Consider the following 55173-nt stretch of genomic DNA (forward strand, 5'->3'; position numbering starts at 1 on the left):
AGAACTCCGCCGTCGAAACCCGGATCATGACACCGGAAGACGCGCGCGGCATTGGGGCGCAGGCGCTGTTCGGCGAAAAATATGGCGATGAGGTTCGGGTCGTTTCAATGGGGCGCGCCAACACAGGTAAGGGTCTTGATGGCAAGACCTACTCGATCGAACTGTGCGGCGGCACCCATGTGCGACAGACTGGCGATATAGGCGCGTTTGTCACGCTTGGTGACAGCGCCTCCAGTGCTGGCGTTCGTCGAATTGAGGCGCTGACAGGGCAAGCGGCGCTCGACTATCTACGAGAACAGGACACACGCTTATCTCAAGCGGCATCAGCCTTAAAGACACGGGCGGAAGACGTCCCGTCCCGTGTGTCCGCGCTGCTCGACGAGCGGAAATCTCTTTTGAATGAAATTGCGCAGCTGCGGCGCGACTTGGCTATGGGTGGCTCAGGGCAGCAGGTAGCGGACAAGGATATCGGTGGGACGCCCTTTTTTGCCCAGACGCTGAGCGGTGTCAGCGGCAAGGATCTGCCTGCACTGATTGACGAGCATAAGGCGCGCATGGGATCAGGGGCTGTGTTGCTCATCGCCGATACAGGCGAGAAAGCAGCCGTGGCTGCCGGCGTGACCTCTGATCTTGTCAAAACCGTCTCGGCGGTCGATCTGGTCAAGGCTGCGGTAGCAGAACTTGGCGGCAAGGGCGGTGGCGGCCGCCCTGACATGGCGCAAGGGGGCGGCGCAGATCCGTCCAAAGCAGACGCCGCAATTGCCGCCGCTGAAAAAGTGATAGGATAGAAGAATGGCTACAGCCCTCTGGATTGCGCATGTGACAGTGACGGACGCCGACAATTATGGAAAATACGCTAAGCTCGCCACGGATGCGATTGCGGCCCATGGCGGCGTGTTTCTTGCAAGAAGCGGCCGCTACGAGCAGCTGGAGGGGACAGATCGCGCACGCAATGTTGTTGCCCGTTTCCCAAGCCTTCAGGACGCCAAAGACTGTTATTTTTCAGACTCCTATCAGGCCGCTTTGACGCACGCAAAAGATGCGGCCGAACGCGATTTGGTGATCGTGGAAGAACTGGATTAGGTCCCGCGCATCCGCGCGCCATCCGCGTCGAATAGCGGCTTAGTGATCAGTGTTGCGGCTCTCATGTCGCCCAGGATTTCAATCTCAGCCTGGAGGCCCGGCTGGGCCTGATCCCGTGGAACAAAACCCAATGCGATGGACTTCTGCGCATAATGGGAAAATCCGCCCGATGTGCAAAACCCCGACACCTGACCGTCAAGGAAAATAGGTTCATACCCGACAACATCGGCATCGACCGCGTCTACCTCGAACGCGCTGAGAATGCGGGGCGGAGGGGTGGAACGCTCCCGCTCGGCCGCGTCCCGACCTATGAAATCAGCATTTTTTTTGAAACTGATAAATCGATCCAGCCCGGTTTCGGCGGCTGTATAGTCGGGTGAAAACTCGCTCATCCACGATCCGAAGAACTTGTCCAACCGCAAGGACATCATCGCCCGCATCCCGAAGGGTGTGATGTCATGAGACTGTCCGGCCTCCCAAAGCGTGTGCCAAAGGTGGCGCTGCGTCATCGGGCTGGTGTAAATCTCGAACCCCAGATCGCCGGTATAACTAACCCGTTGAACGAGGCAGGGTGCCATGCCGACATTCATGTGCACCACGTCTAGGAATCTGATTTTGCTGACATCCGTTCGGGTGCAATCCTGCAAAAGCTTGGCGGCATTCGGCCCCGCGATCTGGAACCCGGTCCGATCGTCTGAGACATTGCGCACTGTAACGCCCGGTGACGCTTGTTGCTCAAACCAACGAAGATGATAGGCTTGCGCCCCGTAAGATGCCGTGAGCTGGAAATGGTGGTCTGACAGGCAACTGACGGTGAAGTCTCCAATCAATCGTCCGCGGTCCGAGAGCATAGGGGTTAGACTGAGACGTCCGGGTTGCGGAATTCGTCCGGCCATAACGCGGTCCAGCCATGCGCGGGCGTTCTCGCCCGTCACCTCATATTTTCCGAAATTCTGAAGTTCGTTGATGCCGACACCGCTCCGAACTGCGGCGACCTCCCGCGCTGTGGCATCGAACGCGTTTGAGCGACGGAAGGACGGTGTTTCGTATCGCGGTTCGCCCTCTGCGGCGAAGTAGTTGACCACCTCCAACCCGTATTGCTGACCCCAAACTGCGTTCATGCCGTCAAAGATGTCGTACATTGAGGTCGTCCGGAAGGGGCGGGCGGCGGGCAGTTCTTCGTTGGGATAAACCACAGAAAACCGCGTCTGGTAGTTCTCGATCACCTTTGGGCGGGTGAAGTCCTCGGTCACCCAATTGCCGTAGCGCGAAACATCCATGGCGGAGGTGTCCCGTTCGCATTCACCTTCGACCAGCCATTGCGCAAGCATCAGGCCCACACCACCACCTTGACTGAACCCGGCCATCACTGCGCAGGCAGACCAATAATTGGACAGTCCCTGCACGGGTCCCACCAGCGGATTGCCATCCGGCGCAAATGTGAACGGCCCGTGGATCACCGATTTCACGCCTGCGGTTTCGAGGATCGGGAAGCGCTTGTACGCAAATGCAATCGAGTCCTCGATCTTGTCGAAATCATCTGCCAGAAGCTCATGCCCGAAACTCCAAGGCGTTCCGTCAACAGCCCATGGGCGACATTTCTGCTCGTAGAACCCAATACACAGGCCGCGTCCTTCCTGGCGCAGATAGCTTTCACCTGCGGGGTCCATCACATGGGGATGCTCGTTGTCCCGGGCATAAATCTCGGGGATGTCATCTGTGACGATGTACTGATGCTCCATCGGGTGCAATGGATGATAGACGCCGGCCATCTGGCCAACTTCCCGCGCCCACAGCCCCGCCGCGTTGACGATATGCTCGGCGTGGATTGTTCCTTTTTCGGTTACCACATCCCACGTGCCGTCGGGCCGCTGGTTCAGCTCCTCTACCTTGCAATGCTGTTCTATGGTTGCCCCGCCCAGTCTGGCGGCCTTCGCATAGGCATGGGTGGTTCCGGACGGGTCCAGATGTCCGTCCAATGGATCGTAGAGCCCGCCAATGATGCCATCCAGATTGGTGATTGGGGCGATCTCCTTGATCTCCTCCGGACCGACAATCCGCGTGTCCAGCCCCATATGTTTGTGCTTCGCCCGTTCAGCGACCATCATGTCAAAGCGTTCCTGGCTTTCTGCAAGCGTCACGCCGCCCACATGGTGCAGCCCACAGGACATACCGGTCAGTGCTTCCAGTTCGCGGTAGAGACCAATGGTGTAGCCTTGCAATGCACACATGTTGGTGTCGCCATTGATTGTGTGGAACCCACCTGCGGCATGCCATGTCGAGCCGCTTGTCAATTCTGACCGCTCAATAAGCATCACGTCCGACCAGCCCAGCTTGGTGAGGTGATACAATACCGAGCACCCGACGACGCCGCCCCCGATCACTGCGACCCGTGTGGTGGTTTTCATGGCGCGTCCTCTCTGTACATTTGCGTTCATCAAAGGGCCGTGTCAGTCAGACGGCTAGACAAACCGCGACATGTCCCGTCGCAGATAGGCCAGTTTGAAGCACCTGTTGAACCGGGACGGCGCGACCGCGTTTGTCGACACGCCAAGGAGGACGCCGATGTATGACACGTTGAAGCGCAAGCTTATCCATTATCTGGACAAGCTCTGGGTCCGGATCACCCTCATTGCGATTCTTTCCCTCGTCGCCATCGGTGTTGCGCGACTGCTGGACCCGCTGCTGCCCAACGGGATTCAAGAGGTTTTAGGCGCTGGATCTGTTGGGCGTCTGCTGGAAATCATTGCCAATTCGATGCTGGCGGTGACGACATTCTCTCTAACGGTCATGGTCTCTGTTTTTCGCGCCGCCTCATCGCAATGGACCCCTCGATCCCATCGGCTGATGCTGGATGACAAGACCACACAGAACACATTGGCCACCTTCATAGGGGCCTACATCTATGCCCTGTCTTCCATCATCTTGCTGGAAACCCAACTCTTTGGCGAGGATCAAGTCGTTGTTCTTTTTGGATTCACCATCCTGATCCTGATCCTTATCATCTTGGCCATCGTCCGCTGGATCCTTCATCTGCAGAATCTTGGCAGCCTTATCGAGACCACGCGCCGGATCGAAACAGAGGCCGAGCGGGTTTTCGGAGTTCGGATGAAAAGACCGTGTCTTGGGGCCAATCCACTGAAAAACCTGGATGATGTACCGGACGACGCGGTCGCAGTGGTTGCGGAAGATACCGGTTACATCCAGCATATCTACGAGGGTGCGATTTCTGAGAAGGCCGAAGAACTCGACTGCGATGTGTACCTCACGGCCCCCGTGGGTCGTTTCATCCACCGCGGTATGACCCTTGCCTATGTCACAGGCGATGCGGACGAGATGAAGGACTGCGTGCGGCTGAACACGATGATCGGCGACGTTCGAACCTTTGAACAGGATCCCCGCTTCGGTTTGGTTGTACTGGGCGAGATCGGATCCAAAGCCCTGTCGCCCGGCATCAACGATCCGGGAACTGCCATTGATGTCATCGGACGCATGTCGCGTATTCTTGAAAGCTACAGTCAAGAAATGGAGGAAGGTGACAGCAATATCATGCATCCCCGGCTCTGGGTGCCTCCGTTGGCCGCTGGCGATCTGATCGAAGACGGGTTTGCACCTTTGGCCCGCGATGGCGGCAAAATTGTCGAGGTCCAGCTTGCCTTGCAAAAGGCACTGGCCGCGTTGGCGGATCACCCCGATGAAACGCTTGCCAAAGCGGCGAAGGAAGCTGCCGTTCTGGCATTCAAACGCGCGAAGTCCCAGATGATCGATGAGAATGACATCAAGCGCTTGAGCGCACGCACGCCAGCTGAGGTTCAGGCAGCCTGATCAGGATTGCCAAAAACGTCCGAAAGTGTCGGTGCTGGTCATTCGGCAACATACCTTCTGCAGCAACCTGACCGAAAGGGATCGCTCGGGAGGTATCTGATGAGAACCCACGCGCAGGCGGTGGTCATAGGGGGCGGCGTCATTGGCTGCTCGATCCTCTATCATCTGACCAAGTTCGGCTGGACGGATGTGGTACTGCTCGAGCGGGACGAGCTGACCAGCGGATCGACATGGCACGCAGCCGCCAACATCCACGGTCTGCATGATAACAACAACATCACGCGCATCCAGCATTACACCATGAACCTCTATAAGGAGCTTGAAGCCGTAACCGGTCAGGGGTGTGGCGTGTTTCAGCCCGGTTCCCTTTATCTGGCACAGACCGAAGCGCGGGAACATCAACTGCGCCTTCAGGCCGCCAAGGCGAAGTACTACGATCTGAACTTTCATGCAGTCGACCGCGCGGAGGCGGAACGGCTTCATCCGCTCGTCAACTATGATGGCATCCGCTGCATCATGTACGAACCCGACGGTGGCAACGTCGATCCATCGGGCGTCACCAATGCCTATGCCACCGGGGCGCGCAATGCGGGCGCCGAGATCCACCGTTTTACCCCAGTGACAGGGACCGAGCAGCAAAGTGATGGAACTTGGATTGTCCGAACGCCAAAGGGGGACATCAGGACAGATGTCGTGGTAAACGCTGCAGGGCTATGGGCGCGGGAGGTGGCTGCTTTGGCAGGTTTGGATCTGCCACTTCTGCCGACGGAGCATCAATATTTCGTCACCGAAAGCATTCCGGACATCGAAGCATTGGACCGCCGCTTGCCATCCGTCGCGGACCGGGATGGCGAGTACTATCTCCGGCAGGAAGGGCAGGGGCTTCTTGTCGGCGCGTATGAGAAAGATGTTAGGTTCTGGGCTGAAAACGGCACGCCACAAGGGTTCGGCCATGAGCTCTTTCCCGATGATCTGGGGCGGATCGAGGACAACATGATGCGGGCTATCGACCGGGTTCCAGCGGTCGGCATAGCGGGGATCAAAAGGGTGATTAATGGCCCGATGATCTGGTCGCCGGATGCAAACGCGCTGTTTGGCCCGGTACCAGAGTTGAAAGGCTATTTTTGTTGCAACGGGATCATACCCGGGTTTTCCCAATCAGGCGGACTGGGCGAATTGACGGCGGAATGGATCGTCACCGGTGAGCCGCATCTCGATATGTTCCCATGGGACCTGTCGCGTTTCGGTGCGTGGGCAGACCGCAAATTCACCAAGGCCCGCGTGGGCGATCAATACGCCAACCGGTTCTCCATACACTTCCCCAACGAAGAGCGTTGCGCAGGGCGTCCCGCCCGCATGCGACCGGCTTACGCGTTGCAACGTGCGAACGGTGCGGTGTTCGGGCTCAACTATGGATGGGAACATCCTCTTTGGTTTGCGGACAGGCCGGACGCCGCTGACACCAACGGGTTCACACGCCAGAACTGGTTTGAGCCCGTCGGCGCGGAATGCAGGATGCTGCGAGGGGCGGCGGGCGTCATCGATATCTCGAACTTTGGGAAATATACTGTGCGTGGGCCTGACGCTGAGGCTTGGTTGAATGCTGTCTTCGCCAACCGAATGCCCCAAACCCTGGGGCAGTCCTGCCTGACACCATTGATTGGAAAACGCGGTGGGATCGCCGGGGATTTCACCGTGACGCGGCGCGCTGAGGACGAATTCTGGATTGTCGGGTCAGGCATGGCCGAACGCTACCATGCCCGGTTTTTCCAGATGGTGCCGCTGCCCGCTGGCACGACCTTTGAAAGCAGAACCGATGCCGTCTGTGGGTTTAGCGTCGCGGGGCCCAAATCGCGGGACGTTCTGCAAAGCCTCACGGAAGCATCTTTGGCGCCAGATGATTTCCGCTTCATGCGGTCCGCAGCGCTGGAGATTGCGGGCATTCCCGTGACCGCGCTCCGGGTCAGCTTCACGGGCGATCTGGGGTGGGAGCTTTACTGCGACGTTGAAGATCAGGCGGCGCTTTACGCGGCTCTGCTCAAGGCCGTACGCGCTGTCGGCGGTGGACCGGTTGGCAGCCGTGCGCTGACCAGTTTGCGGATTGAAAAAGGCTACGGCTCATGGTCACGGGAATACTCACTGGAGTACTGGCCCCAAGAGGTCGGGCTCGACCGACTGATCAAAATGGACAAGTCCTTTCTCAACAAAGGGGCCTATGCCGCCGTCAAGGAAAACGCCCCACGTGAGCGCTTGGCAATACTCGAAGTGTTGGAGGTCACGGATGCAGACGCCTCGGGTGGGGAGCCGATCTTTCTGCCCGATGGTACACCGGTCGGTCGTGTGACCTCAGGCGCCTACGGCTACACGGTCGAGAAATCACTTGCTCTGGGCTTCGTCAGAGACACACCGGCGGGCACCGAGGTTGATATAATGATCCTTGGGCGGCCCCATCGCGGAAGGATTCTGGATGCCCCACCGTTCGATCCGACAGGGCAGCGCCTGCGCGGCTAGCTACCGCTCCGGGATAAGGCCACGCGGCCTGAACCGAAGCACAAGAAGCATGAGGACGCCCATTGTCAGAAGCCGCATATGCGCAGCGCTTTCAAGAAGGTGTTCACGTATGGGTGAGCCGTCTGCCATACCGGCGGTGACAACACTCATGACGAATTGCCCGAACGGTTCGACCTGCACCCAAAGGAACCAGACGATGAACCCACCCAGAACGGCGCCCAGATTGTTGCCGGAGCCGCCGACGATGACCATAACCCAGATCAGGAACGTAAACCGCAACGGTTGGTAGCTGCCGGGGGTTAATTGACCGTCGAGCGTTGTCATCATCGCACCCGCGACACCACAGATCGCCGATCCCAGAACGAAGACCTGAAGATGGCGTGCTGTGACGTCCTTGCCCATCGCCTCTGCCGCCACCTCGTTGTCGCGAATGGCCCGCATCATCCGGCCCCATGGCGACTTCAGCGCCCATTGGGCCAAAAGCAGAAAAATGACCAAGACGACGGCAAACAGAAGACCGTAAGCCACTTTGACGAAAAGCGTCGAAGCCGTAGTTGGATCCAGGCCAATGGTTGCCGCACGTTCGACGAAGTCGGAATTGTTTTGCAGGTCAATCTCGTAGGGCACGGGTCTTGGCAAGCCAGAAACATTCTTAACACCCCGCGCCAACCAGTCTTCATTTTTCATGACTGCGATGATGATCTCCGCGATCCCCAAGGTTGCAATCGCAAGATAGTCGCTCCGCAATCCCAAGGCAGTTTTGCCGACGATCCACGCGGCGCCCGCAGCGAGCAGTCCACCGACTGGCCACGCAACGACAGTCATCCAGCCCGCTCGCGTCGCTTCATTGGCGAAGACGTTCAGGCCACCTAAATACCCTGTCTGGGCCGGATTGATTGCCTCTATCGCACTGACGGCCGGGTCGAAAATCCCGCGAAAGAGGAAGAAGCCCCCAATCAGGACGGTCAGCAGAACGCCAAGCCGCACGCGACCCGGCTTCATGCGCTTCCACAAGATAACCGCAAGGGTGGTTGTCGCAGCGCCCAAAGCCAAGGCGCCCAACACCTGAAAGCCACCAGCAGCCCACGCCCCCGGTGTCGGTTCGGCGGAAATCAAAACCGCCGCCAGTCCCCCCAAGGCGACAAAGCCCATGATGCCGACGTTGAAGAGCCCGGCAAACCCCCATTGCAAGTTCACACCCAAGGCCATGATCGCCGAGATCAAACCGAAATTGAGGATGAACAGCGCAGAATTCCAAGATTCCTGAAACCCGGTACCCAAAATTAGACACGCCACGATAACAAACATCGCGCTATCCCGCAGGACGATTTGCTTGCGTCGTTCCGCCAGAACGACGACCGCAATGCAAATAAGAACGCCCAATCCGCACAGAATGACCGGAAGTTGCATCATACGGATTGTCCTTTGAAAAGCCCGGTGGGCTTGAACATCAACACGACGATCAGCAGCGCGAATGAGACCGCGAATTTGTAGTCCGTGCTCAGAAGCTGCGCCAAACCGTCCGGGGCCAAGGCTTCTGGCAGAACGTATGTCGCGACCTTCTTGAACGCATAAGTGATCGTCACTTCGCTGAAGGCGATAACAAAGCCGCCCGCAATAGCGCCCACTGGGTTGCCCAGACCGCCGACGATTGCCGCAGCAAAGATCGGCAGAAGAAGTTGGAAATACGTGAAGGGTTTGAAAGACTTGTCGAGACCGTAAAGCGTCCCTGCAACCGTCGCCAAAGCAGCAACGATTAACCAAGTATACAGCACGACCCGCTCCGGATTGATCCCAGAGAGCAGCGCCAGATCCTCATTGTCCGAGAACGCTCGCATGGATTTCCCTGTCCGCGTGCGATTGAGAAACCAGAAAAGCAGCACCACAACAATTACCGCTGTGATGACCGTGATCCCTTGGGTTGTCTTTATCGCAAGACCCTCTCGCAGCCCCGTCATTTCCCTGAAATTACGGGCGGTTATGAGGAAACGCTCACCGTCTGCAAACCGTTGGTCATCCGGTCCGATGATAAAACGCGTCAGGCCGTTCATGATGAACATGACCCCGAGCGATACCATAACCATGACGACCGGTTTCACACGCTGTTTTCGATAGAAGCGGTATACGACACGGTCCGTGCCGATCAAAAATAATCCCGTTAACGCGATCCCGAAGGGCAGGGCCAAAAGGGCTGTCGGAACCGGCCCCGCACTGATGCCCGCACCCTGAAAAGCCCATGTGATGAGGATGACAAACATCGTGCCAAACGCCATCGTGTCCCCATGCGCGAAGTTCGAGAACCGCAGAATGCCGTAGATCAGCGTAACACCTAGTGCTCCAAGCGCCAGTTGCGCCCCATACGCCGTTCCAGGCACCAGCACAAAATTCGTAAATGCGACCAGCGCGTTGATGTAGTCCATTACGTTCCCACCTTACCATCGCACGCCGGATACCCCATCATGGGTACCCCGCGCGGGACGCGGCGCAAAGATACAAGAAAGGGCGTCATTCTATCCACCAAGAAATGATTTGCGCACGTCCGGATCCGCCAGAAGGGCCTTGCCGGTATCCGTGTAGCGGTTGCGCCCCTGAACCAGAACGTAGCCTTTATCGGCAATCTCAAGGGCTTGCCGCGCATTCTGCTCAACCATGAGAATACTGATCCCGGTGCGGGCAACCTCGATTATCCGGTCGAATAGCTCATCCATGACGATTGGCGACACGCCCGCGGTAGGCTCGTCGAGCATCAGTACCTTGGGCTGAGTCATCAAAGCGCGCCCGACAGCCACCTGCTGACGCTGACCACCCGAAAGCTCGCCTGCGGGCTGGCGACGTTTGTCGTGCAGGATGGGAAACAGATCATAGACCTGGTCCATGGTGCCTGTAATGTCGTCTCGGCGCAGAAACGCACCCATCTCAAGATTTTCTTCGACTGTCATTGAAGTGAAGATGTTCGAGGTTTGCGGCACAAAGGCCATGCCCTTGGCAACCCGGTCCTGTGGGCTGAGCGATGTGATATCCTCGCCAAAAAGCCGCACCGCACCTTGGCGCACGTTCAGCATACCAAAGACGGCTTTCATCGCCGTCGATTTGCCCGCCCCGTTTGGGCCGACAATTACGGCGATCTCTCCCTCATCGACAGCTATCGTGCAGTCATGGAGGATATCAGGCCCTGACCCGTATCCCCCTGACATTTGATCCCCAATCAGAAAGGGGTCTGTCACAAAAGCGTCTCGGGCTTTGATATTTCAAAGCGCTCGATAAAGCGTTGATGGACGGTTTTGGCCATGTCGTGCTCCAACACATTGCTGAGCGTCACGAATTGCACCACAAGCGCATCGCCGACAAGATAGGAATGGTGAAATTGCACGATGCCCATGTCGGCCATGTCCATCTCATACTGGACTGTTCCGATAACATGCTCGCCGATGCGGCCGCCTTCCCGGGTTTGAACGTCAATTGGCGCAACACCTGTTTCGGCGCTTTGCTTGCCAACTTTTTCGATGATCGCGTCTTCGACCATTTTGGCCGTGATGCGTTGGCCTGGTGCTGCTTTTTCGACGATCAGCTTGCCGATGGACTTATCCTCGAACCGAAACATCGCGAGTGTCTCGTTTGCGACCATTTCGAAGCGTTGCCATGTCGCTCCATCGTCGCAAAACTCTATCTGTTCGTGCAGTGGGACACAGGCGGCGTGCGCGCCCCCGACCCATCCTGCTGCGGATAGTATGACTGCTAAAAGTGCCCCTTTGCTCATGTGCCTCTCCTGTTTTTAGGCTGTTTTCTTGTTCTTGAGCCCTGTCCCTAAATAGGCCTCAATCACCTGCTCGTTCTTCTTGATCTCCTCAATCGTGCCTTCTGCCAGCACGTGTCCTTCGGCCATCACGATCACCGGATCGCAAAGCCGAGCGATGAAATCCATGTCGTGCTCGATTACACAAAAAGTGTAACCACGTTCTTTATTCAGACGGATAATGGCATCCCCAATGGTATTGAGAAGGGTGCGGTTCACACCGGCGCCAACCTCGTCCAGAAACACGATACGGGCGTCGACCATCATCGTACGACCAAGTTCGAGCAATTTTTTCTGCCCGCCGGACAGATTGCCTGCTCGTTCGTCAGCGAGATGGTCAATTGTCAAAAATTCGAGCACTTCGTCAGCTTTTCTCGCCAATGCGCGCTCTTCGCTGGCAATCCGGCGGCGATCGATCCATGTGCGCCACAAGGTTTCGCCAGTCTGACCGCCCGGGACCATCATCAGGTTCTCCCGCACTGTCATGGACGAGAATTCATGCGCAATCTGGAATGTCCGGAGCAACCCTTTGCCAAACAGCGTGTGCGGGGGGAGACCGGTGATGTCCTCGCCATCCATGTAAACACGGCCTGAGCTTGGCTTAAGAACGCCAGCAATCACATTGAAAAGTGTGGTTTTTCCCGCGCCATTTGGTCCGATCAAAGCGGTGATCGTGCCCTCTTCTATTCGAAGATTAGCGCCATCCACCGCATGGAAGCCGCCGAAGCTCTTCCGCAGGTTTTCGACCTGTATCATGCCCTGTCCCCAACGAGACAGCCCGGCCCCCACCGGACTGCCCCCGTTTTTTGGTCCGCTTTAGCGGTACTTCACCGTTTCGATTTTGCCACCATCAAAAGTGATCTGACGATAGTTTCCAGCAGACTCACCCGGTCCGATCAACTCAACGGCGGTTGCGCCGACATAGTCGATATCCGTGCCTGCCTTGATCAGATCGAGCGCCTTGCCCAGCTCACCAGGGTAGATCTTCTCACCCGGCTCGTTCGCCACATCCATGATGTGATCCTTGTAGGCCGACGGATCTTTCGAGTTTGCAGCCTGCATAGCCAGCAGGATCAGTGCGGCAGCGTCATAGGATTCTGGTGCAAAGGGCGAGGTTGCATCGAACGCATCGCCCACCATCTCCGCGAATTTCGCGACGCCCGGACTGTCGGTGCCGGGGTGTTGACCCGAAGAGCCGTCGATTTCATCGCCGAAGTTCTCTTCCAGCTTTGCACTGATCATACCGTCGGGGAAGTGGAACGTATCAAACGCGCCTGTATCAAGCGCCGAGCGCACGATGCCAGAGCCGCCTTGGTCTACATATCCTGCGACAACCAGACGATCACCGCCTGCGGAAGCAAGGGCCCCGACCTCGGCCGAGTAGTCCGCTTTGCCGTCTTCATGCGCGGCAGAGATCGTGACCGTACCGCCAGCCGCCTCAAACGCAGCTTGGAAGCTGTCCGCCAGACCTTTGCCGTAGTCGTTGTTGGTATAAGTCAGCGCGACTTCGTTGATGCCCTCTTCCATCAGAACTTCGGTCATGACGACACCTTGGCGTGCGTCAGACGGGGCAGTGCGGAAGAACAGGCCGTTGTCTTCAGCCGTCGACAGACCGGGCGAGGTTGCGGATGGCGAGACCATTACAATGCCGTTTGCGACCGCAACGTTCGACAAGATTGCACCTGTGACACCGGAACAGTCTGCGCCAACAATGCCGTCAACATTTTCAGCCGTTACAAGCCGCTCGGCGGCGGAGGTTGCCGCAGCAGAGTCGATACATGTGGAATCCGCGCGGACGCCCGAGACCTTTGCTCCGTCGAGAAGCTTGCCCGACTCTGAAACCTCAGCAATCGCGATTTCTGCGCCACCTGCCATCTGCTGTGTCAGCGATTCCAGCGGGCCAGTGAAACCGAGGATGATGCCGAGTTTAACATCCGTTGCGTGCCCGTCCGCAAAAGCAGCACTGGCCATCAGCGCACTTGCAGTCGTGGCAAGAAGCATCTGTTTCATGAGTGTGATCTCCCTGATCAAGTCTTGCTGTGGTGGTTTGTGAAAAAAGACTATGCAAGGCCGTCTCAAAAGAAAAGAGCGACGTTTTTCGCTGCCCCAAGGTCAGGGCACTCACAGCACAGTGATCTTTATGGACCTCCGGCAGCTTAGGTTTATGTGAGAGATCAAGCTGATTGAGGATTATTATGATGCACCGATCCATACATGTCGCCCTATTGCTGTCCACGCTCGCGACCCCTTTGTGGGCACTTGAGACCAGCCAAGGCACTGTGACAGTCACCGAAATCGCCAGTGGGTTCGATCAGCCTTGGGGCGTCGACTTCATCCCCGATGGCGGCATCTTGATTACAGAACGAGGCGGACAATTGATCCATCTGCAATCGGATGGCAGCCGGATTGACGTGTCGGGTGTGCCGGAGGTGGTTGGTCAAGGGCAGGGCGGTCTTCTGGATATTATGGTTGCCAGCGACTTTGCTCAGTCCAGAGAAGTATTTCTCAGCTACTCAAAGCCGCAGCCAAAAGGGTCAGGTACCGCATTGGCCAAAGCACGGTTGAGCGAAGCGGGCGATGCGTTGGAAGGGTTGGAGGTCATATTCGAGCAGGCCGAGGGCTATTCCAGCGGGCGGCATTTCGGATCGCGGATCGTTGAAGGTGCAGATGGCACGCTGTTTCTGACAATCGGAGAGCGCGGGGATAGACCCTCCGCCCAGAACATCGCCAATCACAACGGAACGGTCGTTCGGGTCACACGGGACGGAACTGTTCCGGCCGATAACCCCTTTGTCCAGACCGAGGGCGCCCGGCCAGAAATCTGGTCCTACGGTCACCGCAATCCGCAAGGGGCCGCGCTTGATCTGGACGGCAATCTTTGGGTGGCAGAACATGGGGCCCAAGGGGGCGATGAGATCAACCGCGTCAGGGCAGGGGCAAACTATGGTTGGCCTGTGATCAGCTATGGTAGGCATTACTCCGGCGCGAAGATCGGTGAAGGTACATCGAAAGACGGCATGGAACAGCCAACGCATTATTGGGATCCATCAATCGCACCGTCCGGTATGATGATCTACTCAGGCAAGCTGTGGCCGGAATGGGAAGGGGATGCCTTTGTGGGATCCTTGAAATTCAACTATATTTCAAGGGTGTCCGGGACAAACCTAAGCGAAGAGGCAGAGCAGATCAGATCTGACGAAACCGCCCGTGTGCGTGATGTGGTCGAAGGGCCGGATGGTGGGATCTGGTTCCTATCGGTGATGAGCGGCGGGCTTTACCGGATTACGCCCTAAAGCAGACTAGGCAGCCAGAGCACGATTCCAGGAAATGCGATCAACACGGCAACCGTGGCGACATCAGCGACGAAGAACGGTGATGCGCCGCGGAATACGTCCTGAACCGAGATCGGCAACTTGCTGTCCTGCGCAACACCGGCGACAACAAAGCAGTTCAGCCCGATGGGCGGGGTGATCAGACAAAGCTCTGCCATCTTGACGACGATGATCCCGAACCAAATAGCACATTCCTCGCTGGTCATGCCAAGCGCGCCGATCTCGGTTCCTGTTGCCCCGTTCAAGGCAATCACAGCGGGAAATGTCACTGGAAGCGTCAGGATCAGCATGCCGATGGCGTCCATGAACATCCCGAGGATGACGTAGGCCCCGAGGATCAAAAGAAGCGTCAGATAGGCTGGTTGATCCAGGCTACCGATCCAGCCCGCAAACGCGTCAGGCAGTTGAGCAAAGCCCAAAAAGCGCACGTAGATCAGAACACCCCAGATCATGGTGAAGATCATAACCGTGAGCTTCGCCGCCTCCATCAGCGCGCTCGACAGTTGCGCCCATTTCATACCTTGCCACAGCGCCATGGTCAGGACGACTGCAGCGCCCAATGCGCCCGCCTCCGTGGGCGTCGCAAGTCCGAAATAAATCGAAAATACGATAATCAGCACGACGATCAAGATTGGCGCGGCACCGGGCAGACTTTCAAACCGCTCTTTCCAGCTGAAACCACCGACGGGCGGACCAAGATCCTTCCGGTACTTCGCAAGTCCGACGACAAGGCCGCCATAGATCAGGGCGGAGACGAAGCCAGGCACGAACCCTGCCAAGAGCAGTTTGCCGACGCTTTGCTCGACGATGATCGCATAGATCACGAGGATCGCGGAAGGTGGAATGAGGGAGGCCAACGTACCACCCGCCGCCACAACACCGGCCGCAAAACGTTTGTCATATCCCAGCTTAAGCATCTCCGGGATCGCGATGCGGGCAAACACGGCCGAGGTTGCGACGGACGCGCCGGATACCGCCGCAAAGCCCGCCGTCGCAAAGACCGTTGCAACGCCCAGTCCGCCGGGCAGCCATCCCACCCAGCGTTTTGCAGCCTCAAACAGATACCCGGTCAAACCGGCATAGTAAGCCAGATAACCGATCAGAATGAATGTTGGTATGAGAGACAGCGCATAAGTTGTGGATTTCGAATGAGGAACCTGACCTGATAGCTTCATCGCCGTGATCAGGCCTTTGTCGAAGCCCTGCTTCTGCATGAAAAACAGACACAGGCCGAGAAACCCAATAAACGCTGTCGCAAAGGCGACGCGTACTCCGATGATCACCAGCAGTACGAGCAAGCCGGACAGCCAGAGAGACAGCGTGAAGATATCCACGCCCTCCATCAGAGCTTTCATATCAATCAGACTGTCCATGTGCTGCTTTTCTTTCTGAGCGAGAGAGCCACGCCGTTATCCATCCACCGTTTCCGCTTCGCGGCTGGCCTGTGCGGCAGCATCTTCGACCAGCGGGACCGCGACGGGACGTTCTGCGCCGGTTCTAAGCGCGCGGCCGAAGGCCCACAGCTGGAGGCACAGCCGGACCCAGAGGACAGCCAGAGAGGCGGGAACCAGCAGTTTCGCGGGCCAGAGGGGCAGGGCGATGTCGATGGAGCTGTCCCGGCTCCATAATGGGGCATTGAAATCGAAGGACCGGCTGAAGTGAAACCAGGTGCCGTAAATCAACGCTGTTGTCAGCAGCAGCATGAACAGAACCGAAAGGAACTCCGCGAACCACAGGACACGTCCCCGAAGTGCACCGACCAGAATATCCATGCGGATGTGACCGCCTTCGCGCTGGCAATACGCAAGACCAAGGAAGGCGAACGTCGCCATGAACTGCTCCGTCCAATCGACGTAACCCGGCACAGGTGCATTGAAGATGTAGCGGCCGAACACGTTGTAGACGGCGAGGCAGACAAGCAGGAATATCACAATCCCCGCAAGCAGATTCATTGCACCTTCAAGCTTCAGAAAGCCGCGGTCCATTCGGGACAGGAGCGTATCGTCGGCCAGAACAGGGGATGAGGACATGCCGCTAACCTTTTGATCAAAAAGAAACGCCCCACCGGCTGGGCGGGGCGTTCTTTATTCGGATCAGCTTTCGCCGCGGGTTTTCTTCAGGGTGTCCTGAACAAGGTCATAAAGCTCCTGACCCGGAATGCCCTGCGCATCCATATCCTTGATCCATTGTTCGCGGATCGGATCAGCGGCGACACTGCGGAATTCGCTGATTGTCTCGTCAGAAACAGTCACACGCTCCACGTTTTTCTCGTCCAGAATGCTTTCCCACTTTTCGATCAGCTCCGCGTAGTTCGCCAGATAATGGTCGATGGCTTCCGGCACGCTTTCGTCCAACGCCGCGCGATGCTCGTCGCTGAGGCTATCGTAGGCATCGGTGTTCACGACGACTGGGCAATTGACCGTGCCGGGGTTTAGGTTCTCGGTCCACCAATCAGCGATATCTATCGTCCGAAAGCTCAGGTGCGCATGCTGGGCGAAGGCAACCGTGTCGACCACGCCGGATTCCATCGCGTTGTAGGCTTCCGTTGCCGTCACCGATGTCGGGACGCCGCCCACGGCCTCAAACGCCTGACCCAGACCGCCTGTTGCACGGACCCGCATCCCGCTGAACTCGCTCAGTTCATCGCGAGGATCACCGGTGCCGACAATGTTGTATTGCGGCATCGGGCTAGTCATCAGCAACTTTGCGTTCCAACGTCCCAAATCCGCTTGAACAGCGGGGTGATCGTAGACCGCGTGACTGACCGCAACTTCTTCTTCCAGGTTGGAGACCCCGAGGAACGGCAATTCAAGCACAGTGATGGTTGGGTTCTTGTCTCGGTGATAACCTGCACAGAACTGAGCCATCTCAAACGCACCGATGGAAATGCCATCAAGGTTTTCCCGGTTTTTTGACAAGCCACCATAGCTGACATTCATCGTGAACTCGCCGTTTGTCTTTTCAGACACCAGCTCTGCAAGCTTTTCCACGTGCTCGGTGAAGGCGCGACGCTTGCCCCATACAGAGACATTCCATTCGGTCGCGATCGCTTCGCCGACAAAGGCAAAGCTAAGTACCGTGCAGGCTGTGCCCGTCAAAAATCTTTTCATAGAGTCCTCCCAGTGCGATTTTTATCGTCTCGATTTTATCCGCAGGGACTTTGGGCGAACGATAGCGCCGGTTCAACCGATTTTTCAGGCAGAGTTACCCGCCATCAGAATATATTCCGTCGGATGTGAATTTGATTTGCGCCGACTCACCAACGAGCCTAAATGCAAATCACCTCCTGTCGCGGGAGAGGTCACACATGTGGCGCCGAAGGAGCAACCGCCCCGGAAACTCTCAGGCAAATGAACCGCGGTGGGTTTTACAGTCCGGAGAGTGGTCGCCTCATGCGGCCCGCCGACGGAGAAAGCGGTGCTTGCATGATGCAGGTGTCGTGAAGCTCTCAGGCTTTTGACGGACGGGGCATGTGGATGGGCGTTTCGCCCGGAGGAGATCACATGCCACATCACGCGCTTCGCAAAGACACTCATATCGCCATCCTGGGCGCCGGGATTACGGGAATTACGATGGCTTCCAAGCTGTTGGACCGCGGATTTCAGGTGACCGTCATCGACCGTCAGCGCTATCCGGCCATGGAGACGAGCTACGCAAATGGCGGCCAGTTGTCCGCCAGCAATGCGGAGGTCTGGAACAGCATTGGCACAGTGATCAAGGGCCTGAAGTGGATGCTGAAAAAGGACGCACCGCTCAGCATGAACCTCGCACCGAGCTGGCATAAATACAGCTGGATCGCCGAGTTTCTTGCGGCAATCCCCAGACATGATGCGAATACGGTTGAAACGGCCCGGCTGGCGCAAATGGCGCGCGGCCACCTGATGGACATGGCGTCCAAGGCAGGTGTGGCCTTTGATATTGAAACCCGTGGTATCCTTCATTTCTACGAGGACGCCCGGGAATTCGAGGCGGGCCGACGCTCGACCGACTTGCTGCGCAAGGCTGGACTTGATCGGAAAGAACTTACTGCGGACGGGGTGCGCGCGATCGAGCCTACGATCACGGCCGATGTCGTGGGCGGCTTCTTTACGGAAAGCGATTTCACAGGCGACATTCACAAGTTTACCAAGGGGTTGGCGAGATATCTTGAAGCGCAAGGTGTCAAGTTCTTGATGAATACCTCCGTCACACGGGCGTCCGCGACCCTGACCGGCGTCGATATCACGGCGTCTCAAAACGGGACCGCACAGCAGATGTCGTTTGACGGTGTTGTCGTGTCTGCCGGCGTTGGATCGCGAGATCTGGCTGCGCAGCTCGGGGATCGCGTGAACGTTTATCCGGTGAAAGGCTATTCGATCACTGTGAACATGCCAGATGAATCCGCGCAAGACGCCGCACCTTGGGTCAGCTTGCTGGACGAAAAAGCCAAGATCGTGACGTCTCGCCTTGGCAAGGATCGCCTGCGGATCGCGGGAACTGCGGAATTCAGCGGGGCGAATTACGATATTCGCGCGGATCGGATCAAGCCGCTGCTCTCTTGGTGCCAGCATCACTTCCCGGATGTCCCAACGGACAACTCCGTACCGTGGGCCGGTTTGCGACCGATGATGCCGAACATGATGCCGCGCTTGGGTCGGGGCAAGAACCCACGCGTCTTCTACAACACCGGCCATGGTCATCTGGGTTGGACCTTGAGCGCAGCGACCGCCCAAATTGTTGCGGCCGATGTCGCCGAAGCATTTGAACCGCGCCCCACCTTTTCCGGGATCGGACGTCCATCCGCCGCGTAGCGCAAGCAATCTTCGGCATCCGTCCGCTGGCGGGTGCCGAACCATCGCTCTATAGTTCCCTCAAACAGACGGAGAGATCGCGATGCTTGAAGTACGCCAACTGCCCCATGGGCCACTCAACAACTACATCGCCCTCATCCATGATCCAGACACGAAACAGACCGCCTGTGTTGATGCAGGCGAGGCCGATATCGTGTTGCAGGAGTTGAAGAAAACCGGCTGGCCCCTGTCCCAGATTTGGGTGACGCATCACCATGGCGATCATGTAAACGGCCTGCAAGAACTCAAGAGCGCAACTGGTGCGACGGTCTATGGACCTCCAAATATCGACGGCATTGATCAGGTTTTGGGGGAAGGGGACAGCTTTGCCTTCGCCAGTCGTGGCGTTAGCGTCGTTCACACGCCCGGGCACACCACCGATATGCTCAACTTTCACCTCCCTTCCGAGGCCCTGTTCTTTGCGGGTGACACGCTATTTGTGATGGGCTGCGGGCGGATCATGGAGGGGACGCCTGACATGATGTGGGACAGTCTGCAGAAAATCATGGCATTGGCTGCAGACACAACAATCCATTGCGCCCATGAATACACTCTTGCGAATATAGAGTTCGCCCTGTCGGTCGATGGCGATAACCCGAAACTCAAGTCCCGCGCAGCCGCCATGAAATCTTTGCGCGACGATGGGAAACCGACCGTTCCCACCAGATTGAGCGCAGAACTGGACACAAACCCATTTCTCAGGCCAAGCGATCCCGCGATCCGTGCCACTCTGGGGCTCGAGACCGCCAGCGACGCCGAGGTCTTCGCGGAACTGCGTGCGCGCAAAGACCGCTTTTAACCGTCAATCACATAATCTGCTGACAGTTTCTTCTCTGCGATCTGTCTGGCATTTCGCAGATCATTTCCTTCTGCACGGGTGTTGGCCTCATGTGGTGTCATGCCGTGATCCAACCACCGCTGTATAAGCCGATCACGTAGGACATCCTCGGGAATGTCCAGCCAGACACTGACATCCCAAATGGTTTTCAGATCGCGCCAGACCGGGGCATCGAACAGCAGGTAGTTGCCCTCGATCACTACGATATCGACCTCTGCCTTCAGAACCGCGGCGCCCGCAATGGCGCAATCCGACGGTCTGTCAAAGACCGGGTACACAACTTCACTGTCGTTCTGGAGGCGTTTGACAAGATGCAGAAATCCAGCCGCGTCAAAGCTGTCTGGGGCGCCTTTCCGCAGCAAAAGCCCCAACGGCTCCAGAACGCGATTGTCGAGATGAAACCCATCCATGGGGACCAACGCCGCAGCACAGCCACCATCCGTCAGGCGGGATACCAAATCCTCTGCGAGAGTTGACTTGCCGCTGGCGGGTGGCCCGGCCACGGCGATCAACTTTCGCCCAGTGCCTGCCAACGTCGCGATTTTTTCAACCAGCCCATCGACGGTAATTTTCTTGCTCACGCAGCGATCTCGTTCGGCTCCATCGCGCCGGTCATCAAGGCGACCGCATCCGACATTGTGCAGGCCTTGGGGTCAACGACACAGATACGCTTACCCAGGCGATGCACGTGAATTCGATCTGCGACTTCGAAGACATGGGGCATATTGTGACTGATCAAAATGATCGGGATTCCGCGTGCGCGCACGTCCTGAATCAGGTCCAGAACGCGTCGGCTTTCCTTCACGCCCAAAGCGGCTGTCGGCTCATCAAGTATGATGACCTTGGAGCCAAACGCCGCAGCCCGTGCCACCGCGACACCTTGGCGCTGACCGCCCGAAAGGGTTTCGACCGCTTGATTGATATTCTGGATGGTCATCAGTCCAAGCTCAGAGAGCTTTTCCCGCGCGATCCGCTCCATAGTGCTGCGGTCTAATTGGCGCAGGATGCTTCCCCGAAACCCCGGCTTGCGAAGTTCGCGTCCCATGAACATGTTGTCGGCGATGGACAGCGCCGGTGACATGGCCAGCGTCTGATAAACGGTCTCGATCCCGGCGTTGCGAGCGTCAATTGGGGAATGAAAGCGCACAGGGGCACCCTCGAGAAAAACCTCGCCGGCATCAGGTGCAACGGCACCGGATACTGCCTTGATTAATGTGGATTTTCCGGCACCGTTATCCCCGATGACCGCCAGAATTTCACCGGGCATCAGATCGAAATCACAGTTATCCAGTGCAGTGACGCGACCGTACCGTTTGACCAGCCCTTTGCCTTCGAGAATGGGGGTCATGCCGCCACCTTTCTGATCCATTGGTCCACCGCAACCGCCAGAATGATCAGAACGCCAATCAAAAGATAGGTCCACTGCGCATCGGCTCCCAACAGGCGCAGACCTAAGGAAAACACGCCGACGATCAAAGCACCGAACAGCATGCCAAGAATGGACCCGCGTCCGCCGAACAGAGATATCCCACCGATGACCACGGCAGTGATGCTTTCGATATTGGCAAGCTGGCCGGACGTGGGGGAAACGGATCCAATCCGTCCGATCAGGGCCCATCCTGCAAATGCACAGATCAGGCCGGACAGCATATAGACCGTGATAAGCGTGCGCGTGACGTTGACCCCAGAGAGTTCGGCAGCTTCCGGATCGTCGCCAACAGCATACACATGGCGCCCCCACGCCGTATGTCGCAGAACGTAGGCCAAGATCAGAACGAGCAGGACCATAAAGATAACACCAACGGTGAAGACAGCCCCGGCTATGTTAAACTTCGTACCGAAGAGTTGCAGCAATGGAGCGCTTGTCGCGATTTCCTGAGAGCGTATCGTCTCGTTGGCAGAGTAAAGAAAATTTGTGGCCAGAACGATCTGCCACATGCCGAGGGTTACAATAAACGGCGGTAACTTCATGCGGGCGACAAGGAACCCGTTGATAAAGCCCATCAGGGTACCGCACATCAACCCGGCTGCTATTGCGACCTCAGGCGGTAGGCCGTAGCGAAACGTGAACTGCCCCATCACGACGGAACTGAGCACCATGATGGCGCCCACACTCAGATCAATGCCCGCCGTCAGGATCACAAGGCTCTGCGCCGCGCCAACGATGCCAACGATCTGAACCTGCTGCAAGATGAGGGTCAGGGCGAAGGGCGAGAAGAATTTCGACCCAAGCAGAACGCCGAACACAGCGATTGACAGGACCAGTACGATAAGCGGCACGAGGGATGGCGTCTGGTGTAATGCGTGATGGAATTTTTGAACCGGACCGCGCCGAGTATCCTCGAACTCTGCCACGCGGTCTGATGCGCCTGCGCTGGCCGCTTCGTAATTGTCAGAGGCTGACATGGCCGCTCCGCCTGTTTTGCAAGATGTGGGAGATGGCGAAAGCTCCGCCATCTCTGAGAGTTACGATAGGCCTCTTATCCCCAGCAGAGGTTTTTGCCTTCTTCGACCGAAATAGACTCGACCCCGTCCACGGCCTGATCCGTGACGAGGGCAACGCCCGTGTCAAAGAAATCCTTCCCCGGTGTCGGTTCTGGCTTGGCGCCATCTTTAGCCCAGGTCGAAATCGCTTCGATGCCCTTCGATGCCATCAACAAGGGATACTGCTGTGATGTCGCGCCGATCACGCCATCAGCGACATTCTGAACACCGGGGCAGCCCCCATCGACGCTTACGATCAATACGTCGTTCTCACGTCCGATGGATTTCAAGGCTTCATAGGCACCCGCAGCCGCCGGTTCGTTGATGGTGTAAACCACATTGATCATCGGATCCTGCGCCAGCAGGTTCTCCATCGCGCGGCGCCCGCCTTCCTCGTTGCCTTGGGTAACGTCGTTGCCGACGATCCGCGGATCATCCTCGTCACCCCATTTGTTCGGGTCGCCAAGTTCGATCCCAAAACCCTGCAAAAAGCCCTGATCCCGCAGAACACCCACGGTCGGCTGGCTCACAGCCAGATCAAGCATCGCGATCTTGGCATCTGCTGCCGCTTCCCCAAGCGAGGCCGCAGCCCACGCACCGATCAACTCACCAGCCAGAAAGTTATCAGTGGCGAAGGTGGCGTCTGCCGCATCAATCGGGTTCAACGGTGTGTCCAGAGCGATCACCAGAAGACCCGCGTCCCGCGCCTGTTGAACGGCCGGGACAATGGAAGAGGTGTCGGACGCAGTTAAGAGAATTCCTTTGGCGCCATCTGCAATACAGGTCTCGATCGCGGCCACCTGAGTTTCATGGTCGCCGTCCACTTTACCCGCAAAAGTTAACAGGTTGATACCCAGCTCGTCAGCTTTCTCCTTCGCCCCTTCGCGCATTTTGACAAAGAATGGGTTGGTGTCGGTTTTCGTGATCAGACAGGCCGATATCGCGTGACCATCAGCGAATGCAGCGCCGCTCATGGCGGTCAGAGCCAGAGCAGTTCCGGCAAGAAGTTTCTTCATTATCTATCCTCCCAGGCGTCTGGTTCAGCCAGACATGTTTACCCGTATCGGGCTGAAACATATTGAACCTGATCAACCCAAACCGTAAAGAGAAAAGCTGCCTTCTGAGCGAAGAGGCGCGTATAACTGATGACAGGCGTGCACCTCAACATGTTCTTATCACTTATATTTTCACGATCCGCTTGTCTGTATGAGCAACCGTTGCCGCGTCCGCGAGGATTTGGGCGTGCAGCCCATCCTGAATGCTGGGCTTTGGCGCCGAGCCGTTTTCAACCGCGGATACAAAGGCTGACATCTCCGCCAGATAGGCGCCAGCGTACCGTTCAAGAAAGAAATGCTGTGCAGGCGCCCGTCTAAAACCAGTTTCGGTGGCAATTTCGAGCGTGTGTTCCAGCTGATTTTCAGCCCTCAGCATCCCTCTGGCGCCGTGTACTTCGATCCGCTGGTCATACCCGTAGGTCGCGCGGCGCGAGTTTGAGATCTGGCAAATCTTACCAGAACCGGTCGTCAGCATCACGGCGGCTGTATCAACGTCACCAGCAAGACCAATTTCCGGATCAACCAAAGCCGAGCCGACGGCGTGGACCGTCTCGATCTCTTCGCCGAGAAGAAAGCGCGCCATGTCAAAATCGTGGATCATCATATCCCGAAACAGGCCGCCGGAGCTCTTGATGTAGGACACGGGCGGCGGGGCGGGATCACGCGATAGGATCATAACCAGCTCGACATCGGCGATTTCACCGGCTGTGAGCCGCGCCCGCAACGCGGCGAAGTTCGGATCGAACCTGCGGTTGAAGCCGGTCATGAATGGGACCCCCGCGGACTCGACAACTTTGATACAATCCTTGATCCGGTCCGTCGACAAATCGACGGGTTTCTCACAGAAAATCGCCTTGCCTGCCTTTGCGGCCGAATGGATAAGCTCGAAATGCGTATCGGTCGGCGTGCAGATCACAACTGCATCGACATCCTTCGCCGCGATCAGATCGTGTGCCGTTTCAACCCGTGCCTGACAGTGCGTGGCGAGCCGCGCCGCTGCTTCTGGGACAGCATCCGCCACGGCAATTATCCGAGCCGTTTCAAGGGTGCGGATGCTTTTTGCGTGCACTTGGCCGATCCGCCCACACCCAAGGATCCCAATTCCAAGCATGCCTCAGACCTTTCCAACTTAATCAGGGGGGCCAAGCGCGCGAATGACCTGCCGCGCAGCGCCCACCATCGGATCATGCGTTTCTTTTAGTATCTGGACGCGGTCAAAGCGATCCGGGTCGGCGCTCACGGCTTGCCGAAGGGCCGCACCAAAGGCCATACGCAACTCCGTCCCAATATTGAACTTGCAGATATGCGAGGTATGCGCGAACGCCGTCCGCTGGGCAATAGGTACGCCGGATCCACCATGAATGACCAACGGAACCTCCGTCATTGCCTCTATCTGACGGATGCGGGCCTCGTCTAACCCGCCTTCCTTGTTTTCCTGCAAATGTGCGTTGCCGACCGAGATCGCCACTGCATCTACACCTGTTTCAGTTACAAACCGGGCGGCCTCTTCCGGATCTGTTCCCACAGAGGCCGCACCACCGGAATACCCGACAAACCCGATTTCACCTTCGCAGCTGATCCCTGCATCATGGGCCATCTCGCAAACAGCTGCCGTCTCATCGATATTCTGTTGGAGTGGTAGTTTCGAGCCATCGAACATGACCGAACTGAACCCAACCTCGATGGCGATCCGGCACTCTTCCGGGGTGTAGCCGTGATCCAGATGCGCCACGACCGGAACGTCAACGCTGTCCGCCAAGTTGCGAAACATCGCGGCCAGAACGGGCAGGGGGGTATGCTCTCTGCAGCTTGGGCCTGCCTGCAAAATGACCGGGGCACCTTCGGCCTGAGCCGCGTGCGCGTAGGCTCGCATGTCTTCCCATCCAAGGCAGACAAGCCCGGCCACCGCGTAGTTGTGTTTGAGCGCGGGCTGCAGAACTTTGGCCAATGTCACGAGCGTCATTTGAACTTCGCGACCATATCCATGATGCCCGGGATCGTGTGAAGCTGATCCGCGTGAGTTGGCTGGAAATACTGTTTCAGACTGCGTTGGCTGAGACCACCCAGAATGGTAAAATAATACATCTCGTATCCGGGCAAAACCGCGCACGGATGGTAGCCCTTGTCGATCAGGATCGTGGAGCCATCCATAATGTGATACGCGTCGCCCGGTTCGTTGTCGGCGCGTTGCAGCATCTGGACGCCCGAGCCGTGATTAGGACGGAACCGGAAATTATAGGTCTCGTCATGCCGGGTCTCATCGGGCAACCGGTCTGTGTCATGCTTATGGCTCGGAAATCCGGACCAACCACCCTGGCCAACTGTGAAGAGTTCGCTGACCAAGAGCCGACCAACCCGGTCGTGATAATTTGCACCGAGGATATGTTTGATCTTGCGATGGGTTTTCGTGTCGTCGGAGCCGTATTGCACCAGATCAAGCTCATCGCTGCGCACAGCAAAGGGTTTTAGAACCTCATCATACTTCGCGCCCGCGATGAAGACCTCAGCTGTTTCCGTGTGGCAGGTGAAGCGCGCGCCGGTGTCTGTCGGAACGTAGACGCCCTCGGGTTCGCCACCCCAGACATCGACGGTTCTGTTGCCAATGTCCTCGAACACCTCTCCCCCCGTTTCGACCGTCACGGTTCCGGTTGCTGGAACGATACATGTCTCATAGCCGGGCGTCCGGTAGTCGAAGCTTTGCCCTTCCGTCAGCTTAACGATGTTGAAGTAGTTGAGCGGAACAAGATCGTGACCGAGATCCACAATGGGCTGGTTTTGATTGTCAAAGGGGGGGATATGCATGGTCGTGTCCTCTCAGGCCGCGCTTGGTCCGGCGTGGGTTTGCAGGAAGTCGTCCAGTTCGGCAGTGGTGGGCATCGCAGGGGCACAGCCAACGCGGGCAACAACCATGGCGGCTGACGCCGAGCCGCGATTAATGGCCTCTTCAAGTGACCGCCCGCAGGCCAGGGCCGCAACGAAACCACCCATAAAGCTGTCGCCTGCGCCCGTAGGCTTGAGCGCATCGGTTGCGTAGATCCCGGAGCGGAACTCGCGATCCGGCGTGATCGTAACCGAGCCGTCTTCGCCCATCTTGTAGATAGCGATCTGCGCGCCATTGGCGACAAGGGCGCGGGCCTTATCCAACCCCTTCTCATATGCACCTGCCATAAACCCGAACTCGACGTCGTTGCCGATAATGATGTCACACAGGCTACCGGCGCGGGAATATACATCCGCCGCGACCTCTGCCGACGGCCAACTGTAGGGGCGGTAATCGATATCAAAGATCAACGGCAAGCCTGCCCCGCGCGCAAGCTCGAACGCACGAAAAGCGGCAGAACGGGACGGCTCCGCCGCGAAAACCGTGCCGGTTGTGATGAGTGCGGAGAATTTTGTGTAATCCACGGCCTCAACATCGGCGACGGTCATTTCAAAGTCAGCCGCGCCATTTCGATAAATGACAGACTGATGATCTTCGATGCGGCTTTCAACGACAGCCAGTGAGTTGCGCGCCTCACCGCCAACAGACCGAACATGAGCCCGGTCAATCCCGTAGAGATCCAGTTGGTTGATGCAAAACCGTCCAATCGCATCATCGGCAACGCAGGTGACGAGGGCCGCTTTGCCGCCCTGCTTTACAATTGCCACGCCGATATTTGCCGATGATCCACCAAGGCAAGTGAAGAAATGTGTCGCGTCCTCCGTCCGGGTGCCGGGCGGATCCGGATAAATGTCCATGCCCGCACGCCCGATGATCAGAAAGGTGTTAGACTCGAGGCGGGACAAGTCGGCCATCAGACACCCTTCCGCTGCTTTGAGCGCGTGGCTTCCCAGTCCTCATGGGCCGCGCGCACGGCAGGTTTGTCAGAGACTTCCGGTGTGCCGACCTCCCACCATGTGTGACCCTCGGCTGTCCAGCCCTCGTATGGGTCGACCTGCATCACGATCACATGGGTTTTGTCGCTTGCCTTGGCTTTTTTGAACGCTTCCCCAAGCTCTAACGGGTTGGAGACTGTCTGGGCGACCGCGCCCATCGCCGCCGCATGCGCCTCAAAATCGACGGCAAAAGGCTCGGGAACGGTGGGGGAATCCGTAATCAGGTTGTTGAAGCTTTCGGCCCCAGTGTTGTTTTGCAGCTTGTTGATGACCGCAAAGCCACCATTGTCGAGCACCAGAATGATCAACTTCTTGCCCGTGAGCGCCGCAGAATAAATGTCCGAGTTCATGAGAAGATACGAGCCGTCCCCCACAAACACGATCGTGTCCTGTTCCGGCTCTTTCTCAGATTGCGCAATCCGTGCACCCCAACCGCCTGCAATCTCGTACCCCATGCACGAAAATCCAAACTCAACATCCACAGTTCCGATATCAAGCGTTCGCCAGTTTGCAGTTACCTCGGCAGGCAAGCCTCCGGCAGCGGTAACGATCCTGTCTCGCGGGTCGCAAAGATCATTCACAACACCAATGGCCTGCGCATAGGAATTTGGCCGGTTCCCGCTGCTGACATTCTTGGCGACATACGCATCCCAATCCGCCCGCTGCGCACGGGCTTTGGTGGTCCATTCCTGCGGCGCGGCATAGCCCTCAAGCGCCTTTGCCAATTCGGTCAACCCCAGCTTAGCGTCCCCGACCACGGGAGAAGCCATATGTTTGCCCGCGTCATGGCGTGCCGCATTCAGGGCGATGAATTTTGCGTCTGCCGCGAATGCCGTCCACGAACCTGTGGTGAAGTCCTGCAATCGTGTTCCCACGGCCAAGATGACGTCGGCTGTCTCAGCGATTGCGTTTGCGCTGTTCGAGCCTGTAACACCAAGCGGACCGATGTTGAGTGGATGGGTGCTGAGTAAATTGGCGCGACCTGCAATTGTCTCGACCACGGGGATCTGGTGCGTTTCGGCGAAAGCGGTCAGGTCAGCCACCGCGTCAGAGTACTGTACGCCGCCACCGGCAATAATCATCGGGCGTTGCGCACACTTAAGCAGGCTCACGGCATCTGCGATCTCGGCGGCGTCAGGCGTGATCCTGCGAATGCGATGGACCCGCTTTTCGAAAAAGACCTCAGGGTACTCGCAAGCCCAGCCCTGAACGTCCTGTGGCAGCCCCAGAAAGGCTGGCCCGCAGTCCGCGGGATCAAGCATCGTTGCCAGCGCGGCAGGTAGCGACTGGATAATCTGGGCCGGATGGGTGATCCGGTCCCAGTATCGCGTCACTGCTTTGAAGGCGTCATTCAGACCCAACGTCGGGTTACCAAAATGCTCAAGCTGCTGCAGCACGGGGTCGGGCAGGCGGGTCAAGAAAGTATCCCCACACAGCATGAGCATGGGCAAGCGGTTGGCATGGGCCAAGGCTGCAGCGGTCAGCAAGTTGGCTGTGCCTGGACCTGCCGATGCCGTGCAAAACATGAAACGGCGGCGCAGGTGATACTTGCTGTAGGCCGCCGCGGCAAAGCCCATGCTTTGTTCGTTCTGGCCACGATAGAGCGGTAGGATGTCTTGCACATCGTAGAGCGCTTCACCAAGGCACGGCACATTGCCATGACCAAAGATACCAAACCCACCACCACACACGCGAATTTCAGCGCCATCAATCTCGATAAACTGGTTCGCCAGAAAACGGACGATGGCCTGCGCAGTTGTCAGGCGAAGTGTTGTCTGGTTCGCGCTCATCTGCTCCCCCGATGCCCTCTCGATCAACAGCGTAAAAGTCAATTGCAGGTTGCGAATGGTCGAATCCGACGATACAAGATTTGCAACCGGTTGCAAACCGTATTTCGGATTGGGAGAGCGCCATGCCGCAGATCGGCATCGGAATTGTCGGCGGCGGCTATATGGGCAAAGCCCACGCGGTTGCGTTCTCGGCTGTCGGCGCGCTTTTTGACACCAATTTTCGACCTCATCTTGAAATGATCTGCGCAAGCACCGCGACGTCCGCTGAAACATACCGTGCGGCTTATGGTTTTGCGCGCGCGACCGATGATTGGCGCAAGCTCGTCCGGGATGCTGCTATCGAAGCGATCGTCGTCGCGTCCCCCCAAGAAACTCATCGCGAGATCGCGGAGGCTGCTTTTGCCGCCGGGAAACCGGTCTTCTGCGAAAAGCCGCTTGGCGCCACGTTGGACGACAGCCGTGCGATGGTCGCGGCAGCAGACCAGGCGGGTGTCGCAAATATGGTCGGGTTCAACTACGTCCGAACGCCTGCAACCCAATACGCACGGGAGTTGATCAGAGGCGGCGCACTCGGCCAAATCACGTGGTTTCGCGGGGAACATACGGAAGACTTCTTGGCGGATCCAGCGGAGCCCGCCACATGGCGCACAAAGGGCGTGTCAAACGGCACCATGGGCGATCTGGCGCCGCATATGATCAATGCGGCGCTGGCCCTGATCGGCCCGATCAAGAGCCTCTGCGCAGAGGTTGAGACCGTACACAAGAGCCGTCCCGGGGATCAGGGCGCGGTGGACGTGACGAATGATGACCATGGCCAGGTGATGTGTCGGTTTGAAAGCGGGGCAATGGGACATCTCTACTTCAGCCGCATCGCGACAGGTCGAAAGATGGGCTACGCCTACGAGATCCACGGAACCAAGGGCGCACTTCGATTTGACCAAGAGGATCAGAATGCCCTCTGGCTCTACGACGCTAGCAGTCCGGCGGAAAGACGGGGGTTCACCAAGATTTTAACCGGTCCGGAGCATCCGGATTATGCGGCCTTCTGTCAGGGACCGGGCCACGGCACAGGGTATCAGGACCAGATTACCATTGAAGCGCGGGATTTCCTCAAGGCCATCGAAACAGGCAAGCCAGTCTGGCCCACATTCCGCGACGGTATGGAGGTCAATCAAGTGATCGCCGCGGCTTTTGAGTCTTCAAAAAAACAGGGCTGGCTGAACGTCTCCGCCGTTTGAAAGGACAGGATCTTATGACCATCAAGATTGGCAACGCGCCCTGTTCGTGGGGTGTTGAATTTGCGAATGACGCCCGCAATCCCAACTGGCGAGATGTTCTGAAAGACTGCGCTGCGGCCGGTTACAAGGGCATTGAGCTGGGTCCGGTGGGGTTCATGCCCGAGGACCCGGCCGTCCTGTCTGACGCGCTTTCGGAATATGATCTGACCCTGATAGGCGGGGTTGTCTTTAGGGCCTTTCACGATCCCGCTCTGTGGGATGACGTGATGGATGGCGCAGTGCGCACCTGCAAGGCATTGGCAGCCCACGGGGCGCAGCATCTGGTTTTGATCGACTCGATCTCCCCCCGCCGTGCGCCGACAGCCGGGCGCGCCGAAGAGGCCGAACAGATGAGCAAAACAGAGTGGTCGGCGTTTCGAGATCGCATTGCGGCGATCGCGACGATTGGAGCCGAAGAATACGGGCTGACCGTCGGGATCCATGCCCACGCGGCTGGCTTTATTGATTTCGAGCCGGAGCTAGAGCGGCTCCTGTCAGAGGTCGATGAGAGCATCCTGAAGATATGTTTTGATACGGGCCATCACTCCTACGCGGGTTTCGATCCAGTTGCTTTAATGACGCGGCATATGGACCGGATCAGCTACATGCATTTCAAGGACATCGACCCGCGGGTAAAGGCACAGGCGATTGCCAATCGCACCGGATTCTACGACGCATGTGGACAGGGCATTTTTTGCAATCTGGGGCAAGGTGACGTCGATTTTCCTGCTATCCGCGACGTTCTGCGAGATGCCGGATTTAACGGCTGGTGCACGGTCGAGCAGGACTGCGATCCAACGCTCGACGTCAATCCCATGGCCGACGCAAAGGCAAACCGCGCCTATCTGCAATCCATCGGCTTTTGATCAAGGACATCAACTATGGAGCGACTGAATTGGGGCATGATCGGCGGCGGTGAAGGCAGCCAGATCGGCCCGGCACACAGGCTGGGCGCTGGCCTTGACGGTGCCTTCATCTTTGCCGCTGGTGCGCTGGATCACAGACCGTCCGCCGGACGGGCCTATGGGCAGACTTTGGGCCTGACACCTGACCGGTCATACGGTGACTGGCGCGAGATGCTTGAGGGTGAACGCGGTCGCGCGGATGCAGTTGATCTTGTGACCGTTGCCACACCGAATGCGACGCATTTTGAAATCACGAAAGCCTTTCTTGAGGGCGGATTTCACGTGCTCTGTGAAAAGCCCATGACAATGACCGTGGAAGAAGGTGAGGAGATCGTGAAGCTCAGCCAGTCCACCGGAAAGATCTGCGCGGTGAACTACGGATACACGGGATATTCGCTGGTGCGTCACATGCGGGCCATGGTTTCGCGTGGTGATCTGGGGCATGTCCGGGTCGTGGTTGCCGAGTTTGCCCACGGCCATCATGCGGATGCGACAGATGCGGACAATCCAAGGGTTCGCTGGCGGTACGATCCGGCTCAGGCTGGCGTCTCTGCGCAGTTTGCCGATTGCGGTATCCACGCGATGCATATGGCAAGTTTTGTCGTAGGACAGGACATTGAGAGACTGTCGGCAGACACTGTGTCCTGCATAAAAAGCCGCGTGCTGGAAGACGATGCGATGGTCAATTTCCGCATGTCAGGCGGCACTGTCGGGCGTCTTTGGACATCTTCGATCGCCATTGGACGCCAACATGGGCTGACCCTGCAGGTTTTCGGGGAAAAGGGTGGTTTGAGATGGTCTCAGGAACAGCCGAACCAGCTTTATCACATGCCAATTGGGAAGCGGCTTCAGGTAATAGAACGCGGGGAAGGGGGGTTGTCCCCGGAAGCCGACCGCACGAGCCGCGTCACCGTTGGACATGCCGAAGGGATGCCGCTTGCTTTTGCTAACATCTACAAGGATCTGGCCGAAGCGATCCACGCGCGGAAAAACGGGCGGGACATCGACCCGGCGGCGGACCTGTATCCACGGGCAGAAGATGGGCTGCGGTCTATGGCTGCGGTCTTTGCGGTTGCACAGTCAGGTCAATCTGAAGGTCAATGGGTCGACGCGCGCCCGCCGATGTTTCGCTAGGACGCGATTGCCTTAAGTGTGCCACGCTCAATGATATGACAGGGAAACAGCCGAGCTTCGGGGTAGCGATCCGGCTTGTCAACTGTCGCAACAACCAGTTCGATGGAAGAGTTTATAATCTCTGCAATCGGTTGACGGATGGTCGTCAGGTTGATGTTTTCCCATCCGGCCATCTCCATATCGTTGAGGCCGATCAGGCCGATATCATCCGGCACGGTAAGCCCAGCGTCAGCAACCGCGCTCAAAGCCCCAATCGATAAGACATCGTCGCCACAGAAGTAGGCCTGTGCTTTGTGGTGATCGCGCAGGAGCCGCTGCATCTCGGCCCGGCCAGCGTCAAATGAATAGGCAGTCGCAAAGCTTATACTCAGATTTATATCAGGCCGCTTTGACATTTCGTCTGAAAAGCCCGCAAGACGGTCCTGTGTCGAGGTCGCGGCCTCTGGCCCACCAAGAAAAGCAACGTCCGAGTAGCCACGCGCTTGCAAAGTTTGTGCGGCCATTCGACCACATTGTACGTTGTCGATACCGACTACATGGACCTCAGGCGCGGTCGAGGACCGCCCGAAGGAATGCACTACGGGGACGCCCGCGTCCTTGAACGCCTTTGCGAAACTTGGCGGCAGAGTCGAAGAGGCGACGATCACGCCGTCAACTGAATACTGACGCAGCATCCGGACGGAGGTCTGCGGATCGGTCTCATCAGAAAGGTTCACAAGAAGAGGGCGCAGACCGCGATCCTGCAAGCCGCGCGTGAACAGATCAAACACTTCGAGGAAAATCGGGTTGTGGAAGTTGTTAGACACCAGCCCGATCAGCTTTGTACGTCCAGTGCTGAGCGCTGATGCAAGAGCGCTTGGCGTGTATCCAAGCTCGCCCGCCGCTTTCTCAACCTTCCGCCGTGTCTTTTCCGAAACCGATGCCCCTGCTGTGAAGGTGCGCGACACCGCAGATCGCGACACGCCCGCCCGAAGGGCAACCTCTTTAAGCGTTACAGTCATTGCAATGCGTATCCTTCATTTCGTTCCCGGCATGCACATATCGATTTTTGTCATCAACAACCATGAGCAATTACCCAGAGATTTGCAACCGGTTGCAAAAAACTACGATTCGTGCATACGATGCGGTAAGGGGCGGGCAACACCCGGCAGAAGGGCCGCTCTGATGAAGTCCATGGGAGGAAATCATGAAATCACTGCTCAAAACGATCGCACTTTCCGCGGTCGCTCTCGCTGCGCCTGTTCTGACGGCCACCACCGCTGCGGCCGAAGGTGAGCGCTATGTCCTTGTAAGCCATGCACCGGACAGCGACAGCTGGTGGAACACCATCAAGAACGGCATCGCGCTTGCGGGCGAGCAAATGAATGTTGAGGTCGAGTATCGCAACCCACCGACCGGCGATCTGGCGGACATGGCGCGGATCATCGAACAGGCCGCCGCCTCAGGGCCGAACGGAATTATTACGACGCTTGCGGACTACGATGTTCTGAGTGGCCCGATCAAATCCGCTGTCGATCAAGGGATCAACGTCATCATCATGAATTCTGGCACGCCAGAACAGGTTGCCGAAGTGGGTGCGTTGATGTTTGTGGGCCAGCCGGAATACGACGCGGGCCTTGCCGCGGGTCAGCGGGCCAAGCGCGACGGTGTCGAAAGCTTTGTCTGCGTGAACCACGTGATCTCCAACACCGTCGTGGCGGAAAGATGCCGCGGCTTTGCGGACGGTCTGGGCGTCGATCTGGGCAGCAGCATGATCGACAGCGGCCAGGACCCGGCTGAGATCAAGAACCGCGTCATCGCCTATCTGACAGCCAATCCGGAAACCGATGCGATCCTCACATTGGGCCCGACATCCGCCGACCCCACCATTCTTGCGGTCGAGGAGATGGGCATTGCCGGTGATATCTACTTCGGCACCTTCGATCTGGGCACCGAGATTGTGAAGGCGATCAAGTCAGGCACGATCAATTGGGGTATCGACCAACAGCCGTTCCTGCAGGCTTATCTGCCTGTTGTGGTCCTGACGAATTATGACCGCTACGGCGTTCTGCCGGGCAACAACATCAACTCAGGCCCCGGATTTGTGACCAAGGATGCTCTGGGCAAGGTTGAGGAATTCGCTGGCGAATACCGCTAGGCGACACGGACGATAGCGGTCCGGCTTCGTCGGGCCGCGTATTCCTACAGCATTCAAGGAACACCCTGACATGTCTGCAACTACAGACAGCGACGAACGCGTCCGGGATATCTCGCCACTGCGTCGCGCCCTGATCCGACCCGAACTTGGTGGCATTGTCGGCACAGTCGCGGTGTTCACGTTTTTTCTGCTGCTCGCAGGCAACAGCGGAATGTTTGCGGCTCAGGGCGTCATGAATTGGGCCACGGTGTCGGCGCAGTTCATGATCATCGCGGTGGGTGCGTGCCTGCTGATGATCGCGGGTGAGTTTGATCTGTCCGTCGGATCCATGATCGGGTTCGCTGGCATGATGGTTGCAATCTTCGGGGTCACGTTGGGCTGGCCCATGTGGATCGCCATATTGCTGACTTTCGTGATCTGCATGACTTTGGGCGCAATCAATGGCCTCATCGTCGTCCGGACGGGACTACCCAGCTTCATCGTCACGCTTGCCACGCTCTTCATCCTGCGTGGGTTTTCGATTTTTATTCCACAGACTGTTGAGCGGAAAACCAATATCGGTGGGATCAAAGAGGCCGCGGAGGGGGATTGGCTGGCATCGCTCTTTGGCGCCAAGATCGGCCAGCCCATTTTTCAGTGGCTTGGCGATCAGGGGATTATCGGCACATTCACGCGTGGCAACCTTCAGGGCAAGCCCGTGGTCGAAGGCATTCCAATGCTCATGGTCTGGGCGCTCGGCATCATCATTTTTGGGCATATCCTTTTGACCCGCACCCGGTTCGGCAACTGGATTTTTGCGGCTGGCGGGGACGCCCAAGCCGCGCGCTATGTGGGTGTGCCAGTCAATCGGGTAAAGATCCTGTTGTTCATGTTCACCGCCTTCTGCGCCACGGTGTTTGCCGTTTGCCAGGTGACCGAATTCGGATCGGCCGCCTCGGACAGGGGAATGCTGAAGGAGTTCGAAGCGATCATTGCTGTGGTCATTGGTGGCGCTCTTCTGACCGGTGGCTACGGCTCCGTGATCGGGGCCGCACTTGGTGCACTGATCTTCGGGGTAGTGCAGCAAGGGCTGTTTTTTGCAGGTGTGGAAAGCTCGCTCTTTCGTGTTTTTCTGGGCGTTATTTTGCTGCTGGCGGTGATCCTGAACACTTATATCCGTCGCCTCATCACGGGGGAGCGCTAGGTGGCCGAGACACAAACGCCCATTGTGCAGATGAAAGGCATTGAAAAGCATTTCGGCAGCGTCATTGCGCTGGCAGGCGTGTCTGTTGACGTCCACCCGGGCGAGTGCCACTGCCTTCTGGGTGATAACGGGGCGGGGAAGTCGACGTTCATCAAGACGATGTCAGGTGTGCACAAACCGACACGGGGCGAGATCCTGTTTGAAGGGGCAGAGATGCAGTTCGACGACCCGCGGGATGCAATCACCGCTGGCATCGCGACGGTCTATCAAGATCTGGCAATGATCCCGCTGATGTCCGTCAGCCGTAATTTTTTCATGGGCAACGAGCCTTTGAAGCGGGTCGGTCCCTTGAAGCTCTTTGACCATGAGTTCGCGAACCGTGTGACGATGGAAGAAATGAAAAAAATGGGGATCAACCTACGCGGGCCAGATCAGGCCGTAGGAACCTTGTCTGGGGGCGAACGGCAGACCGTGGCGATCGCCAGAGCGGTTCATTTCGGGGCGAAGGTTCTTATTCTGGACGAGCCGACCTCGGCACTTGGGGTCAGGCAGACTGCCAATGTGCTGTCTACAATCGACAAGGTGCGCAAGACCGGCGTCGCAGTGGTCTTCATCACGCATAATGTGCGCCATGCGATGGCAGTGGGCGACCGCTTTACGGTGCTCAACCGGGGCAAGACACTTGGGACCGCCAAGCGCGGCGAAATCACGCCCGAAGAACTGCAAGACATGATGGCCGGCGGTCAGGAACTTGTCGCATTGGAAGGTTCGCTCGGCGGGACGGTTTAGTCTTTTTGATTGACCCCAGATCGCCCACAGACATCCTGTGTTCGAACCGGACAAGGAACTGAGCATGTCGGACCAAATCTACCACACCTTGGACGCGGCACCACAAAAGGTCGCACCGTTCTCTCACGCCACAGAGATCGACGGATGGGTCTTTGTCACGGGACAGATGCCCACGTGGCCCGACGATCCAGAAAAACCGTTGCCCAAAGGGATTGAGGCACAGACACGGCGGGTGATGGACAATCTTATCATCGTCTTGGACGCTATCGGACTGACGCTGGAGAATGCGCTGCAAGTCCGCGTCTATATCACAGAGTTTGAGCGGGACTACGCAGCGATGAATGCGACCTATCAGACCTATTTTCAGCCCGAGAAATTGCCTGCACGAACCTGTATTGGTGTGACAGGCCTGGCAGTCGGTGCCCTAGTTGAGATCGATCTGATCGCAAGACGCCCATCTGAGTAACGCCAAAGATACCGATCTTCTTCGCAAGAAAAAACGGTGCAGAGAGCGACCTCTGCACCGTTTCCATTCCAGACCCGCGCTGGGGATGACGGGCAAGCGAAATGTAAGTTGGTCATCTGTGGGACTATAATCACAGAAACCAACAATCCGGATAAACCGGCCCGAAAGACACACGACTTGAAATTGCAAGTGCACGCCCCCGGTTGAAGTCCCATGGCAAATGCCACCACTCACGGAACGGTTTAACGATGCCGTAGCTCACAGAAATTTCAAAGTAAGCGTTTCCATACCCTTAACGGAAATGGCAACTGCCTAAACTTCCCAGTTTATCTTTCGATCAGGAAGAACTGGTTCTGAGATGATGCCTTCAAAATTGCCTGCGCTGTCGTGTCGACGTCGAGAGACTCCCGTGCAAGGCGCAGATGCTTTTCCACCGTGGCGGGGTTCAGGCCCATGATCGTTGCAGTGTCTTGAATGGTTTTGCCGTCCGCCACCCATTCCAGAACTTCACGCTGGCGCTTGGTCAGTTTGCGGCGTTGACCTGTCGTGTGAGGCAGTTGCGTGACCTTCAGGTGCATCACCTTGTTTACCAGCTCAATATCGGCCCCATGCTCGGCCCAGATGGCGTCAACGTCGGCTTGCGTCAGGCCCCGGCGTGCGGTCATCCCAATTGCCCCCTTGGCCCGCAATGATACATCGTGGAAGCTGATGGTGTATCCTGCCGTGACCTCCATGCGGGCATTTACGGCCATCGCCTCCATCTCGTCCGTGCCAAGCTTTCCGGACTGCATCTGTTCCAAAATAACGCGCCAGCTGCATGCACCTACGTTTTCTGCAGCCCAAGCAACCATAGGACCTTTGAAATACATGCCTTCGCCAACGAAGATGTCGACATATTCCGGATCGTGATTGGTCAGGATCAACGCATCCTGCAAATCACCGAGCGTCGCACCTGTCCGAAACCGCGTATAGCCGTAGATAAGCCGATCAAAGCCATACTCGTCCATCTTTTCGGTGTGCATGGCCCATGCGTCTTCGATCGCGTCGGCTTCCGCCAGTTTCGACATAAGTTCCGTGATCGTCATAGCTGTCCCAAATGACTTGCCAACGCGTCAATCGCCAGAAGGTAGCTCTGCGCCCCAAAACCGCAGATCTGACCCAATGCAACTGGCGCTATGTAAGAGCGATGGCGAAATTCTTCGCGTGCGTGGATATTGGACAGATGGACTTCGACGCAGGGCAATTCAACCGACGTGATCGCATCCATCAAAGCAATCGAGGTATGCGTGAACGCACCTGCGTTCAAAGCAATCCCGTCATGGGTGCCGCGGGCATCGTGGATGGCATCAACCAGCAAGCCTTCGTGATTTGACTGAAAAAACGTCATGTCAAAACCAAGGGCCGAAGCGCGTGCTTGACACACCTCTTCGATATCCGAAAGCGTGACGCTTCCGTATACTTCAGGTTGCCGTAACCCCAATAAATTAAGGTTCGGGCCGTTCAGAATAAGCAGAGATGGCATGAAGTTTCCTTTTCACCAGATTCTGCGTAGCCCTATGAGCAGCCTTTGTCGAGACCCAGTACAGCGCAAATCTTCCATTTGACGCACCGAAAAATGGCGAAAAGTTGCCGTAAGGTCAACTGACGTAAACGTCGCATTCCCTGTCGTCGATTTTGGCAAGAATCGGCAGCTTTAGGGCGCCCCAACTGGGCCGCCCCGCGCTTTGCCAAAATTTTCAGGTGCGACGGCGAAGTGCAGCCAATCCTGCCACACCGACAAGAAGCAAAGGAAGACTCGCAGGCACGGGAATGACATTGACCTCATCCGCAACAATTCGCGCGGAGGCTGTGAAGAAACCGTCCTCTGCATCCTCCTCGAAGAAACTGAAGATCGCTGTGGCCGTTGGTCCGAAAAGATCCGCCGCCGTTCCGCTTAAGTCTCCATAAATAGCGGTCAGGGTGTCTTCACCGCCTTCAACAAAATCGAATGTCACATCCAGAAGTGTGAAGCTTTCAAGCAAAGGATCATCGCTCTCGTCACTCGATACGAAGAGTTCCGCAAACGTTGTGCCATCGAGGTCTGTGCCACCGGACGCGGAAATTGTTATGCCATCGCCATCTGTATCGGAGTCCACGAAATCTGCGAAGCCGCCGTCAAGAAATACAAACTCGTTGAGGCTTTCAAAGATCGTGACGGGCGCCGCCGTGGCGGCCGTAGGCAGCAAAAAAGACGCCGCGACGAGGATGGGTTTAAGAATAGTCATGGGTAGGTCCTTTGATACACTGGTAAGAAGGGCAGGGCGCGCCGATAGGTGACGCGCCCAAGTCCCAGATCATGATGTGAAAATGTCGTCTGCAAAGGTGATCAGGTCTATATCGCTTACGCCACTCAGATAGATCACATCGCGATCCTCTTCGAGCGCTATGCGCAGCGTGCTGCCAAGGCTGCGGCTGCCTGCAATCTCGGCCCCGTTCAGGTCGAGAATATCCTCGTCGACATTGAAATCGAGGATCCGCAAGCTGTCGCGGCGACCGTCGATGTCACCGAACACGAACGTATCCGCGCCACCGCCGCCAAGCACTTTGTCCAAACGACCGCCGAGACCCTGAATGATCTCATCGGCGTCAGTCCCATTGATCCGGTCATTGCCGGTCGTGCCTGTCAGGACGATTGGATCATCACTTTCTAGGTCGAGGCCAATGATCACTGGGTCGTGATCAGATCCCCGTGACGGGCTACTGCCGTCAAACAGACCCTGATCCGTCGGCCGCAGCGGATCTACGAACGTGCCGTCCAGATTGTAGTCGAAGAAAACGGGTGCATCGGAATTGATGTTCCAAGTCGTTGCACCTGTGACTTGATCAAGAAGGCTTTCATTGGCCAGCGCATAGTCAAGCGTGCCGATCTGGCCAGAGAACCGGTAGGAGTAGACGTCGTCACCCTCAAACGCCCGGGCCAGATCCGTGTAGCCCGCGTCCTCAAGCGTGGTGATCGGCGTCTCCCGCGCATAAGAGTTGAGATCACCCAAGATGATCACATCATCATCGCCGGAATTGGTCGGGTCCGTGGCGAGCCACTCGGACAGTTCGCGCGCGGCTTCGGTTCGCGTCGCGTTGTTGCGGCCCGCGCCGTCCCCCTGATCCTCGTCTGCCGCCGCCCCGGTGAGAGATCCTTTTGATTTGAAATGGTTGACGGACGCAGTGAACTCGCCGCCGGTTTCAATCTCTTCGAACGTCTGCGCGATAGCGGCGCGGTTGAACCCATCCCCGGACGTTTCGTCACCCAGAGGATCCAGAAACTCGGGGGTGTCGAGGATCGACATGCTGCCAACCAACGCGGTCGTGGAGGTGTCATAGATGAATGCGACAGCAATGGCGTCATCGCCTACGAATTCCTGACCCGGATCGACATAGGCCCACGTCTCGGACCCAAGTCGTGCGTTGATCTCGGCGACTAGCTGTACAATCGCCGCATCCTCGCCTTCGAAATCGTTCTCCATCTCGATCAGGCCGATCACATCCGCGTCCATTCCGAGAATGGTGGTCACCAGCTTGTCGGTCTGACGGGCAAGTTCTTCAGCGGAATCCGCACCGCGCGGGTTGCTGCCGTTGTCTGTGGTGCCGTCAATCGTGGTGAAGTAGTTGAGCACATTCAACGACGCCACTTTATAGTCGCTGCCGACACTCAACGGCTCGGGTTCGAACGGGTTGGTTTCTTCGCGGACTTCGAAAGCGGCGGCATCGGGAAGCCGCAGGCGATAGTTGCTGAAATCGTAGTCGAAGATTGCGGTAATCGGCTCCAATTCCTGGCCCATACGAGGTCCGTCAGGATTATCGAAAAGATCGCCATCAGGCTCCGTAATAGGGGAGAAATCAGCGCGTCGTCCGTTCGTACCGTCATCAATGAGGATCGAACGGTTCGCGACTTCCTCTTGATAAGCCGCGTTGCCAACCGCATCCGGGGTGTTGAGTTGGGAGTACTGATAGATAGGTCCGTCTGTGGACAGAGTCGCCTCGCCGAAGTCTTCGTAGTTGAACGTTTCTGTGAATGTCAGCGGCTCATCTATGGTGACCAGCATCCCCTCCAGAGCCTCCCGGACGTCGGTGTCCGGCAGCGCGACGCTGACAGCCAGCGACAGCGGATCAGCCGCGGCGGCTTCTTCGATCCGGACCTCTGTGACTTCTATGGTCGTCTTGCCAAAGCGTTCGACCACCGTGCCGAGGACACGCACCTTGTCACCAGCAGAAACATCGGTTGTGAAATCACCGTCCTCGAATGCAAACACACCCTCAGAGGTCAGATCGTTTTCGTCACGGTCTTCGACCTCCTCCATTACGAAGAAACCGCCCAGATTGCGGAATTCATCCGCATCGCCGTTCTGAAAATCACCGGTCACGATGCCTTCGATGACAACTGTCTCACCGACAAGCGGGCTGTCATCACCATCGCCCTGTACAGCACTTATCAAGGTCGGATCATCATCGATGGATCCATCCCCGCCGCCGGAACCGCCACCGTCGCTGTCATCGCCGATGCGCACGTTATCAACCACGAGCGGTTCAAACCCATCGTTCGAGGTCAGTTCGATCTCAAGGCTGAGCACGTCACCCTCAGGCAGATCAAAGGTGAAATCCTGAAGCGATGTAGTCAAAACCGTGCCGTCACCAAAACCGGACAGGTCTGTGTCCTGCAACAGGTTTCCGGGCGTCCCGTCGTTCAGGAACTGCCCGATAAGCACCCGATCGCCACCGTCAAGCGTGGCAAAGACACGAATTCCGTCGCCGGCCTCGTAGTTGTCAAAAGAACTGCTATCTAGCGCACCCAATGCCATCGTGACTGTGGGCGCTGCGTAGCCCGTCAGATCAACGTTCGGAATTTCGATAGATTGGGTAGCAGGTCCGCCATCGCCGTCATTGTCTTGCGCGTAGATCGCAAAATTTCCGTCAAACTGATTGAAATCATCACGGGCACCATTGGCCGGATCAGGGGCTGCGAACCGACCAAAGAAATCAAAGCCACCATCATCGAACGCACCCGACAGGGTATAGGTCACCCCCGGTTCGCCTTCGAAGCTCTCAACAAAAAGCTCGGAGCTTCCGCCGCCGCCATCGCCGCCTATCTCACCATCGACCACCAGGTTGTCGATACCATACTCATCGCGGGATCCCGAGCCGGACACATCGTTGCCCTCGAACTGGAGCACCAGCGTCGATCCAGCGGGCAGGGTGCCAGGCAGCGTCACGCTGAAGGCTTCAATCTCGATACCTGCATCACTTGAGGCTTCAGGCGTCACAAAGGACGCCATGTCCATGAATGCGCCACCGTTGATTGAGACGGACAGATTGAGCGCATTCGCACGCTCCGTATTGTTCAGAGACAAGAGGTCATAGGAGATCGTGACATCGCTCAGATCGGTCTCGCCTGTGTCGAGTGTCAGGGTCAACGCTCCAGGGGTGAAATCACTGCCTCCGGGTTGAATCCAGAGCGCATTATCGCCCTCGCGCTCGAGCGCGTAGATACCGCCTGTCGTCTCGCCGCCAGTCGTCGCACCCCGTGCAAGATCAGCCGCGCTATTGAAACCAGCCACTGACCAAAGATCGCTGTCTAGCTGACCCACCGCAGGTTCCGCACCGAACCCATTACCAAGAAAATCGTTGAAATCACTCGCAAATATATCTCGTCTCATGGATGTCCCACCCTCTTGTTATAATATGCAGGTAGGGACATCAGCTGTGTATAAATCACAGCACCAGACACGCCCCCACGCAGCCCGGCACAGGGCTATTTTGGAGGTGTAACAGGTTTGTTAAGGAAAACGAACGAAAGGTTAAATCTTCACGCTACGTCAGGTCGCACGGCGCGGGATGCTGAAAGTTTCGGGGTCCGGCGGGGGCAACTTCGAGAGCCATGAGACGACTTTTTGACGGCATTGCGCCCCCGCCCAATCGCTGGAAAACAGGGTTTCGATCTCGACCGGATAGCGCAGGGCGATCCGTCGCCATTGGTGTAAGATCAGCAATCGAAGTGACGCAGCCTGAAACGGTGGCAGTGCACCTGGATCCGGAAAGTCTTCAGCCAATGCGTCGAGCGCAATGGACAATGTCTGATGCCCGGCGCCCAAACGCTGCAAAGCGGCATCCGTTACCCACCCAGGCAAAGCCTGCGCATCGACGGGTGTAACCAGAGCGTCCATTTGCTCAGTGTGCATCTGTGTATGCAACCACATCCGGCGCCCGATCCGAACGGCGCCTGTGATGATATCCGCAGCGCCGGGTTCGGTGACGATCAGGTACCACTTGGCGTCCTCACTTGCTGCAGACGGGGCGTAGACATGTGTCTGAAACAGCCGAACCTGCGCGCGAGCGTGATCCGTCAGGCTGTAGTGGCTAACGCGGCCTTCTTTTCGGGACACGATCCAGTTGTCTTTCTTCAGGCGATGCAAAGCGGTGCGCACAGCCTCCTGCTTTATACCAAGCGGCGCCAGCAGGGCGCTGAGGACAGGCCCGCTCAGCGTGGCGCCGTCATCAATCGCGAGATCACCGAAGGCAGTCACGAGCACCGACCACACCTTGAGCGGCGGCAAGCTGGAGAACGCAGGCAAGTCCGTAAAAATCATTCTATTACCCTACGAGGCGGTCGTTCTGGCGTCAGCTTGAAGCTGCATACGCATTCATAGTCAAAAGGTCGTAGGTCGCGACGGTCTCATTGTCCTGATTGCTGAGCCGGACGTCCCAGCGGACCTCACCATATTCATCATTACGTTTGGTCTTCTGCTTGACCGTCAGTCTGACCTGGATGCTATCCCCCGGTACGACAGGTTTCATGAACCGCAACCTGTCGAGCCCGGTGTTCGCAAGCACCGGTCCGGGGTCGGGCTGTACGAAAAGACCTGCCGCAAAAGACAGCAACAGGTAGCCATGCGCCACGCGGCCGGGAAAGAATGGATTGGCAGCGGCAGCGTCCTCATCCATGTGCGCATAGAAGGTATCCCCGGTAAATCTTGCGAAGGTCTCGATGTCGTCCAATGTGACGGTTCTGCTGTCGCTGTGAAGCGTTTCGCCGACCTTGAGGACTTCGAACGTGCGTGTGAACGGATGGGTGTCCTCGGTGATTTCGCGACTGCCGTCTGTCCATGTCCCGGCGATGGCCGAAACGATATCCGGGCTGCCCTGAATTGCGGTGCGTTGCATGTAGTGAAGGACGCCTCGGACGCCACCCAGTTCTTCGCCGCCGCCCGCACGACCCGGCCCACCATGCACCATGTGGGGTAGGGGTGATCCATGTCCCGTGGCCGCGTCTTTGCTGTCGCGATTGTTGAAGTAGAGCCGACCATGCCACGCGGCAGACCCAAGAGCGAGCTGGCGCGCAACGTCTGTATCGCGGGTTATGACTGATGCAACAAGGCTGCCCTTGCCGCGGTTGAGAAGTGCAATCGCATGATCCAGATCACGGTATCCCATTATAGTCGAAACCGGTCCGAATGCTTCGACGTCATGCACATTGCGCGCCGCATCAGGGTCAGCACAGTGAAACAACATTGGCGGCAGAAATGCGCCGTCCTGCACGTCGTCGCCGGAGATCTCAAAACCGTTTGGGTCCCCGAAGACGCGCTCCGCCTCGGCGCTGATCTGTGACACCTTGTCCAGAACATCGTGCTTCTGGCTTGCAGAAACCAGCGCCCCCATACCCGTGGTGTGCAGATTTGGATCACCAATCACGACCTCGCTCAGTCGCTGCTTCAACGCGTGGACGACGGCATCAAGAAGACTGTCAGGCACAAAGACGCGGCGCACCGCGGTACATTTCTGTCCGGCCTTCACGGTGATTTCCTGACACACTTCCTTGATGAAAATAGAGAACTCTGGCGTTTCCGGTTTGGCATCAGGTCCCAGCACGGATGCATTCAGACTGTCTTGTTCCGCCACAAACCGAACAGAGTTTTCCAGTATGTTCGCCCGCCCACGCAGCTTAAGCGCGGTTTCCGCTGAACCGGTGAAACTGACAATATCCTGCGGTCCCAGTAAATCCAGCATGTCGCCCAAACCGCCCGCCACGAACTGCAATGCCCCCTGTGGCAGAAGGCCGCTTTCAAGCATCAGCCGTACGCAGGCCTCCGTCACGTAGCAGGTCGCCGTTGCAGGCTTCACGATGGCGGGCACACCCGCCAAAAGGGTCGGGGCGAGCTTCTCCAACATGCCCCAGACAGGAAAATTAAACGCATTGATATGCACGGCAACCCCTTGCAGTGGCGTGCAAATGTGCTGCCCAAGGAAGCTGCCATCTCGGCTAAGATACTCAACATCACCATCAATATAGACCCGTGCATCCGGCATTTCTCGACGCCCCTTGGAGGCAATGACAAACATGGTCGAAATTCCACCGTCGATATCGATCTTGTGGTCACTGAGCGTCCCGCCCGTGTGATAAGACAGATCATAAAGCGCCTGTTTGTGCTGACTGAGATAGGTCGCCAACGCCTTCACCATTCGCGCGCGGTCATGAAACGTCATGTCCCGTAATGTCGGACCGCCCGCGGTCTTTGCGTGCTCAAGAAGCACGCCAGCATCGAGGTGAGAGCGTCCCGCCTCGGCAATCACACGGCCCGTCAGCGCGCTTTCGATCGGCCGCGCGCCGCTGTCCGGCGCCAACCATTGTCCTGCGGCAAATGACTGGACAGATTGGATGGTCATGACAGCTCTCCCTCTGGGTCGGATAATTAATTGACCGACTGGACGGTTTATGCAAGCGTTTTGCAGATGGAACAGATCGACGCAAAGACGCGGGCCATGCGCACTGCCGATGCGATGTGGGCGGAAGACGCCGCATCGAAAGCTTTGGGCATGAAGATTGTCGAGGTTGATGAGGGCAGGGCAGTTCTGCATCTCACGGTCGCATCAGACCACCTTAACGGGCACGGCATGTGCCACGGCGGGATCATCTTCAGCCTCGCGGACAGCGCCTTTGCATTCGCATGCAACAGCCGAAATCAGGCGACGGTCGCGCAACACAATACGATCAGTTATTTGGCCCCAGCAAGGCTAGGGGACACTCTGATCGCGACGGCGACAGAGGTCGGTTTGTCGGGGCGCAGCGGGATCACGGATGTGTCTGTCAAAACAGAAGATGGCCGCGCGATTGCAGTTTTTCGCGGGGCTTCACGTGCCGTAAAGGGCCACGTCTTTGAGGAGGGCATATGAAAGACCTGGGCGCAAAACCCGACGAGTTGGAGCCGATAGAACGCGCCACCCGCGACGAGATCGAAGCCCTGCAGCTGAAGCGGATGCAATGGTCCATCCGCCATGCTTACGAAAACGTCCCGATGTACAAGGCACGCTTTGACGAAGTCGGGGTGCATCCGGACGATTTGCGCGCGTTGTCGGATCTTTCGAAGTTCCCGTTCACGGTTAAGGATGACCTCCGAAAGAACTATCCGTTTGGCCTATTTGCCGTGCCGCGCGATCAGATCCAGCGCATCCACGCCTCGTCCGGGACAACCGGCAAAGCAACGGTCGTTGGCTACACCGCCCGCGATTGCGACCTCTTCGCGGACATGGTGGCACGGTCCTTGCGGGCTGCCGGGGTGCGTCCCGGCGAGATGGTACATAATGCGTACGGCTACGGCCTATTTACGGGCGGCCTCGGGGCACATGTCGGGATCGAACGGCTTGGCGCTACTGTGGTTCCAGTGTCCGGCGGAATGACACCACGACAGGTAACCTTGATCAACGACTTCAAACCCGACTCGATCATGGTCACGCCGTCCTATATGCTGAACATTCTGGAAGAGTTTCAAAAGCAAGGACTGGATCCGCAGGAAAGCTCACTCAATGTCGGAATTTTCGGGGCCGAGCCATGGACAAACGCCATGCGCAAACAGGTCGAAGACGCGTTCGACATGCACGCCGTTGATATCTACGGGCTTTCAGAAATTCTGGGACCGGGTGTGGCCAACGAGTGCGTGGAAACCAAAGACGGTCTCCATATCTGGGAAGATCATTTTTACCCCGAGATCGTGGATCCCGAAACCGGCGAGCCTGTGCCAGACGGCCAAACCGGGGAGTTGGTGTTCACGACATTGACAAAAGAGGGGCTTCCTATGATCCGGTACCGAACGCGTGATCTGACGCGATTGATGCCGGGGACCGCCCGTTCAATGCGCCGGATGGAAAAGATCACGGGGCGTGCAGATGACATGATAATTCTCCGCGGGGTCAATGTGTTTCCGACGCAGATCGAAGAGCAACTTTTGGCGACCGAAGGTCTCGCACCATACTTTCAGATCGAATTGTGGAAAGATGGTCCAATGGATCAGATGCGCGTCCATGTCGAAGCTGATCCGCGCGCAGCGACCACCGAAGCCAAGGCGACGGCAGGCGCAACGATGTCTAAGAGGATAAAAGATATCATTGGGATAAGCGCCGATGTTCATGTCGGCGATCCCGGGACAGCTGCCCGTTCAGAGGGTAAGGCAAAGCGGGTCATCGACAACCGCAGACAGCAATAGATGCCACGCCCCATCGCGCGAGATCACGGGGAAAAGCGGGATCGCATTCTGTCGCAGGCCGCTCGGGTGTTTGCGAAAGACGGCTATGATCGGGCCAGTATGGCGCAGGTGGCCAAGGCGTGCGGCATATCAAAAGCGGCCATTTATCATTACCACGCGAGCAAGGAAGATCTGCTTTTCGACATTCTCGATACCCACCTGCGAGGCTTAAGAGACCGCTTGGACAATCTGCCGGAGGCCAGCCAACCGCGCGTCCGGCTTTCCAACATCATTTCAGAAATCCTGACGGCTTATGAGGGCGCAGATGACGCCCACAGGCTACAGATGGGCAGCTTTGAAGTGCTGCCGACGCACCGTCAGATCGAGCTGAAGAATCTGCAAAAAGACATTGTACAGCGTATGGCACGTACAATTGCTGATCTCTCACATCGGCTGATGGAAGACCCAAGCGCACAGCGCCGCACAGCAATGGCCGTTTTCGGAATGCTGAACTGGTACTTCATGTGGGGCGGGCCAAGCGCAGCAGACCGGACGGCCTATGCGGAAACTGTAACCACCCTCACACTGGATGGGTTAAGCGGGCTTTGAAGGTCTATTGATCGTAGTCAAACGCCACTTCTTCGGTCAGCGGATAACACTGGCAGGTCAGGACGTAGCCCTGCGCCACCTCATAGTCTTCAAGCGCGTGGTTGGCGACCATCTCAACTTCGCCCTGCGTGACCTTCGCCCGACATGTGGAACATACACCAGCCTTGCACGCATGGGGTGCATCGACATTCGATTGAAGTGCGGCTTCCAATAAGCTGATATCTTTTGGAATTTCAATCTTGCGTGTCGTGCCGTCAAGTGTGACCTTCGCCGTTGCATCCTGCCCACCCGCAGCCGAGCTCACAGCCTTCTTTCTTGCTCGACCGGGCTGCCCGCTGGCAAAGAGTTCGTACTTGATTTGATCCTTCCGCAGGCCATGGTCCATAAGCGCATCGCGAATGGCCAACATCATCGGCTCTGGCCCGCAAATAAAGGCGGTATCGATTGCAGCGGGGTTGATCCAATGACGAAATAGGGCGCTGCATTTCTCGCCGTCGATCCGCCCCGCAAACAGGTCAATATCGAGGGCGTTGTCCTCCAATACATGCACGACGTTGAACCGGGTCATGTAGCGGTTCTTCAGATCCTCCAGTTCTTCTCGAAACATGATCGTATGGGGCGCGCGGTTCGCGTAGACAAGCGTGAACCGTGCGAGAGGCTCACGCGCAAGGACAGTCCGCAGGATAGACAGGATCGGCGTTATGCCCGACCCGCCCGCGAAGGCGAGGTAGTGCTTCCGAACACAAGGTGCCAGTTCGGTATGGAACCGCCCCATTGGCGGCATGGCCTGAACGCTGTCTCCCACTGCCAAATCTTCGTTAACCCAAGTGGAAAACGCGCCGCCGTCGACACGCTTTATTCCGACCTGCAAGACACCGTCATCGAGACCAGCGCAAATCGAGTAAGACCGCCGCAGCTCTACCCCATCGAAGTCCCGTTTGAACGTCAGATACTGGCCTTGGGTAAAAGCGAACGCTTCAGGGTCGTCAGGCTCAAGCGTTACGACCGTCGCGTCGCGGATGGTCTTCTTCAGGTCAGTAACTGTCAGGGTATGAAATTGAGCCATGGATCAGATGCACTTGAAATAATCAAAGGGTTCGAGACAGGCCTGGCACCGCCACTGCGCCTTGCAAGGCGTTGAGCCGAACTGACTGACCTTTTCGACATCTTTCGATTTGCAATGGGGGCAATGCGCCGGACCACCTGCGGGTCGTGGTGGGGCGATGCCATACGCCTCTAACTTTGCTTTGGCCCCGTCTGTCAGCCAGTCGGTGGTCCATGCGGGCGACAACTGCGTCCTGATGTTGACCGCGTCGATGCCGCGCTGCTTCAAGGCTGTTTCGATATCCATCGCGATGACCGAGGTCGCCGGACAGCCGGAATATGTTGGCGTCACCGCGATTTCCAATACGTCCCCGCGCCAGCTGACATCGCGAACGATACCCAGATCCATCACAGAGATCACCGGGATCTCGGGGTCCGGTACGTCCTGCAGCCACGCTTTGATCTGCGCAGGATCGGGCCTGATCAGCGTTACCATGTGGCACCGGGATAAGATCGCTGAAGCACCTGCATCGTGGCCAGCATGTGTCCAAGATGTTCAGAATGGCGCCTGCCTGTTTTACCGCCTTGATGTGCGAAATCATCCTGAGGAACTTTGAGCGCGGCAGCGGCAAGGGCAGGGAGGACGGCGGCCTCCCAGGGCGCACGATATTCCAGTGGCAGGGGTGCGATATGGTCCGCAGCCATTGCCTGATCTATTTCATCCGCCAAAAACATCTCACCCGCATAGGGCCATAGAGCGTCCAGCGCCGATTGCATCCGCGCATTGCTCTCGGATGTTCCGTCACCAAGCGCGATAACGGTGTCGCGGGAACGGTCCAGATGATAGGTCGCTTCTTTCCCCGACTTCACCGCGATCTCTGCGATGCGCGGATCGCTTGACGCCTCGAGGGCTTTCAAATTCTGGATCTGATAGGCGTCGAACAGAAATTGGCGCATCATGGTGTGACCAAAATCACCGTTGGGACGCTCCAGCAGCAAAAGGTTTCGGAAATCCCAAGCATCCCGCAGGAAGGCAAGGTCGTCAGCGGTCCGCCCGGCACCTTCAACCTCGGCTGCATATCCCAGCCACATCTGTGTTTGACCGATCAGATCGAGCGCGGTGTTCGCCAACGCAATGTCCTCTTCCAGGACGGGAGCTTTGCCGCACCATTCCGAGATTCGATGCCCCAGAACGAGCGTATTGTCGCCCTGACGAAGGAGGAATTCGAACAGTGGATCCATCACATCGCCCCGACATCGTCTGGAATATCGAAGAAGGTGGGGTGGCGATACACTTTGCTATCTGCAGGTTCGTACATCGGTCCTTTTGCGTCCGGGGAAGAGGCTGTGATGTGACGACTTTCCACCACCCAGATCGAAACGCCTTCTCCGCGACGGGTGTACACATCCCGCGCATTGTTCATCGCTGCGTCCTCGTCGGCCGCATGCAGAGAGCCCACATGACGATGGCTCATCCCATGCTGACCGCGGATAAAGACTTCCCAAAGGGGCCATTCTTCTGCTGTCGCTGTCATATGTTGCCTCAGTTGTTGTCCACGGTGGGATATGCCGATGCCTTTGGTTCACTCGGCCGCGACCTCACCGCATTGAGCGGTGCGCCAAAGCGTTGCTTCAGGTAATTCCGCCCAGCCAAAGACGCGCTCGCTCGGGCCGTTCTTATTCAAATCTGCCAGACGATCTGTCGCTTCTGCCATCGACGGTCGATGCCCGTCCTGCAACCACCACATGGCAAAATGCATACTGTCGAGTGCGTCGAACCATTCCTCGCGGCGTTGGTAAAATTGTTTGTGGATCGTGCCCCACACAAACCGTTCGAAGTCAGGCACGGTTTTCCAAGTGGACACGTTGGAGATCAGCCGTGGGTCCGGATCAGTACGGGTGGCCGTTGCGTTTCCCGTTTCGTCGATATGACGCCAAACAAAGCCCTCGCTGCGTTCGGCAATCCCATTGATCCGATCCAAATTGTTCATGAAATCAGCGACCCGAGGATCGTCCTGATCATGCTTAAGGCGGGCGACATTGATCTCGGCCAACTGCATTATTCGGCTGCCAACTTTGCCGCTTTCTTTTTCGCAGCATGTGCCGCCATAGCCTCTCGCACCCACGCGCCACCATCCCACGCTTCTTTCCGTGCGGCCATGCGGTCAGCATTGCACGGACCGTTGCCTTTCAATACGTCAAAGAATTCCGCCCAGTCTGGCTGCGTGAAGTCATAGTGACCCGTTTCTTCATTCTTTTTCAGGTCGTTGTCCGGCACAGTCAAACCAAGATATTCCGCCTGCGGGACAGTCTGGTCAACAAACTTCTGCCGAAGCTCGTCATTGGTGTTCATCTTGATTTTCCACGCCATAGACTGTGCGGAGTGCACGCTGTCTTTATCCGATGGTCCAAACATCATCAGGGCCGGGTACCAGAACCGATCCAGTGCATCCTGGGCCATCCGCTTTTGCGCCGCGGTGCCATTTGCCATCTTCATCATGATGTCGAAGCCCTGGCGCTGGTGAAAACTTTCCTCCTTACAGATCCGGATCATCGCACGGGCATAGGGACCGTAGGATGTTCTCTGCAACGGCACTTGGTTCATAATCGCCGCGCCATCGACAAGCCAGCCGACGGCCCCCATATCCGCCCATGTGAGTGTCGGATAGTTAAAGATGGAGGAATACTTCATCTTCCCTTCGTGCAGCATCTCGAACAACTCATCGCGGCTGACCCCGAGCGTTTCGGCCGCGCAATACAAATAGAGACCATGCCCCGCCTCGTCCTGAACCTTCGCCAAAAGAATAGCTTTGCGCTCGAGGGTGGGGGCCCGCGTGATCCAGTTGCCCTCGGGAAGCTGACCGACAATCTCCGAATGCGCGTGCTGCCCAATCTGCCTGATGAGGTTCTTCCGGTAACCGTCAGGCATCCATTCCTTCGGTTCGATCTTCTCACCCGCGTCGATCCGTTCCTGAAAGGCGCGCTCTTGCGGGTCCATCTCATTCAGAGATTTTACCGAGCTTCCCGTAGATTTTATCATCTGTGCATACATCTTACAGACCTTTCCTCAAGCGGCTTCAAGGATCATTGCAACGCCCTGGCCGACGCCAACGCACATGGTGCAAAGCGCGTATCGCCCGCCCGTGCGCTTCAATTGATAAGCGGCGGTCATCACCAAGCGCGCACCGGACATCCCCAAAGGATGTCCCATCGCAATCGCACCACCGTTGGGATTAACATAAGGTGCGTCATCCGCGATCCCAAGTTCACGTAGTGATGCCAACGCCTGCGCGGCAAACGCCTCGTTCAGCTCAATGACATCCATCTGATCAATGCTCAAACCAGCGAGGTTCAGAGCCTTGCGTGTGGCGGGCACCGGACCAATGCCCATGATGCGCGGCGGCACACCGGCGGCAGCCATCGCAACGACACGCGCCAGCGGTGCGCCGTTCTTCGCAGCCTCCTCGTTGCCGAGCAGAAGCGCAGCGGCGCCGTCGTTGACGCCCGACGCATTGCCGGCAGTCACTGTTAAACCCGCGCCGTTGATGGGTTTCAGACTGCCAAGTTTCTCAGCGCTCGTGCCGGGCCTTGGATGCTCATCGATGTCAAAAACAATCGGCTCGCCTTTGCGTTGGGGCAGGGTGACCGGGATAATTTCGTCGGCAAAGAGACCGCGCTGGTTTGCCGCCTGCCACCGCTGTTGGGACCGGGTGGCAAATGCATCCTGATCTGCCCGTGATATTTGATAGTCTTCTGCAACGTTATCAGCGGTTTCCGGCATGGAATGCGTATCATGATCTGCCTTTATCTTCGGGTTCACGAAGCGCCAGCCAATGGTTGTATCATAGACCTCTGCCGATCTTGAAAACGCCGCTGGCGCCTTCGGCATCACAAAGGGCGCGCGGCTCATACTTTCTACGCCACCGGCAATGGCCAGTCGATAGTCGCCCGCCTTGATTCCGCGCGCTGCAAGGCCAACCGCATCCATACCAGACGCACACAGCCGGTTGAGTGTTACACCCGGCACATCAACGGGCAATCCCGAAAGAAGCGCGGCCATGCGCGCCACATTCCGGTTGTCTTCTCCGGCCTGATTGGCATCACCCAATATGACATCATCAAGTGCGGACCAGTCGATATCCGGGTTTCGCTGCAACAACGCGGTCAGAGGCAGAGCAGCCAAATCATCTGCACGCACCGACGATAAAGAGCCACCGTAGCGACCGATCGGAGTTCTGACGGCATCAAGAATATAGGCAGTCATAACGTCCTTCACTGCTGGTAGAAGAAATGGATACCACAGGTTTACGGATCTCGCAACAATACGTTACATAATCAGCAACAAAATATATTTTTTGTTATGCTTTATGCGACGGCAACCAGCACGTAACCGACAGCCGCAAGCTGAACAAAATTGAGAATGACGGACCAGGTGTGCAAAAGATTAAAGCGTCCTTTCGCGCCGTCCATGCCTGCAGCCCGTGCGTCACTGGCATCGTTTATCTTTACCATCAGATCCTGCCGCGCATACGCAGCCGACAAAAGTACAAATGCGATGCACGCGCTTAACAAAACACGACCGGATATCAGTAAAAATATACCGGCAAGTATCGCGATACCGATGACGAAGACATAGTACCAAGGGAATGCTTGGCGGAGTAGGGCACCCGCTTCGGTCGCCGGAAGATGTTTGAACAAGAAAGCCGCAAACCCGAAAGAATAGAGCACCATTCCCCCAAACAAAGTGGCGATAAAGAGCAGAGACAGGGCATCAATCATGTGTGTTCGTCAACTGCGCGACGCCCATGTAGATGACTGCCTTCAGGGGAACCTGCCCAAAAACGAAATCACCACGTTTGTTAAGTCCTACAAGGCCAAGCCCTTTGAATGGATCAGGGCTGAAGCCAGCCGCCACAAGCTTTCCGCGCAGTTCGTCTGGCTTGATAAACATCGCTGGGTCATGCGTGCCTTTGGGCAGCAGACCCAAAACATCCTCTGCGATGGTGATGGTTGCAAACCGGGCAATAGGATTTCGGTTTATCGTGTCGAATAGAAAATATCCATCGGGCCGCAAGACACGTGCAATTTCGGCCAAAACCTGCGGAACACTTTGCACATGCTCTAAAACGTCTACACAAACAACGTGGTCGAAGCTATTGTTCTCATAGGGTAATTCCTCGCCAATTCCGACATCGTAGCTGATCTCTAATGCATTCTGTGCTGCATGCTGCTTTGCCGCTTCGATCGCATCTGCCGCGGGATCAATGCCGATGACCCGACCACCGCGCTTTGAAAGTTCCTCGGCAACAAACCCACCGGCACAACCGACATCCAAAATGTCTTTGTCGGCCCAAGAGACTGTTTTCTCGAAGTATTTCAGGCGCGCAGGAACCATATTCTTGAGCGTACGCACCCATCTGATATCGTCCGACCACCAGTCAGCTGCCACATCGTCGTAGATCGCCAGGTTGTTTCGCGTACCATCAGCCAAGATTAAATCATCCATATAACATGAGATGAAAGGTGATTTAGCGGCATACGTGGAGAAGTCAGGTGTCATTCTGACGCGCTGTGTCTGGCGTGTACTTTATTTACATAATACTGATTATTGGAAAATTCATTGAAGTCGCAAAGCGATAATGTCACCTATGAGCAATTCAGAAGTGTCACTCTCCTCGCAAAACGATGTGAGGGTGAGCGGACATGGGATGGGTGATGATGAGCGAGCG

52 protein-coding genes and 1 riboswitch (1 of these 53 running past the window's edge) are annotated in these 55173 nt (G+C 57.1%); of the genes, 17 read left to right on the forward strand and 35 right to left on the reverse strand.

Translation table 11 applies throughout. The features are described from left to right. Window positions 1–788: the 3' end of an alanine--tRNA ligase gene (alaS, locus tag KIN_RS06700; protein ID WP_159805164.1), read on the forward strand. It extends 1876 nt beyond the left edge of the window; only the last 788 of its 2664 coding nucleotides appear in the window; its start codon lies beyond the left edge, outside the window; its stop codon occupies window positions 786–788. Between the two features lie 4 nt (window positions 789–792). After that, window positions 793–1083 carry a DUF1330 domain-containing protein gene (locus KIN_RS06705; RefSeq protein ID WP_159805166.1) on the forward strand — a complete coding sequence of 97 codons (291 nt, stop codon included), beginning with the start codon at window positions 793–795 and terminating at the stop codon, window positions 1081–1083. On the opposite strand, the gene KIN_RS06710 is transcribed toward KIN_RS06705, so the two are convergent. Then, a complete protein-coding gene (locus tag KIN_RS06710; RefSeq protein WP_159805168.1) occupies window positions 1080–3491 on the reverse strand; it encodes a GcvT family protein in 2412 nt (803 codons plus the stop codon). The two genes, KIN_RS06705 and KIN_RS06710, sit on opposite strands and share 4 nt — an antisense overlap. A 157-nt stretch (window positions 3492–3648) precedes the next feature. Here KIN_RS06710 and KIN_RS06715 point away from each other — a divergent pair, with 157 nt between their 5' ends. Together KIN_RS06715 and KIN_RS06720 are read left to right on the forward strand one after the other, a co-directional pair. Next, window positions 3649–4908, forward strand: coding sequence for a DUF2254 domain-containing protein (locus KIN_RS06715; protein WP_159805170.1), 1260 nt, complete (start codon window positions 3649–3651; stop codon window positions 4906–4908). Window positions 4909–5007: 99 nt separating this feature from the next. Then, window positions 5008–7419, forward strand: coding sequence for a GcvT family protein (locus KIN_RS06720; RefSeq protein ID WP_159805172.1), 2412 nt, complete (start codon window positions 5008–5010; stop codon window positions 7417–7419). Here KIN_RS06720 and KIN_RS06725 read toward each other — a convergent pair whose 3' ends face one another. The 6 genes from KIN_RS06725 to KIN_RS06750 form a co-directional block, all read right to left on the reverse strand. Further along, complete coding sequence (locus KIN_RS06725; protein ID WP_243144847.1) at window positions 7420–8727, reverse strand: branched-chain amino acid ABC transporter permease; 1308 nt, start codon at window positions 8725–8727, stop codon at window positions 7420–7422. Between the two features lie 101 nt (window positions 8728–8828). Further along, complete coding sequence (locus KIN_RS06730; protein WP_159805174.1) at window positions 8829–9839, reverse strand: branched-chain amino acid ABC transporter permease; 1011 nt, start codon at window positions 9837–9839, stop codon at window positions 8829–8831. A 90-nt stretch (window positions 9840–9929) separates the two neighbouring features. Then, a complete protein-coding gene (locus KIN_RS06735) occupies window positions 9930–10613 on the reverse strand; it encodes an ABC transporter ATP-binding protein (RefSeq protein ID WP_159805430.1) in 684 nt (227 codons plus the stop codon). Between the two features lie 26 nt (window positions 10614–10639). After that, entirely contained in the window at window positions 10640–11176 is a 537-nt protein-coding gene (locus tag KIN_RS06740) for a hypothetical protein (protein ID WP_159805176.1), read from the reverse strand. A gap of 15 nt (window positions 11177–11191) precedes the next feature. Then, complete coding sequence (locus tag KIN_RS06745; RefSeq protein ID WP_159805178.1) at window positions 11192–11968, reverse strand: ABC transporter ATP-binding protein; 777 nt, start codon at window positions 11966–11968, stop codon at window positions 11192–11194. 60 nt (window positions 11969–12028) lie between these two features. Further along, window positions 12029–13222, reverse strand: coding sequence for an ABC transporter substrate-binding protein (locus KIN_RS06750; RefSeq protein ID WP_159805180.1), 1194 nt, complete (start codon window positions 13220–13222; stop codon window positions 12029–12031). Window positions 13223–13410: 188 nt separating this feature from the next. On the opposite strand from KIN_RS06750, the gene KIN_RS06755 reads away from it, so the two are divergent. Continuing rightward, window positions 13411–14505: a PQQ-dependent sugar dehydrogenase gene (locus KIN_RS06755; RefSeq protein WP_159805182.1), complete on the forward strand. Its 1095-nt coding sequence runs from the start codon at window positions 13411–13413 to the stop codon at window positions 14503–14505. Here KIN_RS06755 and KIN_RS06760 read toward each other — a convergent pair. From KIN_RS06760 to KIN_RS06770, 3 genes are all read right to left on the reverse strand, one after another. Further along, window positions 14502–15887 carry a TRAP transporter large permease gene (locus KIN_RS06760; protein ID WP_174239103.1) on the reverse strand — a complete coding sequence of 462 codons (1386 nt, stop codon included), beginning with the start codon at window positions 15885–15887 and terminating at the stop codon, window positions 14502–14504. The genes KIN_RS06755 and KIN_RS06760 overlap by 4 nt on opposite strands. A gap of 66 nt (window positions 15888–15953) precedes the next feature. Next, window positions 15954–16574 (reverse strand): TRAP transporter small permease subunit, encoded by a 621-nt coding sequence (locus KIN_RS06765; protein WP_159805184.1) that lies wholly within the window; start codon window positions 16572–16574, stop codon window positions 15954–15956. Between the two features lie 63 nt (window positions 16575–16637). Next, window positions 16638–17654 carry a C4-dicarboxylate TRAP transporter substrate-binding protein gene (locus KIN_RS06770; protein ID WP_159805186.1) on the reverse strand — a complete coding sequence of 339 codons (1017 nt, stop codon included), beginning with the start codon at window positions 17652–17654 and terminating at the stop codon, window positions 16638–16640. A gap of 172 nt (window positions 17655–17826) precedes the next feature. Continuing rightward, window positions 17827–17912, forward strand: a riboswitch (glycine riboswitch). A 135-nt stretch (window positions 17913–18047) separates the two neighbouring features. On the opposite strand from KIN_RS06770, the gene KIN_RS06775 reads away from it, so the two are divergent. Continuing rightward, entirely contained in the window at window positions 18048–19334 is a 1287-nt protein-coding gene (locus tag KIN_RS06775) for a D-amino acid dehydrogenase (protein WP_159805188.1), read from the forward strand. Window positions 19335–19416: 82 nt separating this feature from the next. Beyond that, window positions 19417–20172 (forward strand): hydroxyacylglutathione hydrolase, encoded by a 756-nt coding sequence (gene gloB, locus KIN_RS06780; protein WP_159805190.1) that lies wholly within the window; start codon window positions 19417–19419, stop codon window positions 20170–20172. Here the strand turns inward: gloB and KIN_RS06785 are convergent. The 9 genes from KIN_RS06785 to iolD form a co-directional block, all read right to left on the reverse strand. Continuing rightward, window positions 20169–20792 carry a nucleoside/nucleotide kinase family protein gene (locus KIN_RS06785; RefSeq protein WP_243144833.1) on the reverse strand — a complete coding sequence of 208 codons (624 nt, stop codon included), beginning with the start codon at window positions 20790–20792 and terminating at the stop codon, window positions 20169–20171. The two genes, gloB and KIN_RS06785, sit on opposite strands and share 4 nt — an antisense overlap. Next, window positions 20789–21559, reverse strand: a complete 771-nt coding sequence (locus KIN_RS06790; protein WP_159805192.1) for an ATP-binding cassette domain-containing protein — start codon at window positions 21557–21559, stop codon at window positions 20789–20791. Before KIN_RS06790 ends, KIN_RS06785 begins: the two co-directional genes overlap by 4 nt. Then, entirely contained in the window at window positions 21556–22617 is a 1062-nt protein-coding gene (locus KIN_RS06795; protein WP_159805194.1) for an ABC transporter permease, read from the reverse strand. The genes KIN_RS06790 and KIN_RS06795 overlap by 4 nt, the downstream gene beginning before the upstream one ends. Before the next feature lie 74 nt (window positions 22618–22691). Then, entirely contained in the window at window positions 22692–23711 is a 1020-nt protein-coding gene (locus tag KIN_RS06800) for a sugar ABC transporter substrate-binding protein (RefSeq protein WP_159805196.1), read from the reverse strand. 163 nt (window positions 23712–23874) lie between these two features. Then, window positions 23875–24861: an inositol 2-dehydrogenase gene (iolG, locus tag KIN_RS06805; RefSeq protein ID WP_159805198.1), complete on the reverse strand. Its 987-nt coding sequence runs from the start codon at window positions 24859–24861 to the stop codon at window positions 23875–23877. 18 nt (window positions 24862–24879) lie between these two features. Beyond that, window positions 24880–25713, reverse strand: coding sequence for a class II fructose-bisphosphate aldolase (locus KIN_RS06810; RefSeq protein WP_159805200.1), 834 nt, complete (start codon window positions 25711–25713; stop codon window positions 24880–24882). Next, window positions 25710–26552, reverse strand: coding sequence for a 5-deoxy-glucuronate isomerase (locus KIN_RS06815; RefSeq protein WP_159805202.1), 843 nt, complete (start codon window positions 26550–26552; stop codon window positions 25710–25712). Before KIN_RS06815 ends, KIN_RS06810 begins: the two co-directional genes overlap by 4 nt. Window positions 26553–26564: 12 nt before the next feature. Further along, window positions 26565–27545, reverse strand: coding sequence for a 5-dehydro-2-deoxygluconokinase (gene iolC / locus KIN_RS06820; RefSeq protein WP_159805204.1), 981 nt, complete (start codon window positions 27543–27545; stop codon window positions 26565–26567). Continuing rightward, window positions 27545–29416, reverse strand: a complete 1872-nt coding sequence (gene iolD / locus KIN_RS06825) for a 3D-(3,5/4)-trihydroxycyclohexane-1,2-dione acylhydrolase (decyclizing) (RefSeq protein ID WP_159805206.1) — start codon at window positions 29414–29416, stop codon at window positions 27545–27547. Before iolD ends, iolC begins: the two co-directional genes overlap by 1 nt. A gap of 122 nt (window positions 29417–29538) precedes the next feature. On the opposite strand from iolD, the gene KIN_RS06830 reads away from it, so the two are divergent. Genes KIN_RS06830 through KIN_RS06840 form a run of 3 tightly spaced genes read left to right on the forward strand, consistent with a single transcriptional unit; the run spans window position 29539 to window position 32732 of the window. Continuing rightward, the gene (locus tag KIN_RS06830; RefSeq protein ID WP_159805208.1) at window positions 29539–30654 is read left to right on the forward strand and encodes a Gfo/Idh/MocA family protein; all 1116 of its coding nucleotides are present in this window, start codon (window positions 29539–29541) and stop codon (window positions 30652–30654) included. A 14-nt stretch (window positions 30655–30668) separates the two neighbouring features. Next, a complete protein-coding gene (locus tag KIN_RS06835) occupies window positions 30669–31559 on the forward strand; it encodes a sugar phosphate isomerase/epimerase family protein (RefSeq protein WP_159805210.1) in 891 nt (296 codons plus the stop codon). A 15-nt stretch (window positions 31560–31574) separates the two neighbouring features. Then, window positions 31575–32732: a Gfo/Idh/MocA family protein gene (locus KIN_RS06840; protein ID WP_159805212.1), complete on the forward strand. Its 1158-nt coding sequence runs from the start codon at window positions 31575–31577 to the stop codon at window positions 32730–32732. Here KIN_RS06840 and KIN_RS06845 read toward each other — a convergent pair. Continuing rightward, window positions 32729–33733, reverse strand: coding sequence for a LacI family DNA-binding transcriptional regulator (locus KIN_RS06845; protein WP_159805214.1), 1005 nt, complete (start codon window positions 33731–33733; stop codon window positions 32729–32731). The two genes, KIN_RS06840 and KIN_RS06845, sit on opposite strands and share 4 nt — an antisense overlap. Window positions 33734–33918: 185 nt before the next feature. Here KIN_RS06845 and KIN_RS06850 point away from each other — a divergent pair, with 185 nt between their 5' ends. The 4 genes from KIN_RS06850 to KIN_RS06865 all read left to right on the forward strand — a co-directional run bounded on the left by KIN_RS06850 (window position 33919) and on the right by KIN_RS06865 (window position 37307). Then, window positions 33919–34869 (forward strand): sugar ABC transporter substrate-binding protein, encoded by a 951-nt coding sequence (locus tag KIN_RS06850; protein ID WP_159805216.1) that lies wholly within the window; start codon window positions 33919–33921, stop codon window positions 34867–34869. Window positions 34870–34939: 70 nt separating this feature from the next. Continuing rightward, entirely contained in the window at window positions 34940–36052 is a 1113-nt protein-coding gene (locus KIN_RS06855; protein WP_159805218.1) for an ABC transporter permease, read from the forward strand. Window positions 36053–36082: 30 nt separating this feature from the next. After that, window positions 36083–36841 carry an ATP-binding cassette domain-containing protein gene (locus KIN_RS06860; RefSeq protein WP_159805436.1) on the forward strand — a complete coding sequence of 253 codons (759 nt, stop codon included), beginning with the start codon at window positions 36083–36085 and terminating at the stop codon, window positions 36839–36841. Window positions 36842–36905: 64 nt separating this feature from the next. Continuing rightward, window positions 36906–37307, forward strand: coding sequence for a RidA family protein (locus KIN_RS06865; RefSeq protein WP_159805220.1), 402 nt, complete (start codon window positions 36906–36908; stop codon window positions 37305–37307). Between the two features lie 326 nt (window positions 37308–37633). On the opposite strand, the gene KIN_RS06870 is transcribed toward KIN_RS06865, so the two are convergent. The 6 genes from KIN_RS06870 to paaZ all read right to left on the reverse strand — a co-directional run bounded on the left by KIN_RS06870 (window position 37634) and on the right by paaZ (window position 45998). Further along, window positions 37634–38392: a LuxR family transcriptional regulator gene (locus tag KIN_RS06870; protein WP_159805222.1), complete on the reverse strand. Its 759-nt coding sequence runs from the start codon at window positions 38390–38392 to the stop codon at window positions 37634–37636. Continuing rightward, window positions 38389–38829 carry a type II 3-dehydroquinate dehydratase gene (gene aroQ, locus KIN_RS06875; RefSeq protein WP_159805224.1) on the reverse strand — a complete coding sequence of 147 codons (441 nt, stop codon included), beginning with the start codon at window positions 38827–38829 and terminating at the stop codon, window positions 38389–38391. Before aroQ ends, KIN_RS06870 begins: the two co-directional genes overlap by 4 nt. A 214-nt stretch (window positions 38830–39043) precedes the next feature. Beyond that, window positions 39044–39571, reverse strand: coding sequence for a VPLPA-CTERM sorting domain-containing protein (locus tag KIN_RS06880; protein ID WP_159805226.1), 528 nt, complete (start codon window positions 39569–39571; stop codon window positions 39044–39046). Window positions 39572–39640: 69 nt separating this feature from the next. Then, window positions 39641–42994, reverse strand: a complete 3354-nt coding sequence (locus KIN_RS06885) for an ExeM/NucH family extracellular endonuclease (RefSeq protein WP_159805228.1) — start codon at window positions 42992–42994, stop codon at window positions 39641–39643. A 159-nt stretch (window positions 42995–43153) separates the two neighbouring features. Beyond that, a complete protein-coding gene (locus KIN_RS06890; RefSeq protein ID WP_159805230.1) occupies window positions 43154–43924 on the reverse strand; it encodes a PaaX family transcriptional regulator C-terminal domain-containing protein in 771 nt (256 codons plus the stop codon). Between the two features lie 31 nt (window positions 43925–43955). Next, on the reverse strand, window positions 43956–45998 hold the full coding sequence (paaZ, locus tag KIN_RS06895; protein WP_159805232.1) for a phenylacetic acid degradation bifunctional protein PaaZ: 2043 nt from the start codon (window positions 45996–45998) through the stop codon (window positions 43956–43958). Window positions 45999–46073: 75 nt separating this feature from the next. Here paaZ and paaI point away from each other — a divergent pair, with 75 nt between their 5' ends. From paaI to KIN_RS06910, 3 genes are read left to right on the forward strand one after another with little or no spacing between them, the layout of a single operon-like run. After that, window positions 46074–46505: a hydroxyphenylacetyl-CoA thioesterase PaaI gene (gene paaI / locus KIN_RS06900; RefSeq protein ID WP_159805438.1), complete on the forward strand. Its 432-nt coding sequence runs from the start codon at window positions 46074–46076 to the stop codon at window positions 46503–46505. Then, window positions 46502–47812: a phenylacetate--CoA ligase PaaK gene (paaK, locus tag KIN_RS06905; RefSeq protein ID WP_159805234.1), complete on the forward strand. Its 1311-nt coding sequence runs from the start codon at window positions 46502–46504 to the stop codon at window positions 47810–47812. The genes paaI and paaK overlap by 4 nt, the downstream gene beginning before the upstream one ends. Next, window positions 47813–48400 carry a TetR/AcrR family transcriptional regulator gene (locus tag KIN_RS06910; RefSeq protein WP_159805236.1) on the forward strand — a complete coding sequence of 196 codons (588 nt, stop codon included), beginning with the start codon at window positions 47813–47815 and terminating at the stop codon, window positions 48398–48400. Between the two features lie 4 nt (window positions 48401–48404). Here KIN_RS06910 and KIN_RS06915 read toward each other — a convergent pair whose 3' ends face one another. From KIN_RS06915 to ubiG, 9 genes are all read right to left on the reverse strand, one after another. Then, window positions 48405–49466, reverse strand: a complete 1062-nt coding sequence (locus KIN_RS06915) for a 2Fe-2S iron-sulfur cluster-binding protein (protein WP_159805238.1) — start codon at window positions 49464–49466, stop codon at window positions 48405–48407. A 3-nt stretch (window positions 49467–49469) separates the two neighbouring features. After that, the gene (gene paaD / locus KIN_RS06920) at window positions 49470–49940 is read right to left on the reverse strand and encodes a 1,2-phenylacetyl-CoA epoxidase subunit PaaD (protein ID WP_159805240.1); all 471 of its coding nucleotides are present in this window, start codon (window positions 49938–49940) and stop codon (window positions 49470–49472) included. Beyond that, a complete protein-coding gene (gene paaC / locus KIN_RS06925; protein ID WP_159805242.1) occupies window positions 49934–50686 on the reverse strand; it encodes a 1,2-phenylacetyl-CoA epoxidase subunit PaaC in 753 nt (250 codons plus the stop codon). Before paaC ends, paaD begins: the two co-directional genes overlap by 7 nt. Then, entirely contained in the window at window positions 50686–50979 is a 294-nt protein-coding gene (gene paaB / locus KIN_RS06930; RefSeq protein ID WP_159805244.1) for a 1,2-phenylacetyl-CoA epoxidase subunit PaaB, read from the reverse strand. The genes paaC and paaB overlap by 1 nt, the downstream gene beginning before the upstream one ends. Before the next feature lie 48 nt (window positions 50980–51027). Next, window positions 51028–51504, reverse strand: coding sequence for a DUF3291 domain-containing protein (locus KIN_RS06935; protein ID WP_174239094.1), 477 nt, complete (start codon window positions 51502–51504; stop codon window positions 51028–51030). Continuing rightward, a complete protein-coding gene (paaA, locus tag KIN_RS06940) occupies window positions 51504–52496 on the reverse strand; it encodes a 1,2-phenylacetyl-CoA epoxidase subunit PaaA (protein WP_159805246.1) in 993 nt (330 codons plus the stop codon). The genes KIN_RS06935 and paaA overlap by 1 nt, the downstream gene beginning before the upstream one ends. 15 nt (window positions 52497–52511) lie before the next feature. After that, window positions 52512–53708: a 3-oxoadipyl-CoA thiolase gene (pcaF, locus tag KIN_RS06945; RefSeq protein WP_159805248.1), complete on the reverse strand. Its 1197-nt coding sequence runs from the start codon at window positions 53706–53708 to the stop codon at window positions 52512–52514. A 101-nt stretch (window positions 53709–53809) separates the two neighbouring features. Next, window positions 53810–54223, reverse strand: coding sequence for a DUF4149 domain-containing protein (locus tag KIN_RS06950; protein ID WP_159805250.1), 414 nt, complete (start codon window positions 54221–54223; stop codon window positions 53810–53812). Then, window positions 54216–54935, reverse strand: coding sequence for a bifunctional 2-polyprenyl-6-hydroxyphenol methylase/3-demethylubiquinol 3-O-methyltransferase UbiG (ubiG, locus tag KIN_RS06955; protein ID WP_243144834.1), 720 nt, complete (start codon window positions 54933–54935; stop codon window positions 54216–54218). The genes KIN_RS06950 and ubiG overlap by 8 nt, the downstream gene beginning before the upstream one ends. Between the last annotated feature and the right edge of the window lie 238 nt (window positions 54936–55173).

Source organism: Litoreibacter roseus, from assembly GCF_009811795.1.
In the GTDB taxonomy this organism is placed as follows: domain Bacteria; phylum Pseudomonadota; class Alphaproteobacteria; order Rhodobacterales; family Rhodobacteraceae; genus Litoreibacter; species Litoreibacter roseus.

Bases quoted from the DNA above. Each gene is read 5' to 3' on its own strand.
- paaB (WP_159805244.1), bottom strand. From the start codon at position 50,979: ATGACAGCGACAGCAGAAGAATGGCCCCTTTGGGAAGTCTTTATCCGC.
- KIN_RS06800 (WP_159805196.1), bottom strand. From the start codon at position 23,711: ATGAAGAAACTTCTTGCCGGAACTGCTCTGGCTCTGACCGCCATGAGC.
- KIN_RS06725 (WP_243144847.1), bottom strand. From the start codon at position 8,727: ATGTTTGTTATCGTGGCGTGTCTAATTTTGGGTACCGGGTTTCAGGAA.
- KIN_RS06760 (WP_174239103.1), bottom strand. From the start codon at position 15,887: ATGGAGGGCGTGGATATCTTCACGCTGTCTCTCTGGCTGTCCGGCTTG.
- KIN_RS06855 (WP_159805218.1), top strand. From the start codon at position 34,940: ATGTCTGCAACTACAGACAGCGACGAACGCGTCCGGGATATCTCGCCA.
- paaC (WP_159805242.1), bottom strand. From the start codon at position 50,686: ATGGATCCACTGTTCGAATTCCTCCTTCGTCAGGGCGACAATACGCTC.
- KIN_RS06720 (WP_159805172.1), top strand. From the start codon at position 5,008: ATGAGAACCCACGCGCAGGCGGTGGTCATAGGGGGCGGCGTCATTGGC.
- KIN_RS06910 (WP_159805236.1), top strand. From the start codon at position 47,813: ATGCCACGCCCCATCGCGCGAGATCACGGGGAAAAGCGGGATCGCATT.
- KIN_RS06890 (WP_159805230.1), bottom strand. From the start codon at position 43,924: ATGATTTTTACGGACTTGCCTGCGTTCTCCAGCTTGCCGCCGCTCAAG.
- KIN_RS06790 (WP_159805192.1), bottom strand. From the start codon at position 21,559: ATGACCCCCATTCTCGAAGGCAAAGGGCTGGTCAAACGGTACGGTCGC.
- KIN_RS06880 (WP_159805226.1), bottom strand. From the start codon at position 39,571: ATGACTATTCTTAAACCCATCCTCGTCGCGGCGTCTTTTTTGCTGCCT.
- KIN_RS06750 (WP_159805180.1), bottom strand. From the start codon at position 13,222: ATGAAACAGATGCTTCTTGCCACGACTGCAAGTGCGCTGATGGCCAGT.
- KIN_RS06775 (WP_159805188.1), top strand. From the start codon at position 18,048: ATGCCACATCACGCGCTTCGCAAAGACACTCATATCGCCATCCTGGGC.
- paaA (WP_159805246.1), bottom strand. From the start codon at position 52,496: ATGTATGCACAGATGATAAAATCTACGGGAAGCTCGGTAAAATCTCTG.
- KIN_RS06735 (WP_159805430.1), bottom strand. From the start codon at position 10,613: ATGTCAGGGGGATACGGGTCAGGGCCTGATATCCTCCATGACTGCACG.
- KIN_RS06885 (WP_159805228.1), bottom strand. From the start codon at position 42,994: ATGAGACGAGATATATTTGCGAGTGATTTCAACGATTTTCTTGGTAAT.
- KIN_RS06845 (WP_159805214.1), bottom strand. From the start codon at position 33,733: ATGACTGTAACGCTTAAAGAGGTTGCCCTTCGGGCGGGCGTGTCGCGA.
- KIN_RS06935 (WP_174239094.1), bottom strand. From the start codon at position 51,504: ATGCAGTTGGCCGAGATCAATGTCGCCCGCCTTAAGCATGATCAGGAC.
- KIN_RS06810 (WP_159805200.1), bottom strand. From the start codon at position 25,713: ATGACGCTCGTGACATTGGCCAAAGTTCTGCAGCCCGCGCTCAAACAC.
- KIN_RS06740 (WP_159805176.1), bottom strand. From the start codon at position 11,176: ATGAGCAAAGGGGCACTTTTAGCAGTCATACTATCCGCAGCAGGATGG.
- KIN_RS06840 (WP_159805212.1), top strand. From the start codon at position 31,575: ATGGAGCGACTGAATTGGGGCATGATCGGCGGCGGTGAAGGCAGCCAG.
- KIN_RS06710 (WP_159805168.1), bottom strand. From the start codon at position 3,491: ATGAAAACCACCACACGGGTCGCAGTGATCGGGGGCGGCGTCGTCGGG.
- KIN_RS06865 (WP_159805220.1), top strand. From the start codon at position 36,906: ATGTCGGACCAAATCTACCACACCTTGGACGCGGCACCACAAAAGGTC.
- KIN_RS06850 (WP_159805216.1), top strand. From the start codon at position 33,919: ATGAAATCACTGCTCAAAACGATCGCACTTTCCGCGGTCGCTCTCGCT.
- KIN_RS06870 (WP_159805222.1), bottom strand. From the start codon at position 38,392: ATGACGATCACGGAACTTATGTCGAAACTGGCGGAAGCCGACGCGATC.
- paaZ (WP_159805232.1), bottom strand. From the start codon at position 45,998: ATGACCATCCAATCTGTCCAGTCATTTGCCGCAGGACAATGGTTGGCG.
- KIN_RS06835 (WP_159805210.1), top strand. From the start codon at position 30,669: ATGACCATCAAGATTGGCAACGCGCCCTGTTCGTGGGGTGTTGAATTT.
- KIN_RS06815 (WP_159805202.1), bottom strand. From the start codon at position 26,552: ATGCATATCCCCCCCTTTGACAATCAAAACCAGCCCATTGTGGATCTC.
- aroQ (WP_159805224.1), bottom strand. From the start codon at position 38,829: ATGCCATCTCTGCTTATTCTGAACGGCCCGAACCTTAATTTATTGGGG.
- iolC (WP_159805204.1), bottom strand. From the start codon at position 27,545: ATGGCCGACTTGTCCCGCCTCGAGTCTAACACCTTTCTGATCATCGGG.
- KIN_RS06730 (WP_159805174.1), bottom strand. From the start codon at position 9,839: ATGGACTACATCAACGCGCTGGTCGCATTTACGAATTTTGTGCTGGTG.
- KIN_RS06830 (WP_159805208.1), top strand. From the start codon at position 29,539: ATGCCGCAGATCGGCATCGGAATTGTCGGCGGCGGCTATATGGGCAAA.
- KIN_RS06950 (WP_159805250.1), bottom strand. From the start codon at position 54,223: ATGATTGATGCCCTGTCTCTGCTCTTTATCGCCACTTTGTTTGGGGGA.
- KIN_RS06765 (WP_159805184.1), bottom strand. From the start codon at position 16,574: ATGTCCTCATCCCCTGTTCTGGCCGACGATACGCTCCTGTCCCGAATG.
- KIN_RS06915 (WP_159805238.1), bottom strand. From the start codon at position 49,466: ATGGCTCAATTTCATACCCTGACAGTTACTGACCTGAAGAAGACCATC.
- KIN_RS06715 (WP_159805170.1), top strand. From the start codon at position 3,649: ATGTATGACACGTTGAAGCGCAAGCTTATCCATTATCTGGACAAGCTC.
- KIN_RS06770 (WP_159805186.1), bottom strand. From the start codon at position 17,654: ATGAAAAGATTTTTGACGGGCACAGCCTGCACGGTACTTAGCTTTGCC.
- paaD (WP_159805240.1), bottom strand. From the start codon at position 49,940: ATGGTAACGCTGATCAGGCCCGATCCTGCGCAGATCAAAGCGTGGCTG.
- iolG (WP_159805198.1), bottom strand. From the start codon at position 24,861: ATGCTTGGAATTGGGATCCTTGGGTGTGGGCGGATCGGCCAAGTGCAC.
- gloB (WP_159805190.1), top strand. From the start codon at position 19,417: ATGCTTGAAGTACGCCAACTGCCCCATGGGCCACTCAACAACTACATC.
- KIN_RS06860 (WP_159805436.1), top strand. From the start codon at position 36,083: ATGAAAGGCATTGAAAAGCATTTCGGCAGCGTCATTGCGCTGGCAGGC.
- paaK (WP_159805234.1), top strand. From the start codon at position 46,502: ATGAAAGACCTGGGCGCAAAACCCGACGAGTTGGAGCCGATAGAACGC.
- KIN_RS06745 (WP_159805178.1), bottom strand. From the start codon at position 11,968: ATGATACAGGTCGAAAACCTGCGGAAGAGCTTCGGCGGCTTCCATGCG.
- KIN_RS06705 (WP_159805166.1), top strand. From the start codon at position 793: ATGGCTACAGCCCTCTGGATTGCGCATGTGACAGTGACGGACGCCGAC.
- iolD (WP_159805206.1), bottom strand. From the start codon at position 29,416: ATGAGCGCGAACCAGACAACACTTCGCCTGACAACTGCGCAGGCCATC.
- KIN_RS06795 (WP_159805194.1), bottom strand. From the start codon at position 22,617: ATGTCAGCCTCTGACAATTACGAAGCGGCCAGCGCAGGCGCATCAGAC.
- KIN_RS06755 (WP_159805182.1), top strand. From the start codon at position 13,411: ATGCACCGATCCATACATGTCGCCCTATTGCTGTCCACGCTCGCGACC.
- pcaF (WP_159805248.1), bottom strand. From the start codon at position 53,708: ATGACTGCCTATATTCTTGATGCCGTCAGAACTCCGATCGGTCGCTAC.